The organism is Stenotrophomonas sp. Ker107b (assembly GCF_053847245.1).
In genome coordinates this window covers 1-56,347 of the sequence record NZ_JBSPHX010000002.1, presented here as the reverse complement: position 1 = coordinate 56,347, position 56,347 = coordinate 1, and the positions used below count along the sequence as shown (strand labels likewise).

At 67.6% G+C, this 56,347-nt stretch carries 50 protein-coding genes (1 of these 50 cut by a window edge); 16 read left to right on the top strand and 34 right to left on the bottom strand.

Annotated features, from left to right (window positions below; translation table 11 throughout):
* From ACWV8V_RS10250 to ACWV8V_RS10210, 9 genes are all read right to left on the bottom strand, one after another.
* On the bottom strand, nucleotides 1-924 hold the 5' portion of the coding sequence (locus tag ACWV8V_RS10250) for a catalase family peroxidase (RefSeq protein WP_455899665.1). The gene continues 189 nt to the left of window position 1, outside the view; only the first 924 of its 1,113 coding nucleotides appear in the window; the start codon lies at nucleotides 922-924; its stop codon lies beyond the left edge, outside the window.
* Nucleotides 925-1,092: 168 nt separating this feature from the next.
* Complete coding sequence (locus ACWV8V_RS10245; RefSeq protein WP_152152882.1) at nucleotides 1,093-2,460, bottom strand: leucyl aminopeptidase family protein; 1,368 nt, start codon at nucleotides 2,458-2,460, stop codon at nucleotides 1,093-1,095.
* 28 nt (nucleotides 2,461-2,488) lie between these two features.
* Nucleotides 2,489-3,199 carry an HAD family hydrolase gene (locus tag ACWV8V_RS10240; protein WP_123731158.1) on the bottom strand — a complete coding sequence of 237 codons (711 nt, stop codon included), beginning with the start codon at nucleotides 3,197-3,199 and terminating at the stop codon, nucleotides 2,489-2,491.
* Nucleotides 3,200-3,263: 64 nt separating this feature from the next.
* The gene (locus tag ACWV8V_RS10235; RefSeq protein WP_455899664.1) at nucleotides 3,264-3,740 is read right to left on the bottom strand and encodes a hypothetical protein; all 477 of its coding nucleotides are present in this window, start codon (nucleotides 3,738-3,740) and stop codon (nucleotides 3,264-3,266) included.
* Between the two features lie 85 nt (nucleotides 3,741-3,825).
* Nucleotides 3,826-4,917 (bottom strand): AI-2E family transporter, encoded by a 1,092-nt coding sequence (locus ACWV8V_RS10230; protein ID WP_455899663.1) that lies wholly within the window; start codon nucleotides 4,915-4,917, stop codon nucleotides 3,826-3,828.
* A gap of 136 nt (nucleotides 4,918-5,053) precedes the next feature.
* Nucleotides 5,054-5,536 (bottom strand): protein sip-5, encoded by a 483-nt coding sequence (locus ACWV8V_RS10225; RefSeq protein ID WP_455899662.1) that lies wholly within the window; start codon nucleotides 5,534-5,536, stop codon nucleotides 5,054-5,056.
* Entirely contained in the window at nucleotides 5,533-6,033 is a 501-nt protein-coding gene (locus ACWV8V_RS10220; protein WP_346469009.1) for a phage holin family protein, read from the bottom strand. The genes ACWV8V_RS10225 and ACWV8V_RS10220 overlap by 4 nt, the downstream gene beginning before the upstream one ends.
* A gap of 8 nt (nucleotides 6,034-6,041) precedes the next feature.
* Nucleotides 6,042-6,407, bottom strand: coding sequence for a hypothetical protein (locus ACWV8V_RS10215; protein WP_121044161.1), 366 nt, complete (start codon nucleotides 6,405-6,407; stop codon nucleotides 6,042-6,044).
* 111 nt (nucleotides 6,408-6,518) lie between these two features.
* Nucleotides 6,519-7,946: a Do family serine endopeptidase gene (locus ACWV8V_RS10210; protein ID WP_455899661.1), complete on the bottom strand. Its 1,428-nt coding sequence runs from the start codon at nucleotides 7,944-7,946 to the stop codon at nucleotides 6,519-6,521.
* Between the two features lie 555 nt (nucleotides 7,947-8,501).
* On the opposite strand from ACWV8V_RS10210, the gene ACWV8V_RS10205 reads away from it, so the two are divergent.
* Nucleotides 8,502-9,521, top strand: coding sequence for a histone (locus ACWV8V_RS10205; RefSeq protein ID WP_455899660.1), 1,020 nt, complete (start codon nucleotides 8,502-8,504; stop codon nucleotides 9,519-9,521).
* A gap of 197 nt (nucleotides 9,522-9,718) precedes the next feature.
* Nucleotides 9,719-10,399, top strand: a complete 681-nt coding sequence (locus ACWV8V_RS10200) for a hypothetical protein (protein WP_455899659.1) — start codon at nucleotides 9,719-9,721, stop codon at nucleotides 10,397-10,399.
* Between the two features lie 16 nt (nucleotides 10,400-10,415).
* Here ACWV8V_RS10200 and ACWV8V_RS10195 read toward each other — a convergent pair whose 3' ends face one another.
* A complete protein-coding gene (locus ACWV8V_RS10195; RefSeq protein WP_259260478.1) occupies nucleotides 10,416-10,775 on the bottom strand; it encodes a DUF1428 domain-containing protein in 360 nt (119 codons plus the stop codon).
* Nucleotides 10,776-11,398: 623 nt separating this feature from the next.
* Here ACWV8V_RS10195 and ACWV8V_RS10190 point away from each other — a divergent pair.
* Together ACWV8V_RS10190 and ACWV8V_RS10185 are read left to right on the top strand one after the other, a co-directional pair.
* Nucleotides 11,399-11,971 (top strand): OmpO family porin, encoded by a 573-nt coding sequence (locus tag ACWV8V_RS10190; RefSeq protein WP_121044142.1) that lies wholly within the window; start codon nucleotides 11,399-11,401, stop codon nucleotides 11,969-11,971.
* 132 nt (nucleotides 11,972-12,103) lie between these two features.
* Entirely contained in the window at nucleotides 12,104-12,529 is a 426-nt protein-coding gene (locus ACWV8V_RS10185) for an NUDIX domain-containing protein (RefSeq protein ID WP_346469005.1), read from the top strand.
* Nucleotides 12,530-12,548: 19 nt separating this feature from the next.
* On the opposite strand, the gene ACWV8V_RS10180 is transcribed toward ACWV8V_RS10185, so the two are convergent.
* The 6 genes from ACWV8V_RS10180 to ACWV8V_RS10155 are packed head-to-tail and all read right to left on the bottom strand — an operon-like array spanning nucleotide 12,549 to nucleotide 21,369.
* Nucleotides 12,549-13,652, bottom strand: a complete 1,104-nt coding sequence (locus ACWV8V_RS10180) for a sugar kinase (RefSeq protein WP_455899658.1) — start codon at nucleotides 13,650-13,652, stop codon at nucleotides 12,549-12,551.
* Nucleotides 13,649-14,830, bottom strand: coding sequence for a GDSL-type esterase/lipase family protein (locus ACWV8V_RS10175; protein WP_455899657.1), 1,182 nt, complete (start codon nucleotides 14,828-14,830; stop codon nucleotides 13,649-13,651). The genes ACWV8V_RS10180 and ACWV8V_RS10175 overlap by 4 nt, the downstream gene beginning before the upstream one ends.
* A 30-nt stretch (nucleotides 14,831-14,860) precedes the next feature.
* Nucleotides 14,861-15,616 carry an SDR family NAD(P)-dependent oxidoreductase gene (locus ACWV8V_RS10170; RefSeq protein WP_455899656.1) on the bottom strand — a complete coding sequence of 252 codons (756 nt, stop codon included), beginning with the start codon at nucleotides 15,614-15,616 and terminating at the stop codon, nucleotides 14,861-14,863.
* A gap of 43 nt (nucleotides 15,617-15,659) precedes the next feature.
* The gene (locus ACWV8V_RS10165) at nucleotides 15,660-16,952 is read right to left on the bottom strand and encodes an MFS transporter (protein WP_455899655.1); all 1,293 of its coding nucleotides are present in this window, start codon (nucleotides 16,950-16,952) and stop codon (nucleotides 15,660-15,662) included.
* On the bottom strand, nucleotides 16,949-19,189 hold the full coding sequence (locus ACWV8V_RS10160) for an oligoalginate lyase (RefSeq protein ID WP_455899654.1): 2,241 nt from the start codon (nucleotides 19,187-19,189) through the stop codon (nucleotides 16,949-16,951). The genes ACWV8V_RS10165 and ACWV8V_RS10160 overlap by 4 nt, the downstream gene beginning before the upstream one ends.
* Complete coding sequence (locus ACWV8V_RS10155) at nucleotides 19,186-21,369, bottom strand: polysaccharide lyase 6 family protein (protein ID WP_455899653.1); 2,184 nt, start codon at nucleotides 21,367-21,369, stop codon at nucleotides 19,186-19,188. Before ACWV8V_RS10155 ends, ACWV8V_RS10160 begins: the two co-directional genes overlap by 4 nt.
* Before the next feature lie 323 nt (nucleotides 21,370-21,692).
* Between ACWV8V_RS10155 and ACWV8V_RS10150 the strand changes: the two genes are divergently transcribed.
* Nucleotides 21,693-24,584, top strand: a complete 2,892-nt coding sequence (locus ACWV8V_RS10150) for a TonB-dependent receptor (RefSeq protein WP_455899652.1) — start codon at nucleotides 21,693-21,695, stop codon at nucleotides 24,582-24,584.
* Nucleotides 24,585-24,674: 90 nt separating this feature from the next.
* Nucleotides 24,675-25,418: a FadR/GntR family transcriptional regulator gene (locus ACWV8V_RS10145; RefSeq protein WP_088432357.1), complete on the top strand. Its 744-nt coding sequence runs from the start codon at nucleotides 24,675-24,677 to the stop codon at nucleotides 25,416-25,418.
* Nucleotides 25,419-25,439: 21 nt separating this feature from the next.
* Here the strand turns inward: ACWV8V_RS10145 and ACWV8V_RS10140 are convergent, their stop codons facing one another.
* A complete protein-coding gene (locus ACWV8V_RS10140) occupies nucleotides 25,440-25,829 on the bottom strand; it encodes a DUF6165 family protein (RefSeq protein WP_259260470.1) in 390 nt (129 codons plus the stop codon).
* A 235-nt stretch (nucleotides 25,830-26,064) separates the two neighbouring features.
* Here ACWV8V_RS10140 and ACWV8V_RS10135 point away from each other — a divergent pair, with 235 nt between their 5' ends.
* The gene (locus tag ACWV8V_RS10135) at nucleotides 26,065-26,703 is read left to right on the top strand and encodes a TorF family putative porin (protein ID WP_455900120.1); all 639 of its coding nucleotides are present in this window, start codon (nucleotides 26,065-26,067) and stop codon (nucleotides 26,701-26,703) included.
* A gap of 72 nt (nucleotides 26,704-26,775) precedes the next feature.
* On the opposite strand, the gene ACWV8V_RS10130 is transcribed toward ACWV8V_RS10135, so the two are convergent.
* Together ACWV8V_RS10130 and ACWV8V_RS10125 are read right to left on the bottom strand one after the other, a co-directional pair.
* Nucleotides 26,776-27,957: an MFS transporter gene (locus tag ACWV8V_RS10130; RefSeq protein ID WP_259260469.1), complete on the bottom strand. Its 1,182-nt coding sequence runs from the start codon at nucleotides 27,955-27,957 to the stop codon at nucleotides 26,776-26,778.
* Between the two features lie 188 nt (nucleotides 27,958-28,145).
* On the bottom strand, nucleotides 28,146-28,616 hold the full coding sequence (locus ACWV8V_RS10125) for a YehS family protein (RefSeq protein WP_152152868.1): 471 nt from the start codon (nucleotides 28,614-28,616) through the stop codon (nucleotides 28,146-28,148).
* 157 nt (nucleotides 28,617-28,773) lie between these two features.
* Between ACWV8V_RS10125 and ACWV8V_RS10120 the strand changes: the two genes are divergently transcribed.
* Nucleotides 28,774-29,259 (top strand): hypothetical protein, encoded by a 486-nt coding sequence (locus ACWV8V_RS10120; protein WP_455899651.1) that lies wholly within the window; start codon nucleotides 28,774-28,776, stop codon nucleotides 29,257-29,259.
* A gap of 97 nt (nucleotides 29,260-29,356) precedes the next feature.
* A complete protein-coding gene (locus ACWV8V_RS10115; protein ID WP_121044105.1) occupies nucleotides 29,357-30,106 on the top strand; it encodes an SDR family NAD(P)-dependent oxidoreductase in 750 nt (249 codons plus the stop codon).
* 81 nt (nucleotides 30,107-30,187) lie between these two features.
* Here the strand turns inward: ACWV8V_RS10115 and ACWV8V_RS10110 are convergent, their stop codons facing one another.
* From ACWV8V_RS10110 to radC, 5 genes are all read right to left on the bottom strand, one after another.
* Nucleotides 30,188-30,544 carry a VOC family protein gene (locus ACWV8V_RS10110; RefSeq protein ID WP_455899650.1) on the bottom strand — a complete coding sequence of 119 codons (357 nt, stop codon included), beginning with the start codon at nucleotides 30,542-30,544 and terminating at the stop codon, nucleotides 30,188-30,190.
* A 70-nt stretch (nucleotides 30,545-30,614) separates the two neighbouring features.
* On the bottom strand, nucleotides 30,615-31,397 hold the full coding sequence (locus tag ACWV8V_RS10105) for a helix-turn-helix domain-containing protein (RefSeq protein ID WP_455899649.1): 783 nt from the start codon (nucleotides 31,395-31,397) through the stop codon (nucleotides 30,615-30,617).
* A gap of 213 nt (nucleotides 31,398-31,610) precedes the next feature.
* Entirely contained in the window at nucleotides 31,611-32,477 is an 867-nt protein-coding gene (locus ACWV8V_RS10100; RefSeq protein ID WP_455899648.1) for an SPOR domain-containing protein, read from the bottom strand.
* A gap of 18 nt (nucleotides 32,478-32,495) precedes the next feature.
* Nucleotides 32,496-34,184 (bottom strand): arginine--tRNA ligase, encoded by a 1,689-nt coding sequence (argS, locus tag ACWV8V_RS10095; protein WP_455899647.1) that lies wholly within the window; start codon nucleotides 34,182-34,184, stop codon nucleotides 32,496-32,498.
* A 101-nt stretch (nucleotides 34,185-34,285) separates the two neighbouring features.
* Nucleotides 34,286-34,975: a RadC family protein gene (gene radC, locus ACWV8V_RS10090; RefSeq protein ID WP_455899646.1), complete on the bottom strand. Its 690-nt coding sequence runs from the start codon at nucleotides 34,973-34,975 to the stop codon at nucleotides 34,286-34,288.
* Between the two features lie 194 nt (nucleotides 34,976-35,169).
* Between radC and coaBC the strand changes: the two genes are divergently transcribed.
* From coaBC to ACWV8V_RS10075, 3 genes are read left to right on the top strand one after another with little or no spacing between them, the layout of a single operon-like run.
* Nucleotides 35,170-36,429 carry a bifunctional phosphopantothenoylcysteine decarboxylase/phosphopantothenate--cysteine ligase CoaBC gene (coaBC, locus tag ACWV8V_RS10085; protein ID WP_455899645.1) on the top strand — a complete coding sequence of 420 codons (1,260 nt, stop codon included), beginning with the start codon at nucleotides 35,170-35,172 and terminating at the stop codon, nucleotides 36,427-36,429.
* Nucleotides 36,426-36,899 carry a dUTP diphosphatase gene (gene dut, locus ACWV8V_RS10080; protein WP_046272982.1) on the top strand — a complete coding sequence of 158 codons (474 nt, stop codon included), beginning with the start codon at nucleotides 36,426-36,428 and terminating at the stop codon, nucleotides 36,897-36,899. Before coaBC ends, dut begins: the two co-directional genes overlap by 4 nt.
* Before the next feature lie 12 nt (nucleotides 36,900-36,911).
* Nucleotides 36,912-39,260, top strand: a complete 2,349-nt coding sequence (locus ACWV8V_RS10075) for a phosphomannomutase/phosphoglucomutase (RefSeq protein WP_455899644.1) — start codon at nucleotides 36,912-36,914, stop codon at nucleotides 39,258-39,260.
* A gap of 30 nt (nucleotides 39,261-39,290) precedes the next feature.
* Here ACWV8V_RS10075 and ACWV8V_RS10070 read toward each other — a convergent pair whose 3' ends face one another.
* The 8 genes from ACWV8V_RS10070 to pyrE all read right to left on the bottom strand — a co-directional run bounded on the left by ACWV8V_RS10070 (nucleotide 39,291) and on the right by pyrE (nucleotide 49,234).
* On the bottom strand, nucleotides 39,291-40,010 hold the full coding sequence (locus tag ACWV8V_RS10070) for a response regulator transcription factor (protein ID WP_123731183.1): 720 nt from the start codon (nucleotides 40,008-40,010) through the stop codon (nucleotides 39,291-39,293).
* On the bottom strand, nucleotides 39,991-42,651 hold the full coding sequence (locus ACWV8V_RS10065; RefSeq protein WP_455899643.1) for an ATP-binding protein: 2,661 nt from the start codon (nucleotides 42,649-42,651) through the stop codon (nucleotides 39,991-39,993). Before ACWV8V_RS10065 ends, ACWV8V_RS10070 begins: the two co-directional genes overlap by 20 nt.
* A 37-nt stretch (nucleotides 42,652-42,688) precedes the next feature.
* Nucleotides 42,689-43,351: a potassium-transporting ATPase subunit KdpC gene (kdpC, locus tag ACWV8V_RS10060; RefSeq protein ID WP_455899642.1), complete on the bottom strand. Its 663-nt coding sequence runs from the start codon at nucleotides 43,349-43,351 to the stop codon at nucleotides 42,689-42,691.
* Nucleotides 43,348-45,450, bottom strand: coding sequence for a potassium-transporting ATPase subunit KdpB (kdpB, locus tag ACWV8V_RS10055; RefSeq protein WP_455899641.1), 2,103 nt, complete (start codon nucleotides 45,448-45,450; stop codon nucleotides 43,348-43,350). The genes kdpC and kdpB overlap by 4 nt, the downstream gene beginning before the upstream one ends.
* Nucleotides 45,451-45,461: 11 nt before the next feature.
* Nucleotides 45,462-47,180, bottom strand: a complete 1,719-nt coding sequence (gene kdpA, locus ACWV8V_RS10050) for a potassium-transporting ATPase subunit KdpA (RefSeq protein WP_455899640.1) — start codon at nucleotides 47,178-47,180, stop codon at nucleotides 45,462-45,464.
* A gap of 12 nt (nucleotides 47,181-47,192) precedes the next feature.
* A complete protein-coding gene (locus tag ACWV8V_RS10045; protein ID WP_019183961.1) occupies nucleotides 47,193-47,285 on the bottom strand; it encodes a potassium-transporting ATPase subunit F in 93 nt (30 codons plus the stop codon).
* Nucleotides 47,286-47,893: 608 nt separating this feature from the next.
* A complete protein-coding gene (locus ACWV8V_RS10040) occupies nucleotides 47,894-48,556 on the bottom strand; it encodes a hypothetical protein (protein ID WP_259260454.1) in 663 nt (220 codons plus the stop codon).
* Nucleotides 48,557-48,574: 18 nt separating this feature from the next.
* Nucleotides 48,575-49,234 carry an orotate phosphoribosyltransferase gene (gene pyrE / locus ACWV8V_RS10035; protein ID WP_046272987.1) on the bottom strand — a complete coding sequence of 220 codons (660 nt, stop codon included), beginning with the start codon at nucleotides 49,232-49,234 and terminating at the stop codon, nucleotides 48,575-48,577.
* Nucleotides 49,235-49,441: 207 nt separating this feature from the next.
* On the opposite strand from pyrE, the gene ACWV8V_RS10030 reads away from it, so the two are divergent.
* From ACWV8V_RS10030 to ACWV8V_RS10020, 3 genes are all read left to right on the top strand, one after another.
* Nucleotides 49,442-50,242, top strand: coding sequence for an exodeoxyribonuclease III (locus ACWV8V_RS10030; protein WP_152152959.1), 801 nt, complete (start codon nucleotides 49,442-49,444; stop codon nucleotides 50,240-50,242).
* Nucleotides 50,239-51,534, top strand: coding sequence for an AmpG family muropeptide MFS transporter (locus ACWV8V_RS10025; protein ID WP_152152854.1), 1,296 nt, complete (start codon nucleotides 50,239-50,241; stop codon nucleotides 51,532-51,534). Before ACWV8V_RS10030 ends, ACWV8V_RS10025 begins: the two co-directional genes overlap by 4 nt.
* A gap of 81 nt (nucleotides 51,535-51,615) precedes the next feature.
* Nucleotides 51,616-51,843, top strand: a complete 228-nt coding sequence (locus tag ACWV8V_RS10020) for a hypothetical protein (RefSeq protein WP_455899639.1) — start codon at nucleotides 51,616-51,618, stop codon at nucleotides 51,841-51,843.
* 69 nt (nucleotides 51,844-51,912) lie between these two features.
* Here ACWV8V_RS10020 and ACWV8V_RS10015 read toward each other — a convergent pair whose 3' ends face one another.
* Both ACWV8V_RS10015 and ACWV8V_RS10010 read right to left on the bottom strand, forming a co-directional pair.
* Nucleotides 51,913-53,040 (bottom strand): anhydro-N-acetylmuramic acid kinase, encoded by a 1,128-nt coding sequence (locus tag ACWV8V_RS10015; RefSeq protein ID WP_455899638.1) that lies wholly within the window; start codon nucleotides 53,038-53,040, stop codon nucleotides 51,913-51,915.
* Between the two features lie 66 nt (nucleotides 53,041-53,106).
* Nucleotides 53,107-54,570, bottom strand: a complete 1,464-nt coding sequence (locus ACWV8V_RS10010) for a M23 family metallopeptidase (protein WP_259260450.1) — start codon at nucleotides 54,568-54,570, stop codon at nucleotides 53,107-53,109.
* Nucleotides 54,571-54,738: 168 nt separating this feature from the next.
* Here ACWV8V_RS10010 and tyrS point away from each other — a divergent pair, with 168 nt between their 5' ends.
* Entirely contained in the window at nucleotides 54,739-55,950 is a 1,212-nt protein-coding gene (gene tyrS / locus ACWV8V_RS10005) for a tyrosine--tRNA ligase (protein ID WP_259260449.1), read from the top strand.
* Nucleotides 55,951-56,347 lie beyond the last annotated feature (397 nt).

Here is a 56,347-nt window from a genome sequence, read left to right as displayed (position 1 = left end):
CTGCATGCTGCTCAGGGTCAGCGTGCCGGCCTTCACCTGGCGGCGGTCTTCCGGCCACACCTGCGAGGGATCATTGACCGGGTCGCCGTCATTGGCGATCGTCACCCACATGTCCCAGCGCACCGGGCCCTGTGCCAGCCGCTGCGCGAACTCCTCACTGAGGAAATCATCGTCGGACTGCGCGCGCTGTTCCGGCGTCATGTCTTCGAAGGGCGCCTGCGGGCGCATGCTCCAGCGCACGAAGCGGTGGCTGCCATCGGCGGCGGTGAAGCGGAAGCTGTTGACGCCGTTGTAGGCGGTGTTGGCCCAGCTGTTCGACCATGGGGCGGTCTTGGCCCACTGCTGGAAGGCCCGCGCGGAGGGGTACTTTTCCAGCACGGCGGCCATCTTCGCCGGGTCCGGTTTGCCGGTGGCCGGGTCCGGCATACCGGCGCGGGTCTGTTCCAGGAAGGCCTCGGCGGTGGGCACCGCGAAGAACGGGAAGCTGTTCATCGCCATGCGCCATTCCTGGCCATCGTCGCTGACCAGCTGCAGCGCCATGCTGCGCACGCGGGCCTTGTTGTCGGCGCCATGCGGGTCACCGCCGCCGATCGAGAGGCGGCCCAGTACCGGTACCTGGCGCTGCCGGAACACGCGTGCCGAACTCAGCGCCGCGCCTTCCGGCGTGCCCTGGAACACACCGCTGACGCAGACACCCTTGGTATGCGCACGGCGGAAGCCGGGCTGCGGAGGCCCCGTCGCCTCGATGGCATCGGTGAAGGTCTGCGCGGTGACGCGGTCGCGGCCGATCCAGCCGGCCAGCCAGGCAAAGGCCAACACCAGGCCGCCGGCGATCAGGGCGATCAGCGCGATCCACAGCAACGGTGAGGGAGGGCGTGGGCCGCCCGGTTCGCGACCAGCGCGGGTGTAGCCGAAGAGCGACATGTCCGGATTCCTGCCTTCACGATGCGTGTGGGTGGGCGACAGCGGGCATCGTCGCAGAACACGGCGCAAGCCGATATTCACATTTTCGACAACTCTTCAAAAACGACGATCCCCGCCGGGGCGGGGATCGTGTGGTTCAGCGCGTGCCGGGCAGTACCCGGCCGTGCCTCAGGCGTAACGCGTCTTCAGCATCGCCCACGCCGAACGCAGCGCCAGCGCTTCGCCACCGGCCGGGCGGCCCGGGCGCTCGCCGTCGTTCCAGGCGTACACATCCAGGTGCGCCCAGGTCTGGCCTTCCGCGATGAAGCGCTCCAGGTACAGCGCGGCGGTGACCGAGCCGGCCATGCGCGAACCGGCGTTGGCCAGATCCGCGATGTTGCTGTGCAGGTAGCGCAGGTACGGGCGCCACAGCGGCATGCGCCAGACCGGATCGCGCACCGATTCACCGGCCTGCAGCCACTGCTGGGCCAGGGTGTCGTCGTTGCTGAAGAGCGCCGGCAGGTCCGGGCCGAGCGCGATGCGGGCCGCGCCGGTCAGGGTGGCGAAATCGAGCACGATCTCCGGCTGTTGCTCGCTGGCATAGGTCAGTGCATCGGCGAGGATCACGCGCCCTTCGGCGTCGGTGTTGTCGATCTCGATGCTCAGGCCCTTGCGGGTGGCGATCACTTCGCCCGGGCGGAACGCATCCGGACCGATCGCGTTTTCCACCGCCGGGATCAGCAGGGTGAGCTGCACCGGCAACTGCTGGGCCATGATCAGACCAGCCAGGCCGAGCGCATGCGCGGCGCCGCCCATGTCCTTCTTCATGTTGCGCATGCCGTCGCCCGGCTTGATGTCCAGCCCGCCGGTATCGAAGCAAACGCCCTTGCCGACCAGCGCCACATGCGGCTGGCCGGGGTTGCCCCAGCGCAGCACGATCAGGCGCGGCGCGCGATGCGAGGCGCGGCCCACGGCGTGGATGGACGGGAAGTTCTGCTCCAGCAGCGCATCGCCGGTGATCACCTCGATCTGCGCGCCATGCGCGGTGGCCAGTTCGCGCGCGGCGTCTTCGAGCTGCTGCGGCCCCATGTCTTCGGTCGGGGTGTTGACCCAGTCGCGCACGCGCAGGCTGGCGGCGATCACGTCGCGCACCTCAGCCGAGGGCGTGGCGGCCAGCTGCGCCGGCGCGCGGTTCGGTTTGCGATACCGCGCGAAGCGGTAGCTGCCCAGGCCCCAGCCAAGCTGCAGCAGGGTTTCGATCTCCGGCGCCAGCGCATCCGCCAGCGTCCAGACGGTGCCTTCCGGCAGCGCGAACGGCGCATGCGCGTAGCTGTAGACATCCCCCGGGTCACCCACGCCGACGATGGCGCCGGCCAGGCCGTGCTCGCCCGGCAGCAGCACCACGCTGCCACCGCTGCCGTTGAACCGCTGCGCATCCAGCCACGCGCCGAGCGCGTCGGACTGCTGCGCACGCCAGCCGGCGTACTGCTCGCGGGTCATCACGTGCAGCGGCAGGGCGTTGCGCGTCTCGGAAGTGAAACCGTTGATCTGGGACATGGGACTGGAATGCTCCTTGGGCGGCGGCTTACGCGTGCTGGGCGGATGCGTTCGCATCCAGCCAGTCGGCCAGCCCGGTCAGGGTGTCGAACTGCAGATCGGGCTGCAGTGAAGGGTGGGTCCAGGTGTGTTCTTCGCGGTTGATCCAGCAGCCGCGCAGGCCGGCCTGCATCGCACCGACCACGTCCATCTCGGCGTGGTCGCCGACGTGCAGGACCTGGGCAGGCGCGACGCCGAGGCGGTCGCAGGCGGCATGGAAGATGCTGGCAGCCGGCTTGGCCGCACCGTGCTCGCGTGAGCCGAGCTGGAAGGAGAAGTGGTGTGACACGCCGATCCGCTGCAGGTCGGCATTGCCGTTGCTGAGGGCGGCGACCGGCACGCGTGCGGCGATCCGGGCCAGCGCCTCCATCGCATCCGGGTAGAACTCCACCTGGTTGCGCGCGGCGTAGAACGCCTCGTAGGCCGGCTCCAGCAGCGCCGGATCGGCGCCGCTTTTCTCCAGCGCCTCGCTCAGCGTCAACCGGCGCAGCGCGCTCAGGTCGTAGTGCAGGTGCGGGTTGTCATGGAAGGAGCGCTCGCGCAGTTCGCGCATCGCCGCCACCGGGTACATCGCGGCAGTGGCGGGGCTGTGCTGGAGCATCCACTCGTACAACACCTGGTCGATGCGGGCGCCGATGGGGGCGAACGGCCACAAGGTGTCGTCGAGGTCGAGGGTGATGGCTTGGACGGGGAAATTCACCCCGCCATTCTACGCCTGCGCGCGCGGGCTTTCATGGCGCGCGCAGGCGCCGAGGTGAGGTGCTTCAGCGCAGGTCGTAGGAGCAGGCGATGGATGCCTGGCCCTCGTCCTGCCGCACGCTCAGGTCGTGGCGGCCCACTTCCAGGGTGTAGTCGCCAGCTTCGTTGCGCGGAATCTTCGCCAGCGCTGCGATCTGTTCGATACCGGCTGTGCTGAAGTAGGCGGTATAGCTGTCGATGCTGTCCTCGCCGTTGGCACCGTCGTACAGGTGCAGGCGATTCACTGGCTGGCCCAGCACGAGCAGCGGCGCGGTCAGCGCATACTCGCCATCGGACAGTTCGCCGTACGCCTGCAGTTCGGTCGGCTTGAGCACCTTCGCCAGCGCGGCGAACTGCACAGGCGTCAGGTGACGCTTGCAGGTGACCGCCTCGATCAGCTGGCGGCTGGCCACCTCGGCGCTGGGCGGGGGTGCGGCCAACGTCGGGGCGGCGAGGGTGACAAGGCCGGCGAGGGCCAGGCAACGGGTAGCGAAGGAAGACATCAGGGCCGGGATCCATCCGAAAAGGTGCCGGTATTCTGGCAGCACCCGGGATCGCGCGGCCAGCCGTATCCTTGCCCTGAACCGCTTATTCCAGCAGCTTGGCCCAGCCCTGGGTGCCATCCAGCCGCGCCAGCACCAGCTTGATGCAGACCAGCAGCGGCACCGCCAGCAGCAGGCCGATCATGCCCCACAGCCAGCCGAACACCATCAGCGCCAGGATCAGGATCAGCGGCGAGATCGCCATCTGCCGGCCCAGCACGATCGGTGTCACCACCTGGCCCTCGATGGTATGCAGCGCCAGGTAGCAGGCCGCCGGCAGCAACGCCTTGAAGGGATCACTGAATTCCACGAAGCCCATCAGCAGCATCAGGGCTACGCCGATCAGCGGACCCACATAGGGCGCAAAGTTCAGCAGCGCGGCCACGGTGCCCCACAGCAGTGCCTCCTGCAGCGAGATGCCGAGCAGCAGCAGGATGCCGGAGAACACCAGACCGACCAGCGTGTTGATCACCGTGATGGTCAGGACATAGCGTGACACTTCACGTTCGATCGAACGCAGGATGTCGGTGGTGAACCGTTGCTGCTGGCGGCTGGGGAACAGCGCGATGGCGTGCTTCTGCAGGCTCTGCCCGTAGATCATGAAGAACAGGGTCAACAGCACCACGGCCAGCACCGAGGCGGCCAACCGGGGCGCCCGGGTCAGTACCTTGTAGGGATCATCGAGCTGGGTGCGCACGATCTGCACGCGGCGGCTGCCTTCGCCCCCCGCCACCCGCGCGAAGTTCTCGGCGGCCTGGTTGGCCTGCTGCACCGGCTTGGTCAGGTTCTGCACCTGGCGGGCGACCTTGCGCAGCTGCTGCGGTGCCTCCTGCGCCCACTCCATTGCCGGGCCGACCAGCTGCACACCCAGTGCGGCGGCACCACTCAAGCCAACGCCGAGCACCAGCACCGCGCCAAGGAAGCGGGGAATCCAGATCTTCTGCAGCATCCGCAGGATCGGGTTGCCGACCAGCGCGAAGAACATCGCCAGCAGGATCGGCAGCACCACGTCCTGTGCCGCCCACAGAGTAAAGGCCACCGCCAGGGTGGCCACGATGACCAGCGACATTGGCGCGCGTGGACGCGGCGGGGAAGGTGCGACAGCGGCTTCAGCGGAAGGGGACACCGGAACGCTCATGCGGGTCGCACACGGGAAAGGAGCGTCATTATTGGGCAAGCCGGGTGCGCGTGGCGTGTGGGGGACGTGCAGATGAAGAAAGGCCCCGCGGCGACGCCGCAGGGCCTTCGGAAGAGACGGCCGAGCACAACTGCGATCAGCGTTCGGAGATATCCGTGGCCGCCTCGGCTGGCTGCGGCTGATGCGGCGAGGCCGGATCGGCACGCCGTTCCGGGTTGAGCCGTGGCGCTGCTGCTGCTGCGGGAGCCGGAGCCGGAGCCGCCTGACGCGGCGCCTGATCGACGGCGTCATCCACCTTGTCCGCCGCCTGCTCGGCGGTGTCAGCCGCTTCGCTGGCCTGCATCGAGGCAAACGCCGCCTGGGTGCTGGCGACGAGATTGGAGACCGAGCCGATCATCTGCAACCACCGTGCGCCCTGCACTTTCGCGCCGAGGCCGGTCGGTTCCAGTTTGCCGGCCAGGAAGCCGCCGGCCAGACCCACGGTGATGATGCGCAGCGGTGTCCATCCGGTACGCCAGACGGTGCTGAGGGTGGACCAGCTGCTGCGGGTTTTTTCCACCCGCACCGCCACCACCAGCTCGGCGCGCTGGACGCGTTGCCGCAAGGCTTCGAAGTTCATCGCTTCACCCCCGTGGTATCCACGTCGGCATCAGGATCTTCTTCACTGGGTTCGTCATACAGGCCCAACCGCGACAACTGGCGGCGGGTGGCATGCATGCCGGTATGGCGGAAGAAGAACGAGACCCGCCACATGGCGTAACCGGTGACCAGCAGGCTGATGATCGAGGTGATCAGCAGCGAATGGAACCATGACAGGCCCCAACGCTGCATCAGGGCGATCAGCGTACCGGCCAGCAACAACCAGGCCGAGGCGCCGAACACGATCGCTACGCCTGCCCAGGCCAGCGCCCGGCCGAACGCACTGCGCGCCAGTGCGAAGTCGGCCGAGGCCAACCGTCGCAGGGAGCGCAGCGTGTGCTTGGCCGAATCGACCGTCTCACGGCCGGCCTCACCGACCTGGCGGATGCTCTCGTCCAGGCGGGGTGCTTTTTCACCGCTGTCCGGTGGCGGGGTATCCGCGCCACCGGGGGCGGTCGACTGGGCTTGATCGCTCACGCCGCTGCTTACTTGTCGCCGCCGCTGCGGGCCAGCTTGGCGATGATCCAGCCAGCCGCGAAGGCCACGCCGAAGGAGGCCAGCGGACGCTCACGGATCAGTTCGGCGGCGCTGTCGACCAGGTCCTTGCCCTTGTCCATCAGTGCATCAACCTGTTCCTTGGCGGCGGCACCACCGAACTCGGCAGCGGCCAGGCCGGACAGTGCGGTATCGGACAGCTCGGCCTTGACGTTGGCCTTGCCGAGGCGCAGCTCGTCACCGGCAGCACCGGTGGCGCCCTTGATGGCACCGCCTGCGGCGGTGGCGGCCGACTTCAGGTGCGAGCCGGCTTCGCCCAGGTGTTCCTTCAGGTTCTCGGTATTGGTGGGGCTCATCGTGTATCTCCTGCTGTGCGATGGGGAAGGTGACCGCGGACGATCCGACGGCAACGAACACAAGGTAATAGCATCGGCCGGGTGTAAGCGACGTTACGGCTGACGCCGCGTTCAGCGCATCACCAGCTGGCCACCGCCATTTCCACGGATGATCCTGAGCACCAGCTGCGCCGGGCGCTGCTGGAAGTTGGCGCGCCAGCTGGCGAGGTCGGCAAACTCACCTGCCGTTGCCGCGGTGATCACGTCACCCTGCGCAAGCCCGGAGGCTGCCGCGCGGCTGCCGCGTTTGACCTCACTGACCAGTACGCCGCTGACGCCAGCCTGGCGCAGCGACTCGGGCAGGTCGACGAAGGTGGCCCCGCCCAGGCGCGGGTCCAGCGACTCGCCGGTGACCGCGCGCGCCTGTTCCTTCAGCGTGGCCTTGATCTGCAGCGGCTTGCCTTCGCGGCGCACGTCCAGGGTCAGCGTACTGCCGACCGGTTGCAGGCCTTCCACGTTGTGCAGCGCCTGCGCGCTGTCCACGCGCTGGCCGTTGGCCGACACCACCACATCGCCCGGCTTGAGCCCGGCGGCCGCAGCACTGGACCCGGCCAGCACGCGGGTGACCAGCGCGCCGCGTGTCTCGGTCAGGCCCAGACCCTGCGCGATCTGTTGGGTCAGGTTCTGGCTTTCGATGCCCAGCGTGCCGCGCACCACCACCCCGTGTTTGACCAGCTGGTCGACCACGTCGCGCGCCAGGTTGGAGGGGATCGCCAAGCCCAGGCCGATGTTGCCGGCCATGCTGCCCTGCGGATTGAAACTGGCGGTATTGATGCCGACCAGCTGACCCTGCAGATTGACCAGCGCGCCGCCGGAATTGCCCGGATTGATCGAGGCATCGGTCTGGATGAAGTTCTGGTAGCCCAGCCCGCGGATGCCGCTGCGGCCCACCGCCGAGACGATGCCGGAGGTGACCGTCTGGCTGAAACCGAACGGGTTGCCGATCGCCACCACGAAGTCGCCCACGCGCAGCTGCGCGCTGTCGCCGAGCTTGATCTCGGTCAGGTTGCCGGTCGGAATGCGGATCAACGCGACATCGGTATCGGCATCGGAGCCGATGAATTCGGCCTTGACCGTCCGCCCGTCGGCCAAGGTCACCTGCACGTCGTCGGCGTTGTCGATGACGTGATGGTTGGTCAGCACCAGGCCCTCGGCGGCATCGATGATCACCCCCGAGCCCAGCGATTCGTTGATGCGTTCCTGCGGCACTTCCGGGAACAGGCGGCGGAAGAACGGGTCGTTGAAATAGGGGTTGCGCACGCGCACCACCTGCTTGGTGTTGACGCTGACCACCGCCGGCATCACACGGTCCAGCATCGGCGCCAGCGAGGGCACCGCCTGGCCGGCGACCGCTGCGGGCAGCGCTGCCGTGGTTGGAATCGTGTACGCGGCCGGCGCCGCTTCGGCACGGTTGTCCAGGTGCGCGTTGATGGCCGTGGCGGTGAACCCGCCGAAGGCAGCGGCGAGGGCGAGCGTGAGCAGGGTCGGGAGCGGTCGCATGGTCCGGCGGTTCCGTGTCGGAGGGGGCGGGGGCAGGGAAAACACGTATACGGTAATTCAACCTGAATGAGTGTGTCCGCAACCGGCTAAACCCGGGATGAAATTCGCCACGTCGTCAGCCTTCCGGTGACGCTGCCTGGGCGCGGAGGGTGGTGCCGATAGGGCCGGTGGCGAGGCACAAAAGAGGGCGGTGTGGTGCGTTCGGCGTCGTCCAGATGCACCTTGGTCGTGCGCCGGCAAGGCGCATCCGCGTCAATGAAACCAGCGCAAATACCGGGTGCGAGGGCAGGGAATGGATCAAGTGCGACGACCAATCGTCAGCGCATTGCATGCAGCCGACATGCGCATCGAGATACATCGCGCGTGCCACGCGCTGGAACGCCACTGCTGTTTTCAAGGGGTTTCGTGCACGTGACCGGTGCGTTGCTTGCTGCCGCCGATGAGGGTGCTACTGTCGGCTTGGCACGAGCATCGCATCAAGACCGTTCCACGATGGACCGCGCCGGTATAGCATCGCCAGCGATTTGACTAACCAGGCCCCTTAGGAGGCACTCAATGAGCAACGGTAATGGTGTGACCACGGTTCTCTCGCAGACCGTCGAAGATGCAAAAGAAACCGCCACCAATGTGGGCGAGACCATCGCACACGTTGCGGAAGATGCAGTGGCTTCGGTGAAGAAGACCGCCAAGCGCGCACGCAAGGCTGCCAGCACCCAGGTTGCCAAGGTCAAGAAGGCCGTGACCAAGGTCGAAAAGACCGTCGCCAAGAAGGCTGACAAGGCCGCCAAGTCGGTCGGCAAGACCCTGGCCACCGCCAAGCAGAAGCTGGAAGCGGCCAAGAAGAACGCCAAGGCCGAAGCCACCTCCATCAAGAAGCAGGTCGCCAAGAAGAAGGCCGCCGCTGAAAAGGCCGTGACCAAGACCACCAAGGCTGCCGGCAAGAAGGCCACGACCGCCAAGAAGGCCGTGACCAAGAAGGCGGCTGCTGCCAAGAAGACCGTGACCAAGAAGGTCGCCACCGCCAAGAAGGCTGTCGCCAAGAAGACCGCGACCGCCAAGAAGGCCGTGACCAAGAAGACCGCCGCCGCCAAGAAGACCGTCGGCAAGAAGGTCGCCGCTGCCAAGACCGCTGTTGCCAGGAAGTCGGCGACCGCCAAGAAGGCCGTGACCAAGAAGACCGCAGCGGCCAAGAAGGTGGCCGGCAAGAAGACCGCCGTCGCCAAGAAGACCGTCGGCAAGAAGGTCGCCACGGCCAAGAAGGCTGTGGCCAAGAAGTCGGCCACCGCCAAGAAGGCGGTGACCAAGAAGACCGCGACCGCCAAGAAGGTGGCCGGCAAGAAGACCGCCGTCGCCCGCAAGTCGGTTGGCAAGAAGGTCGCCACCGCCAAGAAGGCCGTGACCAAGAAGACCGCGGCCGCCAAGAAGACCGTCGGCAAGAAGGTCGCTACCGCCAAGAAGGCGGTGGCCAAGAAGGCCCCGGCGAAGAAGGCTCCGGCCCGCAAGGCCGCCCCGGTCAAGCGTGCCGCCGCCAAGCCGGTTGCACGCAAGGCACCGGCCAAGCGCGCCCGCAAGTAAGTCAGTTGTTACGTGCTGCTCCTGCCTGAGGGCGGGAGCGGCATGGTGGGAACGGCCTTTGCCCGTCCCCGGTCAATTCGGCATCCCCGGTCGAGCGCATCGCGTCACTGTGCGATCAGGCTCCCGGACCCCGTCATCACCATCACCTCCCTGCGTCCCTTGCTAACCTGACCGGCAGACCTTCACGGGGAGACGCAATGCGCGGACTCGACTTCAGCTCCTGGCAGGCCATGCTCTCCACCCTGGTCGGGCTGGCGGTCATCACCCTGATCGGCGTCGGCATCCGGCTGCTGGTCATGCAGACCATGCAGCAGCGCCGCGAGCGCGAGAACCGGCAGATCAACGAGCGTCTGCGCACGCTGATCGCCGCGTACAAAGTCCTCGGCGGCTCGTTCACCGGCACGCTCGATGTCGATCCACGCCATCGCCGTGATTTCCGCGCGCTGCCCGACGGAAACCAAGAAGGCGATGCGCTGCATCTGCCCACGGAGGCGGAGAGCGGTGGCGAGCGTGCGCGCCGGATCCGTGATGCGGTGGAAGCAGCCCTGTCGGACATTGTGCTGCTGGGCACGGATGAGCAGGTGCGCCTGGCTGCGCATGCGGCCAACGAGATGGCCCAAGGCCGCGCCGTGCCCACGGCCGCGCTGGTGGTGTCGCTGCGCGACTTCATCCGCCAGGCGCTGGACCTGGATCCGATTCCCGCCTCGGTCACCATCCCGCGGCAGGGCCCGGCACGGCCCTCGGCCGGTGCGAAGGGCAAGGGCGATGCGGCAGAAAAAGGCGGTGGAAAAACCGGCGGTGGTGGTGGAGGAATGGGCGGCGGTGGCGGCACGGGCGGCGGATTCCAGAGCGACGACGAATCCGCCCACCCGCGCTGAGCGCTGGCAGAACCGCTCAGCCCTTGAGTTCCACCACCGGCACGAAGCCGCCGTAGATCATCCGCTTGCCATCGAACGGCATCGGGTTGTTCTCCGGGTTCATCCGCGGGTCTTCCATCATCTTCTGCATGCCGGCATCGCGCGTGGCCTTGTCCGGCCATTCGATCCAGGAGAACAGCACCGTTTCATCCTCCTTGGCCTCCACCGCGCGATGGAAGTCGGTCTGCTTGCCGTGCGGGACGTCATCGCCCCAACACTCCACCACGCGCAGCGCACCATGCTCGATGCAGATCGCATCGCCCATGCGGGCGTGCGTGAGGAAGGCGTCTTTGTTCGCGGTCGGGACAGCCAGTACGAAACCATCGATGTAAGCCATGGCAATGCTCCAGATGACGCGCCGGAATGGGCGTCTTCAAGACATACGACGAACCAGGGGGCGGGCAATCGACAGTGCGCCGGTTGCCCTTCGCAGCGGGTGAACGCCTTTGATCAGGGGCCGGGGGTCAGAAAACTCTGAATCAGAGTGAGGAACTTCCTGATGTTGCAGCTGACGCATTCAGCACATGATGGCGATGCCGGGCAGGACGCCCCACGGCGCCCTGCGGTCCAATGCCTCGCGGCACGGACCTCGGTGCATTCAGGAGGATGGACGCGTTAGCCGATTACTCCCCAAGAGCGGCTTCCCCAGCGCGTGACGCCCCGCAAGGGCACCGTCGTGACCAGAGTCCTTTCCGTGCGCGGTTCGCGCGCGCGGCCTTCGCCCGCCTTTTCAGTTGCCCCTGTGACGGCCCTCGCCGTATGGGCATTCACGCCTTCCTCGCCTGAAAAACGCCACGCGCGTATGCCAGAGCGCGTCTGAACGCCGCCCCAAAATTCACTTTTGTGCACGCGGTCAACTTCAGGGCGGGTTGTGTCGAATAACGGAGAATTTACATTCCCGATGCAGTCCGGCCTCCATGCCGGGTGCAAGTAGTCCAAGACATAAAAAGGTGTACCCCCATGAAGACCTCGTTGATTGCTCTGGCCCTGGCTGCCGCCCTCCCGTTCACCGCTTCGGCGGCTGAAGGCCTGTCCTACAACTACGCTGAAGCCGACTACGTCAAGACCGACGCAGATGGCGGCAAGGCCGATGGTTGGGGCGTGAAGGGTTCCTATGCCTTCCTGCCGAACTTCCACGCCTTCGGTGAGTACAACCAGCAGAAGACCGATATCGGCAACTTCAAGGTTGACCAGTGGCGCGTCGGTGTCGGCTACAACCAGGAAATCGGCAACAGCACCGACTTCGTGGGCCGCGTTGCCTACAACAAGTTCGACCCGAAGGAAGGCCTGGATTTCAACGGCTACAGCGCTGAAGCCGGTATCCGTACCGCGTTCGGCCAGCACGCCGAAGTCTATGCCATGGCCGGCTACGAGGATTACAGCAAGAAGCACGGCGTCAATCCGGATGGCCAGTTCTACGGCCGCCTGGGTGGCCAGGTGAAGTTGAACCAGAACTGGGGCATCAACGGCGACATCAAGATGGATCGCCACGGTGACAAGGAATGGTCGGTCGGCCCGCGCTTCAGCTGGTAATTCCAGCGTGACCGCATCGCCACGCGCCTGATCGGCGTGGCAGAAAAGGCCCGGCATTGCCGGGCCTTTTCCGTGGGCGCGATCCAGGCATGGGGCCCGAGGGATAATGAGTCACTTTCATGGAGATGCCCGATGTCCCCATCCACCGATCTGCAGCAGCCTCGCCTCGGCTGTGGTGCCGTCATCCAGCGTGCCGATGGCGCGATCCTGCTGGTCCAGCGTGGGCGCCCGCCCGAGCAGGGGCATTGGGGGTTGCCCGGTGGCAAGGTCGATTGGATGGAAACCGTCGAACACGCGGTGATCCGCGAGGTAGAGGAGGAGACCGCGCTTCAGGTGACCGTGGAGCGTCTGTTGTGCGTGGTCGATCATTTCGAGCCGGCGCTTGCCCAGCACTGGGTCGCCCCGGTGTATCTGGTGCGCGCGCAGGACACCACGATCGCCTCCGTGCAGGAGCCCGAGGCACTGCTCGGGCTGGGTTGGTTCACCGCGGATGCACTGCCCGCGCCGCTGACGCTCTCTACGCGCAAGGCCCTGGAACACCTCTCGATCGCCCACTGAGTCCCCGCGCGCAGGGCGCTCAGCGTCGTGCGGCGGCGCCATCTCCCCGCGCCACGGCCTCTACTTCGGCCAGGCTGGTGATGGCGTAGTCACCCGGCGTGGACATCGCCAGCGCGCCATGTGCCGCGCCCAGATCCACGGCCGCCTGCTCGCCCTTGCCGCTGAGCAGCGCATGCACCACGCCGGCCACGAAGGCATCGCCGCCGCCGACACGGTCGAGCAGATCCACTTCGCGTGCGTCGGAGACATACAGCTGCGACCGCGTGCGCAGCGCACCGGCCCAGCCGTGGCGGGCGGCGTTGGCGGCGTCGCGCAGCGTGAACGCCACCGCCTGCAACGCCGGGAACTGCGCCATCGCGCGCACGGCGGCCGCCTCCGCCGGACCGACATCCATCGGCGTTTGGCGGCAACCGAGATCGCTCAGGTCCATGCCCAGGCACGCCGCGAACGAATACTCATCGCCGATCAACAGGTCGCACTCGGCCGCGATGGCGCAGTTGGCGTGGCGCGCGGCATCCGGGTCGGGGTGGCTGTTCCAGAGGCTGGCGCGGTAGTTGAGATCGTAGGACACCGCCACGCCGTGCCGGCGCGCGGCCCGCACCGCGGTGATCGCGGTCTGCGCGCTGTGCTCGGACAGCGCGGCGAAGATCCCGCCGGTGTGCAGCCAGCGCACGCCATGCTGCCCGAACAGCGCCTCCCAGTCGAACGCCTCCGGCTGCAGCTGCGAGGCCGCCGAGTACGCGCGGTCGGAAATACCCAGCGGCGCACGCACCCCGAAGCCGCGCTCGGTGAAGTTCAGGCCCATCCGGGTGTTGCGGCCGATGCCATCGTAGTCGCGCCACACGATCTGGCTGGCATCCACCCCGCCGCCCTGGATCAGCTGCTGGGCAAGCAGCCCCAGCTCGTTGCGCGGCAGGGCAGTGAGCACCCCGGTGCGATGGGCGAAGGTGCTGCACAGGCCGCGGGCGACGTTGTATTCGCCACCGCCTTCCCACACGGTGAACTGGCGCGCGCTGCGGATCCGGCCTTCGCCGGGATCCAAGCGCAGCATCACCTCCCCCAGCGCCAGTGCGTCCCAGCGCTGGCCGTTCTCGGCCGCAACCTGGAAGGTCTGGGCACTCATCGCGCCGGGCACCCGAGCAGCGCCAGATCGATGCCCGCGGCCATGCGCCGGTAGCCCTCGTCGTTGGGATGCAGGTGGTCGCGGGTGATCGCCTCGGGCAGGTTCTCCGGGTGGGACGGATCGCGCAGGATCTGGTCGAAGTCGATCAGGCCATCGAAGCCGCTGCGGCCGCCGCGCATCCAGGTGTTGAGCGTGGTGCGGGTGGCGGCCGCGATGGGCTCGTAGCGGTCCGAACCACCGAAGGGCGTGATCGTGGCGGCAATCGGGCGGATGCCGTGGCTGTGCAGGCGTTCGGCGATCTGCCGGTAACCCAGCACCATGTCCTCGGCATTGCGGCCGGCGACGGGCGGGGCGCCGCCATCATGGCGGATGTCATTGATGCCTTCGAACAGGATCACGCGGTCCACGTTCGGCAGCGCGATCACATCGCGGTCCAGCCGCGCCAGCGCGCTGTGGCTGCGGCCGTGATCCATCACCTTGTTGCCGCTGATGCCGGCGTTGACCACCACCACCTGGTCCGGGCACGCCTGCTGCAGACGGGCGGACAGCAGCGCCGGCCAGTCGCCATTGCTGCCGCGGGTGGCAGTGGCGCCTTCGGTGATCGAGTCGCCCAGGGCGACCACCACCACCGGCTTGCTGGCGCGTTCGGCGAGCACGGCGGAGACCACGTTCTGGCGGTAGGCGAGCTTGACCGCGTCGCCGACGGTGGCTGCGCGGCCATCGGCGATGCGCAGCGCGGTGCGGCGCACGGCCGGGCGGGTGGCATCGGGGAAATACACGGTGAGCGAGACGTCGGCCAGCGCCGGCGCGGTGATCGCGACCGGATCGCTGAGCAGCGCGGCGCCGACCGGCACCACGATCTCGCCGCGACCATTGAAGGTGACCGGCTTGGCCGCGGTGGCGGTGCCGGTGAGGTGGGCCGAGGCCCCGCCGATATGCAGCGGGGCCTGGCCGAGTTCATTGCTGATGCGGAAGCGCAGGGCGCGGGCCGAACTGGCCAGGCGCATGTCCTGGCGCACGGTCTGGTTGGCGAACTGCACCGGGGCCTCGGGGGTGCCATCAAGACGATCCGGTGCCGGCGAGGCGGTCCAGGCCGGCACCCAGACCTGGGCCTGGGCGGGCAGCGCCGCGGCGCTGGTGGCAAGTGCAAGAGAGAATGCAGTGATCCAGCGCAGCATGGCGGCCCTCCCAGGCGGTCAGCGGGTCAATCAGGAGAAGTAGGTGCCGCCGTTGACGTCGACGTTGGCACCGGTGATGAAACCGGCTGCATCCGAGGCCAGGTACACCGCGGTATCGGCGGCTTCCTGCGGTCGGCCCTGGCGGCGCAGCGGGGTGTTGCCGGCCACCGCGGTGCGCACTTCCGGCTTGGTGAATTCGTCATGGAAGCGGGTGGCGATCATGCCGCAGCACAGCGCATTGACGCGGATGCCGCGCGGGCCCAGTTCCTTGGCCATGGCGCGGGTGAAGGTCATCACTGCGGCCTTGGCGGTGGCGTAGATCGCCGCGCCCGGGCCACCGCCATCGCGCCCGGCCTGCGAGGCGAAGTTCACGATCGCGCCGCCTTCGGGCATGTGCGGCACCACCGCATGCGTGGTCAGGTAGACCGAGCTCATGTTGAGGTCCATCACCTTGTGGAAGAACGCCTCATCGATCTCGGCCAGCGGACGGCGCTGGACCATGCCCCCGGCGACGTTCACCAGCACATCGATCTGCGGACCGAACGCGGCCTGGGCCGCAGCGACCATCGCCGCTACGGCCTTGGCATCGGTGACATCGGCGCGATGCACGATCGCGGTGCCGCCGGCGGCTTCGACCTGCTTGAGGGTCTCCTGCGCGCTGGCCTCGTCGTTGGCGTAGTTGATGCAGACCTTGGCACCGGCCGCGGCCAGCTTGAGCGATATCTCGCGGCCGATGTCACGGCCGCCACCGGTGACGATCGCCACCTTGTCCTTGAATTGGGTCATGAAACACTCCTGTGATGCGTTGGGGGAAAGGGAAGAAGAGGGCTCAGCGGCGCTCGACCGGGCCGTGGAGTTTTTCCACGCGACCGGTGACCAGCCACAGCGCCAGCAGGGAGGCCGGCACCAGGGCCGCCACCAGGATGAAAATGGGTGCGTAGGAGTCGTGGGTCATCGCCGGCACCAGCCAGGTGGTGATCAGCGTGCCGGCCACCGCGGCCATGCCGCCCAGGCCGGCGACCGAGCCGACCGATTTGCCGCTGAAGATGTCGCCGGGCAGGGTCTGGATGTTGCCGATGGCGATCTGGAAGCCGAACAGTACGAAGGCGATGGTCACCACGGCCCAGGCCGGATCGGTGGCCAGCACCGCGCCCAGCAATGCCGGGGCCATGATCGCGCCGCCCAGGGTGATCACCACCTTGCGCGCCTTGTCCACGCTCCAGCCGGCGCCGATCAGGCGGCCGGACAACCAGCCGCCGCCGAGGCTGCCGATCATCGCGCCGACATACGGCACCCAGGCGAAGATGCCGATCTGCTTGATGTCGAAGCCGAAGGTGTCGGCCAGGTAGAGCGGCAGCCAGGACACGAACAGCCACCAGATCGGGTCCAGGAAGAACCGCGAGATCAGGATGCCCCAGGTCTGCCGATGGCCCAGCAGCTGGCGCATGCTGGGCACGTACTCGGGGACGGGCACGGCTGGTTGTTCGGTGGGTGCATCCAGGATCAACGCGCGCTCGGCCGCGCTCACCCACGGGTGCTTGTCCGGGCCGGCGCGGTAGATGATCAGCCACGGCAGCAGCCAGATGAAGCCGATCGCACCGATCAGGATGAAGGTGCCGCGCCAGCCCAGCCACAGGAACAGCACGGCGATCAGCGGTGCCGACACGATCGCCCCGATCGAGGCACCCGCATTGAACACGCCCTGCGCCAGCGCACGCTCACGCGCCGGGAACCACTCGGCATTGGCCTTGACCGCACCCGGCCACGCGCCCGCTTCGCTGATGCCGAGCATGGCGCGCACGATGCTGAAGGACAGGATGGAGTGGGTAACCGAGTGCAGCGCGATCGAGATCGACCACACCGCGATCGACAGCGCAAAGCCCAGCCGCGTGCCGATGATGTCGAACAGACGGCCGAACACGAACTGGCCGGCGGCATAGAACAGCATGAAGACCGTGACCAGCAGCGCGTAGTCTTCCTTGGTCGCACCGACGTCCTTGGAGATCTGCGGCCACATCACGGCCAACGCGTTGCGGTCGATGTAGTTGATCACCGTGGCAATGGCGATCAGCGCCACGATCAGCCAACGGACATAGGTGCGGGCCTGCGTGGTGACCTTCATTTGCCGTCCTTGCCGGTGCGGGTGCCGGTATCGAAGCGCTTCCAGCCGCCGTCCCAGCGCCAGCTGTGTCCGCCGCCGCTCACTTCATGCGATCCGCCCTTGGCCGGATCATCGGCGATGCCCACGGCGAGCTGCTTGCCGCCGGCCAGGTCGAGCACCAGCACGTCTGCATCCTTGCCGCGGTAGTGGGTGAGGCGGTCGATGCGGCTGTTGGCGCCCCGCACGGTTTCGGCGGTGCCGTCGTACTGGCCATGGGGTTCGAGCACGCCGTAGAACGTGGTGGCGGCCTGGCCATCCACCCGCTGCAGCAGCATCGGCTCACGGCGCAGGTTGAACGAGGGATCATTCGCGCCGCTTTCGCCGATCAACGCACGCGAGGGCGCGGTGCTGGCGAAGCGGTAGGTATAGAAGCGACCGTCCAGCAGCCAGGTCAGGCTGCGTGCGTCGCTGGTCGGCTCGCTGGCCGCATCGATCCACACATGCTGGTAACCGTTGGCCTTGCCCAGCACCGGACGTGCGGCGACCGCGGACTGCATCTTGAAGCCCACGTCCATGATGTGCCCGTTGAAGTGGAGCGGCAGGTCATAGCGTGCGGCCTTGCTACCGGTGACACGCAGCAGATCCAGCACCACCGGCTCGCCCAGCGAGGGGTGCGAGAGCAGCGCCTGGGTACGGGTGAAGCTGACCCCGTCGTAGGCGCCTTCCATCCGTGCCGAGGCGATCTGGGTGTCGTCGCTGACCGCGAACAGCAGCGGTGTCGGCGCCAGTGGCTGGCCCTTCTTCCAGTCGCCGCCGAAGTGGCTCTGTTCGTTCACCACCAGCGTGTTGTGTGCGATGGTCTGCCGGGCCCAGCTGCTGTTCTCCGGCAGGTAGATGCCACCGGCCTTGGCCTCGATGTTGAGGAAGCGCGCCGCGCCGTAATCGGTCACCACGCGCTGGCCGTTGTCGTAGAACAACCAGTTGAGCTTGTCGAAGTGGCCGTGACCCATACCCTGCTTGGTGTTCTTCATCACCAGCGCCTGGCCGTTCTCGCCACCCATGCGCAGGATCGCCAGTGCGCCTTCGGTGCCGTCCGGGCCATCGCGCAGCAGGGTCGGTATGAAGGCAAACGGCTTGGCCTTGTTCTCCGCCAGCGCCTGGGCCACCTGCAGGCCTTCGGGCGAGAGCAGCACGCGCTTCTGTGTTCTGGCGACGGACAGCAGGCGTGCATCACCGGTCTGCGCGTAGGCGATATCGATGCCGGCCACCAGTTCCTCGGTGTCCAGGCCCTTGTCGAGAATGGCGTCGTTGATCGGGAAGAAGTAGCCGCCGTAGCTGCTCTGCACCAGCGCATCCACGGCCTTGAGCAGCACGCCATCGCGGCGCTTGAAGATGCCGCGTTGCGGTTCGTTGCGCTCGATGGCGTTGGCGAACAGGATGAACGGGGCCAGCGCATAGCGCTGGTAGTACGGGCCTTCTTCGTAATACCCGTCCGGCGAGAACAGCTGATCCACCTGTTTCAGGAAGCCGGCGCTGCCATCGCGTTTGCTGCCCTGCAGGGCCTTGTCGACGTAGCTGGTATCGCGGAGCACGTAGCCGGTCATGCCCACGGCAGCGACCGCCCAGGTGGCGTGGTTGTGGATCTTGTCGAAGTTCTCCGGCGTGCCGGACAGAAAGTCGGCCATCGCGCGGAACACGTTGTCGTCGATCGTCGTGCGATCCGCGTCACTGAGTGTGTCGCGGATCGCGTCGTAGCCCTGCGCCGCGCTGACCAGCCAGACCGAATCGTTGAGGGTCTGCCAGAACAGCCGGCCGGGAATCTGGCCGCGGCCCTGCGGGTGCGCGCCCAGCCCCGGGTAGAGCTTGGCGTAGCCCAGCAGCAGGTCGCGGGCGAAGGTGGCATAGGCCTTGTCGCCGGTCAGCCGATACAGCGCGCCGGCGGCCTGGATGGCCTGGTAATTGCGCTTGTGCTGTTCGTGCGTGTAACCGCCGCCCTTGTCCTTGGGCACCGGCACGTCGATACCGGCCTTCATCATCGCGCGCACGCGCTGTTCGGCACGCTGTTGTTCCTTGGCGAACAGCGGCGAGCGCGCACCCTCGGCACGCATCTGCGTCCACTGCGCGGCGGTGACCAGCACCGGTGCGGTGGCGGACGCCGCAGGCGCCTGCCGGGCGGCGGGTGCGGCCTGCGCAGCGGGCAACGCGGCCCCGCCAAGCATGGCGGCGAGCAGCAGCATCAGGGGCGGGGCGTGATTCATGGCAGGGCCTCAACAGGGGTATCGGACAGCAACGGCGCGGTGGCCGTCAGCGGGTTGTCGCCCATGCGCAGGGTCGGTTCCCCGACGCGATGGCTGAAACGGATGCGGCCGCTGCGGTCGAAGCGGTTGCCGCGGATGCTGGCGAACTGCACGCCATGCAGGCGCAGGCTGGTGTCATCGGCCACCCCTACCTGCTCGAACTGGTTGCCGTGCACCTGCAGCGCCGGACCGAAGGTGCTTTCGTCGGTGCCGCCGCGATACAGGTTCACCACCGGCCCGCCGATGCGGCGGAACGTGGAGTCCAGCAGATCCACCTGCTCGGCGTTGTAGATGCCCAGATCATCGGTCTCGGCGGCCGCAGCGATCACGCTGCCGGTGATGTCCTCCACCGTGACGTTGGCCAGTGCGATCCGCGCGGCCAGGCTGCCTTTGCCGGTGGCGATCACATCGAAGGCCGTGTTGGCGGTCAGCCCGTGTACGCGGCTGTCCTCGATGCGCAGCGTGTAGTTGAAGGCCTGGCTGCCCGGCGGCACGCGGATCACCGCGTTGCCCGCGGCATCCGGGGCGAGCGCGCCGTCGATGTCCAGCCGCGCCAGGCGGAGCGAACCGCGTGCGCCGATCTCGAACAGGCTCGGCCGCGAGAACTGCACGCTGGCCTGGCCATGTGCGGGGCCGACCACGCTGAGCGGATGGTCCACCGCCAGCACCTGGCTCACGGTGTAGCGGCCGCGCTGCAGCTGCAGGCGGTCGCCGGGGCCGCTGGCGGCCACGGCGGCGGTGAGGGTGTCCTCGCCGGGTGCGACCTTACGCACGGCGCCGCTGTCCAAGGCGGTGGCCGGCAGGGTCTTGGGGTACCAGTCCACGCCGACCTGGTCGCGGGCAATCGGGTTCAGATCGCGCGGGGCACCGGCATCGATGGCGGCGGTGGGGTAGAGCAGGCCGTTGGCCGCGCGCTGCAGGGTCAGGGTCTGGCCGCTGACACCGCCAGGAAAGCCGGAAGACGCGGCAGGGCTCTGCACATTGCCCGCGAACGTGATGCCGGAGAGATCGCCCTGCGTGCGCAGCAGCTCGCGGTGTCCATCGCCGATGAACAGGTTGCCGGCGATGCGGCTGTTCACCGGCATCGCATTGCGCTCTTCATCCAGCCCCGCGCCCAGCAACAGGGTGCCGACCTGGATGAAGCTGTTGCGTTCGATCACCGCGTGATCGATCTGCTCGTAGCGGTTCAACGGCGCGTCGTGGGTACCGGCCATCACACTCAACGCCGCGGCGAAGTTGTCGCCAGCGATGCCTTCGAAGTAATTGTCGCGCACCGTCTGGTTGCGGTTGATCACGCGTACACCGCCGGTATGCGCCTTGCCATGGCCGAGGAACACATTGCGTTCGACCCTGTTGCCGTGGCCGTGGCGCAGCACCAGTGAGCCGCGCGAGTCCTGGAAGACGTTGCCGCGGTAGGTGTTGCCACCGGACTTGTTGGAGACGATCTCCACCTCGCCATCGCACTGCTCGAACCAGTTGTTCTCCACCACGGTGCGCGAATCGGACTGCGAATCGTGGCTGGTGCCGATGCGCATCGTCTCGCCGCCGTTGGCGCCCAGGTTGGGGCGCGGGCCGAACCAGTTGTGGTCGATGCGGTGCTGGTTGTCCAGGCCGCTGGTGGCGTTGCGCACCACCACCAAGGTGGTGCCCGCATTGGTCTTGCCGACCAGCTGGTTGTGGTCGAAGCGGTTGTGCTGGCCGTACAGCGCCACCCAGTGATCGGACTGCTGGCGGTCCGGTTTGTTGTAGCGGTCGATCACGATCCCGGTCACCCGGCTGTGGTTGGCCCACTCACTGGCTGACCGCCGGAATGAAACCACTTCGCCCCCCGGTGCCCAACCATCGCGGAAGACGAGGTTGGACACCTCCAGGTGCTCACCGGCCAGACGCAGCTGGGACTGGCCGCTGAGAATCACCTTGCCGGGGGTCTGCGCTGTCAACTTAATTGGTTGACCAATTTTGCCGGTGGCCCGGAAAAGCAGGTCCACGTCGCGCCAGACGCCGTCCGCCAGGATCACCGTATCGCCGGGGGCGAGGGCGCGTACGGCGGTGGCATAGGCAGCAGCGTCGCGCACCAGATAATCGGCCGCTACGGCAGGGAATGCCGCCAGGGACAGGCTCAACAGCAGGGCTTTGGTCATGGGACGCAGCGCCAACGGCGCATGCGAGTGTTGCAAAGTCACGGGCTTACCCTCCCAGATGAACCGTGGCGACTGACGCGAGCCACGATCCTAACAGGTTGCCCGGCGCGCACGTCAACCACAATCGCATACCACTTTAGGTGCATGTGGTATGTGGTTTGCGCATTTCTCTGCTGCGTCCGCACATTAATTCCATGCAAAGTGGTCTGGACGGTAGTGCGGGGTAGACTTTAGTACCAATTCATTGACATTGGTTCATCAGTCGTGAATCTTCCGGATCGAATCCGTGTAATCGGACGATCCATCCTGGGAGGGAGATCACGATGTTGCATGACCGCCGTACGGCCTCACCACGAGGCCTCCGCCGCACCGCGCTGCACAGCGCGCTGTTCTATGCCCTGTGCGCCACCGCGGCACTGCCGTTGGCCCACGCACACGATGCCGACGCACCGGCCTCGCCGCCGGGGCAAGCCACCACGCTGGATCAGGTCCAGGTGACCGGCATCCGCGGCACCATCCAGACCTCGATCGACAAGAAGCGCGAGGAGACTGTGGTCTCCGATGTGCTGGCCGCCGACGACATCGGTGATCTGCCGGCGCTGTCGATCGGTGAAGCGATCGAAACCATCACCGGTGCTTCCACCCATCGCGAGAAGGGCGGTGCGTCGGAGATCTCGATCCGTGGCCTGGGCCCGTTCCTCGGCTCGTCCACCTTCAATGGCCGCGAGGCCACCAATGGCAGTGGCGACCGCTCGGTGAACTTCAACCAGTTCCCGTCCGAGCTGATCAACACCGTGGCGATCTACAAGACCCAGCGCGCCGACTTCGTCGAAGGTGGCGTGGCCGGCACGATCAACATGGAGACGGTCAAACCACTGGAGTACGGCAAACGCACGTTCCAGCTCGATGGCCGGGGCACCTGGCAGGACTACGATGACCGCCTCAAGGACAAGGACGGCGTCGGCTGGCGCGGTACCGCCAGCTACATCGACCAGTTCGACATGGGCAACGCCGGCAAGCTCGGTGTCTCCATCGGTGTGCAGGCGCTGGAAGGCAGCAACCCGGAAGAGATGTTCTCCAGCAGCTCCACCTGGGTGGCCTGCGATGGCCGTGAAGTGGTCGGCGCGACCCGCAACTGCACCCAGGTCAACGGCAACCAGGTCGCCAACGGCGTGCCGTACTACCTGGTGCCCAGCAGCCGCATCTACCGCCAGTTCATCGAGCACGACAAGCGCGATTCGCAGTTCGCCGCGCTGCAGTGGCGGCCCAGCGATACGGTGGAAGTGAACCTGGATTACCAGCACTCCAAGCGCGATTACACCGAAGACCGCTCGGATCTGTCGCTGTCCTCGATGATGCGCAACCTCAACAACCGCGTGGTCACCGACGATGGCGCGCTGCTGCACCACACCGGCAGCACCACGGTCGATTCCACCGGCAATTTCCTGGAGCGCCAGGAGGAATACACCGGCGGCGGGCTCAACGTGATCTTCCGGCCGAGCCCGGCGTGGACGTTGTCCACCGATCTGTCCTATTCCAACACCGAGCGCGATCAGATCGAACGCAGCACCCGCCTGCGTGCCGGTCGCACCGACGTCAACGGCAGGCCGGTCGGCGGCATCAAGAACACCCGCTACGTCGATTACACCTATGACTACAGCGGCGATGTGCCGAGCATCACCCTGGATCCGGCGTTCGATGTGAACAATCCGGACAACTTCACCGATTCGGCGCTGGTGCGTCGTCGCCAGCAGCATCGCGAGCACACCATCCGTGCCGGCCGCTTCGATGCCACGTTCACCCCCGAAAGCGGCTTCTTCACCGCGATCAAGGGCGGCCTGCGCCGCTCCGAGGCGACCTACACCGATTACACCGACACTGTGGATGTGACCACCACCAATGTCGCTGCGATCCGCGCTGCCAACCTGGCCTGCCGCCAAGCCTTCCCGCAGGACGATTTCCTGGCCAATGCCAGCGGCAACACCATCGACCAGTGGGCCAGCTTCGACAGCCGTTGCCTGTTCAAGGCCTTCACCGGCGTGGACGACACCGGCCTGAGCGCGGACCTGCGCAACCCGGCCAATAACGATGTCACCGAGAAAACCAGCGCGCTGTACCTGATGGGCGATTACAGCGCCGAATGGTTTGGCCTGCCGGTGACCGGCAACATCGGCGTGCGCGGCGTGCGGACCGAAGTGCGCTCGGTCGGCCTGCGCAGCGGCCTGGATGTGATCAACAATCCCGACGGCACCGTGACCCTGGAGCCGACCGGCGATTTCACCTCGCAGGTACTCAAATCCAGCAATACCGAATGGCTGCCCAGCTTCAACGCCGCCTTCGAACTGCGCCCGGACCTGCTGCTGCGCGTCGGTGCGTATCGGGCGATGTCGCGCCCGGACCTGGCCGCTGAAGGCTACGGCCGCACCTTCAACCTGGGCGAGGTGGATACCGAGTTCAACAGTGTGGGCGATGCGCTGCGCAGCATCACCGCCACCGGCAACCCGCGCGCCAAGCCGTTGATGTCGTGGAATGGCGATCTCTCGCTGGAGTGGTACGCCAACGAAGACACCATGCTGTCCGGTGCGCTGTACTACAAGCAATTCAACGGCGGCTCGATGCCGGTGATCGTCAACGAGACCTTCGATATCGACGGTCAGAGCGTGACCGTGCCGGTGGAGCAGCTGGCCACCAGCGACCAGAAGAGCGATCTGTTCGGCGTGGAGTTCACCGCCTCGCACAGCTTCTCCTACCTGCCGGGCATCTTCTCCGGGCTGGGCGTGAAGGCCAGCTACAACTACGCCGATTCCAACTTCAAGACCGAAGACCTGCGCCTGGGCGAGTCCACCGACCCCTCGACCGGCGTGGTGACCCCGGGCATCGTCGAGCCGGCCAATATCTTCGGTCTGTCCAAGCATGTGGCCTCGGCGCAGGTGTACTGGGGACTGGGCAAGCTCGATCTGCAGGCGATCTACAAGTACCGCTCCGACTATTACCAGCAGTTTGTCGGCGACCCGTCGCAGAACCGCTATGTGCGTGACAATGGCTCGCTGGACTTCCGCGCTACCTACAAAGTGAACAAGCACTTGTCGTTGTCGCTGTCGGCCAGCAACCTCACCGATGAGCCGCGGGTGTCGGATATGCCCATCCTCGGCAGCTTCCGCGAGTACACCACGTACGGGCGGCGGTATTATCTGGGGGTGCGCTACCGCTTCTGAGGTCAGTGGCGCGGTTTTTCCGACCGCGCCGCTCTCTGAAGGCGCGGTCGCGTGTCGGTCCCCAGCCACCTGTCAGCCAGGCCTTTGATGATGTCCGAACCCCGTCTGTACCAGTCCATTGCTGCCGAAATCGTCGCGCTGATCGAGAAGGGCGAATTCCCGCCGGGCTCGCGCCTGCCGGGCGAGCGCGACCTGGCCGAACGCCTGGGCGTGAGCCGGGTGACGGTGCGCGAGGCGGAAATCGCGCTGGAAGCGCAGGGCCTGATCACCATCAAGACCGGCTCCGGCGTGTACGTGAAGGCCAAGCCGTCGCAGGCGCCGGGCGCACTGCCCGACGTCTCGGCGTTCGACCTGACCGCGGCACGTGCGGTGATCGAGGCCGAGGCGGCCGCGATGGCGGCCAGCCGCATCACCGATGCCGAACTGGAGGACCTGGCCGGCCTGATCGCGGCCATGGTCGACCCGAATTCGGGCGAGGCGGCGGCCAGCGAGGCGGATCGGCAGTTCCACCTGTCGATCGCGCGGATCGCCGGCAACCCGGTGGTGGAGCACTGTGTGCAGCTGATCTGGCGGATGCGCAACGAGCTGCCGCGGGTCAAGCAGGTCTACGCCAACGTCTGCCACAACGACGATGACACCCGCGACGAGGAACACACCCGGATTCTGGATGCATTGCGCCAGCGCGACCCGGCAGCGGCGCGGTCGGCCATGCGCAACCACTTCCAGCGGCTGTTCGAATCGATGCTGGAAGCCACCGAGAATGAAGCGCTGGCTGAGATCCGCCGGCGCACCCAGCAGGACCGCGAACGCTTCATGGCCGCGACCGGGCACTGAGCCCGGCGCGTACCGGCGGGCTTACTCGCCCTGGTACTGCTTTTCTTCGACCAGCTGCGAGCCGGCGATGCGGTTGATCTCGTTCTTCACTTTGACCCGCTCGCCATTGGTGCCATAGACACCGCGCGCCAGCTGGATGAAGGCATCGTCGAACACCTGCGCCGCTTCCTTGTCGCGCAGCTGATCCTGGATCTCCCACATGCGCTCGTTGATCGCCTTGAGCTGCGTCTTCAACGCCTCCAGCCCCGGCTGAGCGCTTACCTGCTGCTGCCACAGCGGCCACAGGCCCTCGAGTTCCTTGCGGACGTTGGCGTTCTTGCCGGCATCGGCGATGCGTTCGGCCTTGATTTCCAGGATGGTGATCTTGTCGATCAGCTCGCCAATCGATACCGGGGTCAGGATCGCGTCCACGCCATTACTCGCAACAGGTCAGAGTGGCCATGATACCGCGCACCTCCGGGCGCCACCCTGACGCAGGATTTACACAAACGTTGCGCCGATCGCGCGGGTACGCCATGGCGGCGTTACGGCCCACCTGGGGAGACTGTCGCTCTCGACGGCGCGGCCGTCATCTGGAGTGGGACACGTGGTGGATCAACAGTGGAAACAGCGCCTGCGCTGCGGCGCGGTGCTGGTGGGGCTGGTCATGAGCGGGGCGGCCGCGGCCGCGGTGGAAGGCAATGCAGCGCTGACCTCGGATTACATCTGGCGCGGCAGCTCCCAGAGCGACGGCGATCCGGCCGCGCAGGCCGGCGTGAAGCTCAGTACGGCCACCGGCTGGTATGCCTCGGCGTGGGGCTCGGGCGTCTCGTTCAAGCCGGACAACGGCGCGCGCAGCGAATTCGACCTCATCGCCGGCTGGAGCGGGGCGGTGACGCCGGACTGGAGCGTGGACGTCAACCTGACCCGCTACCTCTATCCCTCGACCACCGTCGATCTGGACTGGACCGAGCTCAACGGCACGGTGACCTGGCGGCAACGCGCCTGGCTGCAGGTCGGCGTGTCCGACAACGCGCTGGCCGGCGGCCACGGCGGCACCTATGCGCAGCTCGGCGCGCGTCTGCCGCTGGGCGAGCAGTGGCGTGTCGAGGGCGCGGTGGGCCATTACTGGCTGGACAGCGCGCAGGCCGATGATTACCTGCATGGTCAGCTCGGCGTGGTGTGGCGTGTGCACGGGCCGTGGGAGCTGCGGGTGACCGGGCACGACACCGACGGCGCCGCGAAACGCCTGTTCCCGGGCAATGCGGGATCGCGCGTCGAGGTCGCGCTGCAGACCGCCTTCTGAGGCGCGTTCGGGTAGATCCACGCATGGCGTGGATCTACCGTTGCCTTGCCCACGTCCCGCAGTGGCGTGGTTTCACAGCGTCCGCTTTGCCTGCGACACGGCCCAGATGCCCATCGCCACCAGCGCAACGCCCGCACCGGTGACGCACACACCGGTCCAGCCAAAGCGATCAAAGACCTGCGCCGAGACCAGTGAGCCCAGCGAGCCACCGATGAAATAGCCGGTCATGTAGCCGGCATTGAGCCGGTTGCGTGCTTCCGGGCGCAGGGCATACACCACGTTCTGGTTGCTCACATGCAACAGCTGCGCAGCCAGATCGAGCACGATCACGCCCAGCACCAGTGCGATCAGCGAGTGCGTGGAGAAGCCCAGCGGCAGCCATGACGCGGCCAGCAGCACCAGCGCCACGGTCGTCGCCAACGCAGCCTTGCCACGGTCGGCCATGCGCCCGGCCACACCGGCGGCCAGCGTGCCGGCCGCACCCACCAGCCCGAACAGCCCGATCGTCGCATCGCTGTAGCCATACGGTTCGGCCGCGAGCAGGAACGCCAATGGCGTCCAGAAGATCGCGAACATCGCAAAGCTCAACGCGCCCAGTACCGTGCGCAGGCGGAACACCGGCTCCTGCGCGAACAGCGTGCCGATCGAGCGCAGCAGCTGCAGATAGCCCAGTCCGGCGGTCTGATGGAAGCGCGGCAGATGCCGATACAACATGCCCGTGGTCAGCACCAGCGCGGCCGCGGCGATCCAGTACACGGTGCGCCAATCGCCCAGCGAGGACAGCGCCCCGGCTACGGTGCGCGCCAGCAGGATGCCGAGCAGCAGGCCGCTCATCACCGTGCCGACCACCTGGCCACGCTCTTCCGGCCGGGCCAGCGTCGCCGCGAACGGCACCAGCACCTGTGCCACCACCGAGAACAGCCCGGTCAGCGCGGTGCCCACCAGCAGCCAGACGAACTGATGGCTGAGCGCGCTCAGCACCAGCCCCGCCGCCGACAGCAGCGACATCACCACGATCAGCCGGCGCCGTTCGAACAGATCGCCCAGCGGCACCAGCAGGATCAGGCCCGCCGCATAGCTCAGCTGGGCCACGGTCACCACCGTCCCGGCACGCGCGAAGGACACCCCGAACTGCCCGGCGATGGTGTGCAGCAGCGGCTGCGCGTAATAGTTGCTGGCCACGGCCACACCGGTGGCGAAGGCCATCAGCAGCACCTGCCAGCGACTGAGTGGCGAGGGCACGTCGTGGGTCATGACGGGCTCCAGGAAAGAAGGGGCGCCAGTGTCCGCCCGATCGGCCGTGCAGGGAAATGAAACGTCTTCATCCAACGCATCTGATTTTCAGATGGCTCACCTGCCTCAAGCAGCGAGGCTCGCAGCACTGCATCACTGCATCACTGCAGCACGTGGCCCCGCACCGGAGCCACGCACCCAGGCCTCACTCAGGCGGCGCGCACGCGCAGGGTCAGGCCCTTGAGGAAGTTGCGCAGCATCTGATCACCGCAGGCGCGGTAGTTCTTGTGGTCCGGCTGACGGAACAGTGCGGACAGTTCCGGCTTGGAGACCGAGAAACCCGCGGCATCGAACACGTCGTGCATGTCCACGTCCTTCAGCTGGAAGGCGACGCGCAGCTTCTTCAGCACCAGGTTGTTGGTGATGCGCTTTTCCACCGGGCGCACCGGCTGGCTCTCGTCGCGGCCACGGAAATGCACGATCAGGCCATCCAGGAAATGCGCCAGGGTGCGGTCGTCGCAGGGCACGAAACCCTCTTCGTCTTCCTTGCGCAGCCAGCCGGCCACATCGGCCTTGTCGACCACGAAGGCCGGATCGGCCAGGGCACAGGTGTCGGCGATCATGCCGTCGCTGAGGTCGAGCATGTAGCGGATGCTGCGCAGTACATCGTTGTTGATCATGGGACGTCCAATACCGCCGGCGCGGCTGCGCGGCTGGCGGCCATTTTACCCCGTGCCGGGCGCGCCGCCGGCTGCGACCGGTGGTCGCTGTCATCTGGCTGCCATGAAAGTGAAGCACAGTGCCGCGATCAGGCATCGACAGGCAGTGGAGCAGGCAATGCGCAGGTGGCAGGTACTCGGGTGTGTGGGCATGTTGCTGGCGGGCCAGGCAGGGGCGCAGGTTCCGTATGTGGCGCTGGAGCAGCGGCTGAATCCCCAGGCGCTGGCCGAGGTCGGGCTGACCCCGGCCCAGCTGCAGACGCTGAACCGCCTGCTGCGCCAGGCCGAGGCCGATGACCCCACCCTGGTGGCCGTCTCGGCGGCACCTGCCGCAGGCCCGGGTGTGCCGACGCCGGCACCCATGTTCCCCGGGCTGGACGACGGCCCCATCACCGCCAAGGTCACCGGCCAGGTGGACGGCTGGGCCCCCGGCACCGTGTTCACCCTCGACAACGGCCAGCAGTGGCAGGTGCTCAAGGGCGAGATGACGCTCAAGACCGCCCGCAGCAACCCCGGGATTGTCGTGGTGCCGGGCATTGCCGGCCGCTGGTTCCTGCAGGTGGATGAAGACCTGCCCAAGGCACGGGTGTTCCGCATCCGCTGACAAGACGGCTCGTAGCACCGGGCAGCGGAGCAGCGCACGGCTCTGCACCGGGCGGGCATCGGTGCGAAAATGGTGGAGATCTCCACGGAGTACCTCGATGACCCGTACCGCTCTGATTACCGGCGCCACCTCCGGCTTTGGCGCCGCCGCTGTCCACCGTTTCGCCCAGGCCGGCTGGCGCGTGATCGCCACCGGGCGCCGTGCCGAGCGCCTGCAGCCGCTGGTCGATGCCTACGGTCCCGAGCGCGTGCACGCGGCGGTGTTCGACGTGCGCGACAGCGCGGCAATGGAAGCGGCACTGGCCGCCCTGCCGGCCGGCTTCGCCGACATCGACCTGCTGGTCAACAACGCCGGCCTGGCCCAAGGCACCGCCCCGGCCCAGAGCGCCTCGCTGGAGGACTGGCGCACCATGATCGACACCAACGTCACCGCCCTGGTGACGCTGACCCACCGCCTGTTGCCGCAGCTGGTCGCGCGCAAGGGCGCGATCATCAACATCAGCTCGGTGGCCGGCGTGTACCCGTACCCGGGCGGCAACGCCTACGGCGGCACCAAGGCCTTCGTCAGCCAGTTCTCGCTCGGCCTGCGCTCGGACCTGCACGGCAGCGGCGTGCGGGTGACCACGATCGAGCCGGGCATGGCCGAAACCGAGTTCACCGTGGTCCGCACCCATGGCGACCAGGCCGCCTCGGACAAGCTCTACACCGGTGCCAACCCGATGACCGCCGATGACATCGCCGAGCAGATTTTCTGGGTCGCCTCGCTGCCGGCGCACCTGAACATCAATCGCCTCGAAGTGATGCCGGTCAGCCAGTCGTTCGCCGGGTTCCAGGTCGCGCGCGACTGATCCAACCGGACCGCCACCCGGTAGCGCCGACCGTTGGTCGGCTGCACGCCCATCCGGCCCTGAAATGCAGGATGGGCACGTCTAAACCGCCGTCCACACCGCCAACTCATACCCATCCGGATCGCGGAAATGAAACCGACGCCCGCCCGGGAAATCGAACGCGGCCCGGCAGATTGCCGCGCCGGCCGCCTGCAGCCGTTGCTGCGTGGCGACCAGGTCATCGGCATACAGGATCACCAGGGGCCCACCCGGTTGCACCGCTTCGCCGGTGGTGAAGCCACCGGTCAGGCGTCCATCGCTGAACTCGGTGTAGGCCGGCCCGTAATCGGTGAATGTCCAGCCGAAGACCTCACCGTAGAACGCCTTGCTGCGCGCGATGTCGGTGACATTGAATTCGATGTTGTCGATGCGGCGATCGTTGCCGTGTGCGGTGCTCATGGACGCTTCTCGTTGAAAGGAGCCCCAGCATCGCCACCGCAGCCGCGCCGGTCTTGAACAAAACGGCCAGTCAGCTACGCCACTGCGCGCACAACGCCGCCGCCCCGATCCCCGCCAACGCCCGCACCTCGCGGCTCAGGTGCGACTGGTCGGCGTAGCCCACATCCGCCGCCAACCCCGCCAGCCCCTCCCCCGGCCTCGCCCGGGCCAGCGCCAGGAACCGCTGCAGCCGCAGAATCCGCTCCAGCATCTTCGGCCCATAACCGAACTGCTCATGGCACAACCGGCGCAGGCTGCGCGTGCTTATCTGCAGCCCCGAACCGATCGCGGCCAGATCATGGCCACCGGCCCGCACCTGCCCGAACACCCGCGCCGCCACCGCGTGGCGGCTACCGGTAGAGCGGGGCAGCCCAGCCAGCGCCTGCGCGAACAACCGCTGCCGCGCATCGCCATCGCCCACGTCATTCAACCGCGCCGCCAGCTGCCGCGCCTGGGGTCCCAGCACCGCATCCAGCTCCACGGCGGTGCCCACCAGTTCGTCCAGCGGCACCCCCAGCCACGCCCGCGCCGCGCCGGGCTGGAAGCGCGCGCCCAACACCTGCGCGCCGGGCAGCAACTGCGGGTGGGCGGCCACCACATCCGGGCCCACCGCATACAGCCGCCCATCGCGCCACAGGATGTCCACGCAGCCATCGGGCAGCACCGCAACCTCGCCGCTATGGCCCACCGGCAGATCGCTGCGCCACAGCTGCCCGAAACAGCTCTGCAGCGGAGCAGGTGCCGCCCATTCGCGGTAGCGACCGGTCGCACCGGCAATGCCGGGAAGGTCATCAGAATCGGGACGGGAAGACATGCGTGGACGATAGCGCACTGCCAGGTGGTCGCCAGCGAGGGGTGCTGCCTGAAACAAGAATGCCGACCCAGGGGCCGGCGTCCAAGTTGCATCTGGAGCAACAGCCCCCTTGGAGTACAAGGGGGCGCGCCGGCAGGCGCGGGGATGTGGAGGTACCAGCAGGGGCCCGAGGTTTCGCGTAGCGCAACCTTGGGGTAGTCGCGCGGCGCGCGGCTACTGCGCCTTGATCGCCATCGCCTGCAGCCCGGTCCCATCCAGCTTCTGCTTGGCTTCGGCCAGCTCGCCCGCGCTGCCATACGGCCCCATGCGCACGCGGTACACCGTCTTGCCGTTGATCTGCGCCGATTCCACGCGCGCGGCCAGGCCGATCATGGCCAGCTTGGCCTTGGTCGCTTCGGCGTCGCCGGAGGCACCGAACGCACCGGCCTGCAGGATGTAACGCACGTTGCCTGCGGCCGGATCGGCGGCTGCAGCGGCAGCCGGCGCGGTGGCCGCAGGTGCATCCGGTTTCGGCGCGGTGGCCACCGTGGCCGGAGCTGATGCCGCCGGTGCCGGCGTGGCAGCCGGACGTTCATTCACCGGCGCCGGCAACGCAGCCGTACTGACCGGCGCAGGCGTGGTGGTCGCGGCGGTGCTGGTCGGCGCCGGTGCGGGCGGCAACGGACGGCCTTCCAGCGCCGCCTGCGCGCGCTGCGCATCGGCCTTGGCACGGCGCTGGTCTTCGGCGCGTGCGCTGGCCGCCAGCTCGGCATCGGACATTTCCACTTCCTTGCCGGGCAGCAGGGTGTAGAAGTCGTACTGCGTCGCCGCCGGCTTGGCCGGTTCGGCAGGCTTGGCAGCGCCGGGCTTGGGCAGCTCGGTGCCGACGTCGGTATCGGCGTCGCTCACCGGGGCCGGCTGGGCGTTCGGGTCCGGCTGCGGGCCGACCCGCAGGAAGCCATCACCGTCGTTCTTGAACAGCTTCGGTGCCGCCAGGAACACCACGGCCGCAATCGCCACACCCGCGACCAGCCACACCCATCCCGGGGTGCCCTGGTTGCTGTTGCGCCGTGCCTGGCTTTTGCCGCGTCGTGCTGCCATTTACTGCTTCTCCACTGCTTACATTTTTTCCGGGGCGGAAACGCCCAGGATGTTCAGACCATTGGCCAGGACCTGGCGCGCGGCGCAGGCCAGCGTCAGCTTGGCGTTGCGTTCGTTTTCGTCGGCCACCAGTACCTGCGTGCCGTGATACCACGTGTGGAAGGCGTGCGCCAATTCACGCAGGTACTGCGCGATCAGGTGCGGTTCCAGCGCCAGACCAGCCGCTTCGACGACTTCCGGGAAGCGCGACATTTCCACCATCAGCCACAGCGACGCCTCATCGCCGAGCGAGGACAGCCCGGTCAGACCTTCGGCCGGCGTGTAGCTCAGTTTCTTCTCCTGCGCCTGGCGCAGCAGGCTGCACACCCGGGCGTGCGCGTACTGCACGTAGAACACCGGATTGTCGTTGCTCTGCTGGCGGGCCAGATCGATATCGAAGGTCAGCTGCGAATCGGGTTTGCGCGCGATCAGGAACCAGCGGGTGGCATCGCGGCCGGCTTCTTCAATCAGATCGCGCAGGGTCAGGTAGCTGCCGGCCCGCTTGGAGAGCTTCACTTCCTCGCCGCCGCGCATCACCGTCACCATCTGGTGCAGCACGTATTCCGGCCAGCCCTTCGGGATGCCGACGTCCAGCGCCTGCAGACCGGCGCGCACACGCGCCAGCGAACCGTGGTGGTCAGCGCCCAGCTCGGTGATCGCGCGCTCGTAGCCGCGCTGCCACTTGCTCAGGTGATAGGCCACATCCGGCAGGAAGTAGGTATAGGTGCCGTCGGACTTGCGCATCACGCGGTCCTTGTCGTCACCGAAGTCGGTCGAGCGCAGCCACAGCGCGCCGCCTTCCTCATACGTATGGCCGGCCGCGTTGAGCTGGGCGACGGTCTCTTCAACCTTGCCGTCCTTGTACAGCGAGCTTTCCAGGAAGTAGATGTCGAAATCCACGCCGAACGCGGCCAGATCCTGGTTCTGCTCGTTGCGCAGGTAGGCCACCGCGAAGCGACGGATCGCATCGAGGTTGTCCGGGTCGCGCTCGCCGACCACCGAGTGGCCTTCCAGCTCCACCGTGGCGCCGGCCAGGTACGCCTTGGCCACATCCTCGATGTAATCGCCGCGATAGCCGGCTTCCGGCCAGCCGGCGTCGTCCGGCTTGAGGCCCTTCGCACGCGCCTGGGTGGACAGCGCCAGGTTCTCGATCTGCACGCCGGCGTCGTTGTAGTAGAACTCGCGCTTGGCGTTCCAGCCGTTCACTTCCAGCAGGCGCGCCAGGCAGTCACCGATCGCCGCCGCGCGACCGTGGCCGACATGCAGCGGACCGGTCGGGTTGGCCGACACGTATTCCACGCCCACGGTGCGGCCGTTGCCGCTCAGGTTGTGGCCGTAATCGGCGCCTTCCTTGAGCACGCTGGCCGCTTCGCGCTGGTAAGCGCTGGGGGCGAGGTGAAAATTGATGAAGCCCGGGCCGGCGATCTCGACGCGCAGCACATCGTTGCTCTTGGGCAGCGCATCGAGCAGCGCCTGGGCCAGGGCGCGCGGGTTGTTGCGCGCCGGCTTGGCCAGCAGCATCGCGGCATTGGTGGCGAAATCGCCGTGCTCACGGGTCTTCGGGCGTTCGACCACGAATTCCGGGGTCAGGGTATCGGCCGGCAGAGTGCCGTTGGCGCGCAAGGCTTCGATGCCTTGGCTGATCAGGGCGCGGAGGAGATTTTTCACAAGGCCTGCTTTGGGACTGGAGCGGCGGAATCGGCAATTTTAGCCCAGAAGCCACCCCGATCCATTGAACCGGGGCCTAGCGGGGCGCTTGGCGTGCCGGATCAGGGCGTTCCCGCGCCCATCCAGCCGCGCGCGGCCATCGATACCGGGGCTCCGTCGCCGATCACGACATGGTCGAGCAGGCGGATATCCACCAGGGCCAAGGCCTGCTGCAGCAGCACGGTGATCCGGCGGTCCTCCAGCGAGGGCTCGGCACTGCCGGAAGGGTGGTTGTGGCTGACGATCACCGCGGCCGCGTTGTGCAGCAGGGCGCGGCGGACCACTTCGCGCGGGTAGACCGCTGCAGCATCCACCGTGCCGCTGAACAGCTCCTCGCAGGCCAGTGTGCGGTGCTGGCTGTCGAGAAACAGCGCGGCGAACACCTCGTTGGGCCGGGCACGCAGCCGCTGCTTGAAATAGCGCCCGGCGGCGGCCGGGTCGCGCAGGCTCTCGCCGCGGGCCAGCTCGGCCGCCAGATGGCGATGCGCCAGCTCCAGCCCGGCCACCAGCTTGCAGCTGCGCGCCGGCCCAAGGCCGGGCAAGGCCGCCAACGCGGCTGCCGGCAGGTCGAGCAGGTTGCGCAGGGGGCCGTGGGCCTGCAGCAGGTCGCGGGCGGTTTCGACCGCGTCGCGGCCGCGCAGGCCCGACCCCAGGAAGATGGCCAGCAGCTCGGCATCGGACAGCGCGCCGGCGCCTTGGGCAAGCAGCTTTTCGCGGGGACGCTCGGCACTGGGCCAGTCTCGGATCGACATGGCGCCAGTCTCCCTCGATGCCGAGCGGGCCACCATCGGTGAACCGGGTGGCATCGTGTCGGTAAATGCAGGGCATCGTGCCAAGTCCGGCGGTTGCTTATGACGAAAATCTGGCTGCTTATGCCGCTGGCGCATCAGGCGGCTTACGGACCATCGGGTAAGCTAATCGCCTCGGTTCGACAGGAACACCCAAGGTGGCTGACTCCCCCCAGGCTTCTCCGGCGGCCGCGCGCCCGTTGGAAGGCCAGAAGCTGTTGTTGTGCGTTGGTGGCGGGATCGCTGCCTACAAGTCGCTGGAACTGGTGCGCCGCCTGCGCGATGCCGGGGCCCAGGTGCAGGTCGCGATGACCGCCGGGGCCCAGCAGTTCGTCACCCCGCTGAGCTTCCAGGCGCTGTCCGGCCAGCCGACCCGCACCACCCTGTGGGACAGCGCGGCCGAGCAGGCCATGGGCCACATCGAGCTGGCCCGCTGGGCCGATCGCATTGTGGTCGCGCCGGCCACGGCTGACCTGCTCGCGCGCCTGGCCAACGGCCACGCCGATGATCTGGTCACCACCCTGTGCCTGGCCACCACCGCGCCGCTGACCGTGTGCCCGGCGATGAACCATCGCATGTGGCTGCACCCGGCCACCCAGGCCAATATCGGCCTGCTGCGCGAGCGCGGGGCCCAGGTGATCGGGCCGGAAGACGGGCCGCTGGCCGAAGGCGAGTCCGGCCCCGGTCGGCTCACCGAACCGAACACGATCGTGGCCGCACTGGCCGGCCTGCACGCGCCGACCCCGGCCGAGCCGCCGGCGAGCAGTGAACTGAAGGGTCTGCGCGTGCTGATCAGCGCCGGCCCCACGTATGAAGACATCGATCCGGTGCGCTACGTCGGCAACCGCAGCAGCGGCAAGATGGGTTACGCCCTGGCCGCCGCCGCCGCCCGCCTGGGCGCGCAGGTGGTGCTGGTCAGTGGCCCGGTCCAGCTGGCCACGCCTGCGGGTGTGCAGCGCGTTGACGTGCGCTCGGCCGCGCAGATGCGCGAAGCGGTGCTCGGTGCGTTGCCGGCCGACATCTACATCGGTGCGGCCGCCGTGTCCGATTACACCCCGCGCCAGGTTGCCCCGCAGAAACTGAAGAAGACTGCCGACACCCAGAGCCTGACGCTGGAGCTGGTGCGCACCCCGGACATCCTGGCCGAGGTGGCCACGCAGACCAACGCGCTCAAGCTGGTGGTCGGCTTCGCCGCCGAGACCCACGATGTGGAGAAGTACGCGCGCGGCAAGCTGGTCGACAAGCGCCTGGACCTGGTGATCGCCAACCAGGTCGGGATCAGCACCGGCGGTTTCGAGAGCGATGAAAACGCGGCCACGGCCTACTGGCAGGGCGGCGAACAGGTGTTCCCCGGCACCTCCAAGGCCGTGTTGGCCGAACAACTGTTGTCCCTGATTGCCCAGAGGTTGCACGCATGACCATCGATTCCTCCCTGCAGCCGTTGCAGGTCAAGCTGCTCGACCCGCGTTTCGGCGACGAATGGCCGCTGCCGGCCTACGCCACCGAGCACAGCGCCGGCCTCGATCTGCGTGCTGCGCTGGAGACCGAACTCACGCTGCAGCCCGGCGACACCGCGCTGATCCCCAGCGGTATCGCCATCCATATCGCCGATCCGAACCTGGCGGCCGTGGTGTTGCCCCGCTCCGGCCTGGGCCATCGCCACGGCATCGTGCTGGGCAACGGCACCGGCCTGATCGACGCCGATTACCAGGGCCCGCTGCTGATCAGCGCCTGGAATCGCGGGCGCGAACCCTTCACCCTTCAGCCCGGCGACCGCATCGCCCAGCTGGTCGTGCTGCCGATTGCACGCGTGGCCCTTCAGGTAGTGGATACTTTCACCGACAGCGCCAGGGGAACGGGTGGATTCGGCCATACCGGGGTGCGCTGACAGGGGAGCGTCATGAGCAAGGCGAAGGCGGAAGGACGGCCGCGGTTGACCACAGGGCGCTCGGTGCCGCTGTTGGCCGTGCTGCTGGTGCTGTTGGCGATCTGGTTCGGGTGGAGCGGCGTGCGCCAATGGCGCCAGGCCGCCGTCGGTGACGCGCTGGAGCAGTCGCGCGACCGCATGGTCGAAGGCCTGCAGACGGCGCTGACGGGTCAGCTCGGCAAACTCGGCAAGGTGCTCAAGACCGAGCGCGTTGCCACTGCACTGGCCAGCGGAAATGCACAAGGTGCCGCTGTCGCCATCCGCGAAGGCTGGCCGGGCGTGGAAGACGTCCAGATCCTCACCGCCGATCTCGATGCGGCCTACGCCGATCCGAAGGCCTTCGGTTATTCGCGCCTGGCGCTGCTCGAGGCGGCCATCGCCGATGACAAGCCTGTCGGTCGCGTGGTGCGCGATGCGGGCGGCCAGCGCCTCGGCCTGGCCGCGGCGGTCGAGCTTGGCCCGCAGGGAGCGGCCGTCGTCTACGTGCGCCAGCCGCTGCTGCGCTTGACCGGCATATTCGACCAGGTCGCCGTGCCGGGGGATGGTTATCTCGCGCTGCGCCAGGGCAGCCATAACGTCGTCGAACAGGGCAGCCGCGGGCTGTCCGGTGGTGCGGAAGCACTGGCGCGCCCGATCGGCCGCAGCGGACTGCGCCTGTCGGCCGCGGTGCCGGACATCGAGCCGGGTCCCCTGGGACTGGGCGCGATCTCCAGTGCGATCGTGGCCGTGTTGCTGCTGTTGATTGCCGTGCTGCTGGTGCTGGGCAAAGGCAAGGTGCCGTTGCCGCGTCGCCGTGGTGCTGCCGACAGTGGTGCCGACGCCGGCCCCACCTTGAGTGAAAGTCTGGCCCAGGTACCGCTCGCGGTGGCCGCCGTCGAAAGCATCGACGAGACAGCAGCGACCTCGCCGCCGGCGTCCCTGCCGGGTGAGACCGTCGCGGCCGAGATCTTCCGCGCCTACGACATCCGCGGCATCGTCGGCCGCGAGCTGACCCCCAAGGTCGCCGCCCTGATCGGGCAGGCGATCGGTTCGGTGCTGCAGGTCCAAGGCCTGCGCGACATCGTGGTGGGCCGCGATGGTCGCCTCTCCGGCCCCGAGCTCACCGCCGGCCTGATCGAAGGCCTGCGCCGCGCCGGCTGCAACGTCACCGATATCGGCCTGGCGCCGACCCCGGTGGTGTACTTCGCCAGCTACCACCTGCGCGCGGGCAGCTGCGTGGCGGTGACCGGCAGCCACAACCCGCCGGACTACAACGGCTTCAAGATCGTGGTCGGCGGCGAAACGCTGTCCGGCGATGCGATCACCGAGCTGTACCACCGCATCCGCGATGGCCAACTGCACGTGGCACCCGAGCCGGGCAGCTTCCAGACCCGCGAGGTCAACGCCGATTACATCCAGCGCATCGCCGATGACGTGCAGCTGGATCGCCCGCTCAAGGTGGTCGCCGACGCGGGCAATGGTGTCGCCGGCGAGCTCGCCCAGCCGCTGCTGGAAGCGATCGGTGCCGAGGTCATTCCGCTGTACTGCGATGTGGACGGTACCTTCCCGAACCACCATCCGGACCCGAGCGACCCGCACAATCTGGAAGACCTGATCCAGACCGTGAAGCGCTTCGATGCGGATATCGGCCTGGCCTTCGACGGCGACGGCGACCGTCTCGGCGTGGTCACCCGCGAAGGCAGGATCATCTACGCCGATCGCCTGCTGATGCTGTTCGCCGCCGATGTGCTGATGCGCAACCCGGGCGCGCTGGTGATCTACGACGTGAAGTGCAGCGGCAAGCTCTCCGATTACGTGCTGCGCAACGGTGGCAGCCCGCTGATGTGGAAGACCGGCCATTCGCTGATGAAGGCGAAGATGCGCGAAACCGACGCCGAGCTGGCGGGCGAGATGAGCGGACACTTCTTCTTCAAGGAACGCTGGTTCGGCTTCGACGATGGCCTGTACGCCGCCGCGCGCCTGCTGGAGATCCTGGCCCAGCGCGAAGAGAGCCCCTCGGAGGTGTTGGACGAACTGCCCGACAGCGTCTCCACCCCGGAGCTGAAGGTGCCGGTGGGGGCGGGCACTCCGCACGCGCTGGTGTCGTTGTTCGTGTCCTCGGTGCAGGTGGAGGAGTCGCCGTTCGCCGGCGCACGCCTGTCCACCATCGACGGCCTGCGTGCCGATTTCCCCGATGGCTGGGGCCTGGTGCGCGCGTCCAACACCACCCCGGTGCTGGTGCTGCGTTTCGAGGCCGATGACGAGGCGGCGCTGGAGCGCATCAAGGCCCTGTTCCGCGCGCAGCTCCAGCCGCTGCTGCCCGGTGTGGACCTGGGCTTCTGATCTGGACGGGTACCGACCAACGGTCGGTACCTACCCCTTGAACCGCAGCCCCACGCCCGGCTCGGTGAACAGATAGCGCGAATCCAGCGCCGAATCGCCCAGCTTGTGGCGCAGCTTGCCGACCAGAATCCGCAGGTAATGTGTGTCGTGCTGATGCGTCGGCCCCCAGATCTCCTGCAGGATCTGCGGCTGGGTCACCACCCGGCCGGCATTGCGCAGCAGCAGCGACAACAGCGCGTACTCCTTGCGCGTCAGCGCCACCGGCGTACCGTCCAGATGTACTTCGCGCCGTACCAGGTCGATATGCAGGTGCCCGTCATCGAACTGCGGCAGCACGCCCTCGCTGGAGACCGTGCGCGAGCGCAGCAGCGCCCGTACGCGCGCCATCAGCTCCTGCGTGCCGAACGGCTTGGTCACGTAGTCGTTGGCGCCGGCGTCCAGGGCCCGCACCTTCTCGGTCTCGCTCGCGCGCACGGTCAACATGATCACCGGCACCTGGCTCCACTGGCGCAGCTCGCCCAGCACGTCATGGCCTTCCATGTCCGGCAGGCCGATATCCAGGATCACAAGATCCGCGCCTTCGCCGACCAGCGCTTCCAGCCCGGCCTGGCCGGTCGCGGCCTGGGACACGCGGTAGCCCTGCGCGCGCAGGCTGATCTCCAGGAAGCGCCGGATCTGCGCTTCATCGTCGATCACCAGCACGCGCGCCGGGGGCACGCCGTGGGAAGCCTCAGGAATCATCGGTGTCATCGGCAGGGTGGGGGTGCAGCAGGGGCAACGTGATGCGGATCAGGGTACCGCGTCCGTCGCGGCCGGGCAGCGCCTGCACGCTGCCGCCATGCGCGCCGATCATGCCCTGGCAGATGGTCAGGCCCAGGCCGGTGCCATGCCGGCCACGATCGCCGCGCTCCACGCTGTAGAACATATCGAAGATGCGCGCGCGCTCGTCGTCGGGAATGCCCGGGCCGGCATCGAGCACGTCGATGCGCAGCTCACCTTCGACCAGCCGCGCCTGCACCTCCACCACCGCACCAGGCGGAGAGAACTTGGCCGCGTTCTCCATCACGTTGAATACGGCCTGCTCGACCAGTGCCGGATGCACCCAGATCGGCGCCAGTTCAGCGGGAATATCCAGCTTCAGCCGCACATCCGGCTGATAGCGCTGCAGGCGCCGCGCGGCCGAACCGACCAGCTCGTCCACGCCGATCCAGTCGCGGTTGATCTGCAGCCCGTCATGGCCGAGCCGGGTCATGTCCAGCAGGTTCTGGATGTAGCGGTCCAGGCGCTCGCCTTCGACCAGGATGGTATCGAGCAGGGCGCGGCGGTCGCTGGCATCCATTGCATCGGCGTAGCTGGAGAGGCTGTCGGCCGAGCCGATCATCGCCGCCAGCGGCGAGCGCAGGTCATGCGACACCGAGGACAGCAACGCCGAGCGCAGCCGCTCGGTCTCGTTGCTCACGTGCGCCTTCTCCAGATCCGCCACCAGCTGGGTGCGCAGCGCGGCCTGGGCGATGTCGTCCACCATCGCCTCGGCCAGCTGGCGCTGCTCCGGCGTCAGCCGCGGCGCCTCGCGCGGGAAGCGCATGCCGGCCACGCCGATCGCCCGGTCGTCGCCGTCCAGCAGCGGCAGGAACCACCAGCCCGCGCCGGCCAGCGTATCGGTGAAGCGCCCGCTGGGCTGCCCGTGCCGGTGCGCCCAGTCGGCCGCGGCCAGATCCGTATCGCCCGGCGCGGCGCTGCCACTGGCGCTGGTGTACTGGCCGATGCGCAGCCACGCCGGCGCATCCATCGCCTGTTCCAGCGCCTCGCGGCCGGCCTGCGCCACCTGCTCGTTGCTGGGCGCACTGGCCAGTTGCCGGCCAAGCACTTGGCGCGCATGCGCGTGCCGGTTGGCCGCGCGCAAGGCCACCACCTGCATGCGCAGGCGCGAGGCCAATCGCCCTGCCACCAGGGCGGCGGCCAGGAACAGGAAGACCGTGATCACGCCCTGGCGCGCGCTGATCGCGAAGGTGAAGCGCGGCGCGATGAAGAAGAAGTTGTAGGCCAGGAAACACAGCGCGGCGGCGATCACCGCTGCACTGGTGCGGCTGCGCGCGGCGACCATCACCACCGCCACGATGAACACCATCGACAGGTCGTACAGCCCGATCCAGCGTTCGGCGATCAGCGCCACCAGGCAGGCAATGGCCGTAGCGCCGAGCGCCAGCAGCGCATCCTTGCCGGCACTGCGGCTGGGTATCGACAGCCCGGACCGGCGCGCCCGCGCGCGCGCCTGTGGCGTACCGATGATGGTGATCTCGAAATGCGCACCGCGCCGGATCAGCTGCTGGGTCAGCGTGCGGTTGAGCATGCGCGCCAGCGGGCGCTCGCGCGTGCGGCCGAGCACCAGCGTGGAGACACCGTTGTGTGCGGCATGGTCAAGCAGTGCATCGGCGATGCTGGAGCCATGCAGCAGCTCCGCTTCACCGCCGAGGCGGCGGGCGAGGGCGAACGCCGCATCGATCTCGCGCCGGGTCTGCTCGTCATGCGCGCGCGCCTGCACCGTCACCACCGTCCACGGCGCATCGCGCCGCTCGGCGATGCGCCGGCCGACCCGCACCAGGTACTCACTCTGGCCGCCGCCATCGATCGCCACCAGCACCCGCCGGCGCAGCGGCAGGTTGCCTTCGCCGCGCGCGGCACGGGTCTCGCGCAGGCTGCTGTCCACGCGGTCGGCGGCTTCCTGCATCGCCAATTCGCGCAGCGCGGTCAGGTTGGCCGGCGAGAAGAACGCCTGCAGCGCCTGCGCGGCCTGCTCCGGCACATAGACCTTGCCCTGCTGCAGGCGCTCGATCAGCTCGCGCGGCGGCAGGTCCACCAGCACGATGTCGTGCAGGCGGTCGAGCACCGCATCGGGCACGGTCTCGCTGACCCGCACCCCGGTGATCCGCATGACCACGTCGTTGAGGCTTTCCAGATGCTGGATGTTGACCGTGGTCCACACGTCGATGCCGGCATCCAGCAGCTCCATCACGTCCTGCCAGCGCCGCTCGTGGCGGCTGCCGGGCACGTTGCGATGCGCCAGTTCGTCCACCAGCACCAGCGCCGGGCGACGCGCCAGCACCGCGTCCAGGTCCATTTCGTCCAGTGCGTGCTGTTGATACTCGCGCTGCAGCAACGGCACCTGCGGCAGGCCCGCCAGCAGCGCCGAGGTCTCGGCGCGGCCGTGGGTTTCCACCAGCCCGATCACCACGTCCACGCCGCGGCGCAGCTGCTCGTGTGCGCGGGTGAGCATGCTGAAGGTCTTGCCCACGCCGGGGGCCGCACCCAGGAACACGGTGAGTTTGCCGCCAGCTTCGCGCTGCAGGCTGTCGACCAGGGCATCGGCCTGGCGGGTACGGGAGTCGCTCATGGGCGGGGATTGTGCGCCCAGGACAATGCGCAGCGCATCAAGGCATGCCGTGCAGCCGGGCCGTGCCCTGCTGCGCGTCGAGAGCAACGTTCAACGTCATCACGTTCACCCGCGGCTGGCCGAACACACCCCATTGCGGGCCCCGGGTACTGGCCTGCACCAACGCGGCGACGCGCTCCACCGGCAGGCCACGGCTGCGCGCCACCCGGGCGATCTGCACCTGCGCGGCGGCCGGGGAGATCTCCGGATCCATTCCGGCGCCGGACTGGGTCACCAGATCGCCGGGCACCTGCGCAGCGGGTACGCCCTCGCGTGTGGCGACCGCAGAGATGGCGGCCTGCACGCGCTCGCGCAGCGCCGGATTGCTGCGCGCCATGTTGCTGCCGGCCGCCGCCATCGGGTCATAGTTGGCCGCGGACGGCCGCGCCTGGAAGTAGCCATCGCCGACGAACGGCTGGGCGATCAACTGCGAGCCGCGCACCTGCCCATCGCGGATCAGCAGGCTGCCATCGGCCTGCGCCGGAAACAGCAGCCGGCTCACGCTGGTGGTGGCCACGGCATAGGCAAGCCCGAGCAGCAGCAGGCTGCTCACGCCGAGCACGAGGGCCGGGCGCCAGGCGCTGTCCTGTTGCAGCTGGGTGGAGGTGGCAGCGCGGCTGCGCGCCGAACGGGGAGCGGACGTAGCAAGCGAGCGGTTCATGCGCCGAATACCGAGACAAGGAAGAGGTCGATCACTTTGATGGCCGCAAACGGCAGCAGTACGCCACCCAGGCCGTACACCAGCATGTTCCGGCGCAGCAGTGCCGTCGCCGTGGCCGGGCGGAAGCGCACACCGCGCAACGCCAGCGGGATCAGCGCCGGGATCACCAGGGCGTTGAAGATCAGTGCCGCCAGCACTGCATTGCGCGGGCTGGACAGGTGCATCACGTTCAACGCCGCCATCGCCGGCAGGGTGGAGGCGAACAGCGCCGGCAGGATCGCGAAATACTTGGAGACATCGTTGGCCAGCGAGAAGGTGGTCAGCGCACCGCGCGTGATCAGCTGCTGCTTGCCCACTTCCACCACCGCCAGCAGCTTGGCCGGATCCGAATCCAGATCGACCATGTTCCCGGCCTCCTTGGCCGCCTGCGTACCGGAGTTCATGGCCAGCCCGATGTCGGCCTGGGCCAGTGCCGGTGCATCGTTGGTACCGTCGCCAACCATCGCCACCAGCCGCCCACCGGCCTGCTCGGCACGGATGCGGGCCAGCTTGTCTTCGGGGCGGGCTTCGGCGATGTAATCGTCCACGCCGGCCTCGGCCGCGATGGCGGCAGCGGTCAGCGGGTTGTCGCCGGTGATCATCACCGTGCGGATGCCCATCGCGCGCAGCTGCGCGAACTTCTCGCGCATGCCGTGCTTGACCACGTCCGACAGCTCGATCACGCCCAGCACATGGCGGCCTTCGCACACCACCAGCGGGGTGGCACCATTGCGCGCCACCTGCTCCACGCGGCCGGGCAGCTCCGACGGCACCGTGCCGCCCAGCTCACGCACATACGCGGTGATCGCATCGGATGCGCCCTTGCGGATGCGGCGCCCGCCGTCCAGATCCACACCGGACATGCGGGTCTGCGCACTGAAGGCCAGATAAGTTGGAACCCCGCACATGGATGTGCGGTTTTCCGCGGTTGGATCCGCGTATTGATCGTGGTCCGGCTCGGCGGTGGTGCAGCCCTGCTCACGCGCCAGCCGCACCACCGACTTGCCTTCCGGGGTCGGGTCGGCCAGCGAGGACAGCAGCGCCGCTTCGCGCAGCTGGCTGGCGTCGATACCGGCAAGGGCATGGAAATGCGTGGCCTGGCGGTCGCCGTAGGTGATGGTGCCGGTCTTGTCGAGCAGCAGCACGTCTACATCGCCAGCCACTTCCACCGCCTTGCCGGACTTGGCCAGCACGTTGGCGGCCAGCGCACGGTTCATGCCGGCGATGCCGATCGCCGGCAGCAGGCCGCCGATGGTGGTGGGGATCAAACACACCAGCAGCGCGATCAGCAGCAGCGGATCGACCTGCACGCCAACGAACGCCCCGATCGCCGGCAGCGTCGCCACCACCACCAGGAAGGTCAGCGTCATCGCCGCCAGCAGCAGGGTCAGGGCGACCTCGTTCGGGGTCTTCTGGCGGTTGGCGCCTTCCACCAGCGCGATCATCCGGTCCAGGAAGCTGTGGCCCGGCTCGGCGGTGATGCGCACGATGATCTGGTCGGAAAGCACCTTGGTACCGCCGATCACACCACTGCGGTCGGTACCGGCCTCGCGCAGCACGGGGGCCGATTCACCGGTCACCGCCGCTTCGTTGATCGTGGCCAGGCCCTGCACGATCTCGCCATCGGCCGGGATCAACTCACCGGCACTGACAATCACATGATCGCCCGGGCGCAGTTCGGCCGCCGGGACCTGGGTCTCGCTGGCCCCGGCATGCGCGGCGGCCAGCCGGCGCGCACTGAGGTCCTGGCGGGCCCGCCGCAGCGAGGCGGCCTGGCCACGACCACGTGCTTCGGCAACGGCCTCGGCGAAGTTGCCGAACAGCACGGTCAGCAGCAGGATCGCGGTGACCGCCAGGCCGAAGCCCAGCGGCGCATTGCCGGTCAGCGTCACCAGCGCGCTGACCACCGTGCCGACCATCACCACGGCCATCACCGGGCTGTGCAGCAGATGCCGCGGCGAGAGCTTGATCACGGCATCGCGCAGGGCACGGCGCCAGCCGGCACCATCCAGCAGGCGCTGGCGGCGGTGGGAAGAAACGTTCAACGGATACGTACTCATGGGAGGCGGTCTCAGTGCAGCGTCAGCGACAGGTGGTCGGCCACCGGGCCAAGGACCAGCGCCGGCATGAACTGCAATACGGTGAGGATGACGATCAGCGCGATCAGGGTCAGCGCGAAGGTCGGGGTTTCGATCTGCAGCGTGCCGGCCGATTCCGGCGCCCGCCGCTTGGCCGCCAGCTGCGCGGCCACGATCAACGGGATCACCAGCACCGGATAGCGGCCCAGCAGCAGCACCAGGGTGCAGCTCAGGTTCCACCACACCGTGGCATCGCCGAGGCCCTCAAAGCCCGAGCCGTTGTTGGCGAACGCCGAGGTGTACTCGTAGAACACCTGGCTGATGCCGTGGAAGCCGGGGTTGGAGGTGCCGGTGATCGACGGGATCGCCAAGGTCAGCGCGGTGAAGCCCAGGATGGTGATCGGCTGCAGCAGCACCAGCAGCGCGAGCAGGCGCACCTGCGGCGTTTCCAGTTTGCGGCCGAACAGTTCCGGGGTACGGCCGGTCATCAGGCCGGCCAGGAATACGCCCAGCATCAGGTACACGATGAACTGCTGCAGGCCGCAGCCGATGCCGCCCCAGATCGCGTTGACCAGCATGTTGACCATCGGCACGGCACCGGCCAGCGGGCTGAGCGAGTCATGCATGCCGTTGACCGAACCATTCGACACCTGGGTGGTGATCGCGGCCCACAACCCCGTGCCATCGGCACCGAAGCGCACTTCCTTGCCCTCCATCAGCAGCGGGCTGGCGGCGGTGGCCGAGTGACCCTCCAGCCACACGGTGGCGGCGATCGACACGCTGGACATCGCCAGCATGCAGCCGAACACCAGCCCGGCCAGGCGCTTGCGCCCGGTGAACGCGCCGAGCATGAAGATCACCGCGATCGGAATCAGCAGGATGCCGATCAGTTCCAGCGCGTTGGACAGCGGGGTCGGGTTCTCCAGCGGCATCGCGCTGTTGGGGCCATACCAGCCACCGCCATTGGTGCCCAGCTGCTTGGCCGCGACCATCGCCGCGACCGGCCCGAGCGGAATCTTCTGTGTGTCCATCCCGGCCGCGGCATCGATCGGCGTGGCCTGCGGACCCCCGGCGAGCGTGGCGGGCACGCCCTGACTGGTCAGCAGCACCGCCCACAGCAGGCACAGCGGCAGCATGAAGCGCACGCACGCGCGCACCACATCGGCGTAGTAGTTGCCCACATCGACACGGCGGTCCGCACTGAGCAGCGCGGCCTGGTCGGCCGGCACGTCCTCAGGGCGCGCGCTGAACAGCGCACGCAGGGTGGCCACCACCAGCGCCAGGCCCATCATCGGCGTCACCACCTGCAGGCCGGTGATCGCGGTCATCTGCGCGAAGTAGGACAGCTGCGCCTGGCCGGAATAGTGCTGCTGGTTGGTGTTGGTCAGGAACGACACCATCGTGTGCAGCGCGGTGTCCCAGCGCAGGTTGGGAATCTGGTCGGGATTGAACGGCAGCCAGGCCTGGGTCATGAAGACCGCCTGTACCAGCACCGCGATCACCACGTTGCTGAGCAGGAAGGCGCCCACGTAGCCACGCCAGGACATGCCGCGCGCCGGGTTGACCCCGAGCAGCCGGTACAGCGGTTTTTCAATCCACCCGAACAGCGCGTCGCCGCGCATCGGGCCACCGCGCATCACCCGGGCCAGGTACAGCCCCAGCGGAAAGGCCAGCACGATGCTGGTCAGCAGGATCAACAGGATCTCGGTCATGGTCGGCTCCGGTCAGAAGGTTTCGGGCCGAAGCACGACGTACAGCAGGTAGGCGGCGGCAACGAGCACCAGTACGCCGCACAGCAGGGAAAGCCAGGCAGACATGGTCGTGGCCTCAAACGCGGGAAAGGGAGCGCGCGGTGCACGGGGCACCGGCGGGGAAGACAGGCAGATACAGGCGCATGGGACGTCCAGGTGGAACCACTCCACGTCAGGCGCTCATGGTCTGCCTGCCCGGCATAAACGCTCCACGTCCGAAACCGGCGCCCCGCGTAAAAAGTGCATAAAAAGGTGCATCCCTGCCGCGAGCGTTACGCCCCGCAGCGACCGGCAGGCCCCTCGGCAAATGTCCCCCGGCCGCCGCCTGACGGCGACAGCCTCCTCCTTGATTTTGCCCAGGGACCTACCGGCCGCTACGGAGCTCAGCGTGCAGTAGGCCGAAGGCACACCAGAGCTTGCCCTGGGGCGCCAGTAGTCTGGATACGCGGGTCGCGATGCCCTTGTGGGCGAAATCAAGGAGGAGGGGACGGCCACAGGCCGGCGCCGGGGGACATTCGCCGGCAAGGGCATCGCGGCCCGCCGCCCGACCAACCCACCGCCCCCGCGTCCGCAACAGTTCACAGCAAGCTTCATGCCCGCGATGCGGAGCGTAGAAAAACCAAAAAGGCGACCAAAAAGGCCGCCTTCGTTTCAACGCAATCGCACATCCACCCTTACCCGCGCGGATCGCTCCCCACACCCTTCAACAACCGATAGCGCTGCAGCGTGCTCTCGATCTCCACATCCAGCGCCCGGCGCTGCTGCTCGAACGAGGCCTGCATGCGCCGCTGCGCCACCAGCTCGGCATGCCGCTCACGGATGCGCTCGGCCTGCTTGTCCGGCACCGGCTGCCCATCCAGCTCGCGGTTGCCCGCGCTGGCCAGCAGCGTGACCAGCGCATCACGCACGCTGGCCACGTTGTAACTGGCGGTATGGATGTTGTTGTCCAGGATCCCGCTGCGCTCGGCGAACACCCGGCGCAGGTCGTCCTCGTTCTCGTACGTGGCCAGCATGGCCTGCTCGGTGCGCTGGCGGGTCTGCTCGGCCGCCAGGTCCAGGCGCTGCTGCGCGGCCTGCGCAGCAGCGTCGGCGCGTTCCTCGTCGGTCAACGCGCGCTGTACTTCGCCACTGCGCATGCCGCTGCGCAGGTTGAACTCCTCGCGCGCGCTGTTCACCGCCTCCTGGGGCAGGGCATCACTGCAGATCCGCTCGCTGCCCTTGTTCCAGCAGTACAGCTTCTTCGGCGTCGCATCGGCCGTGCGCTTCTGCGCCTGGGCAGGCAACAGCGGCACGGCCAGCAACAGGCCGACAACGGTGAACGTGGCAAACCTGGACATGGTGAAAGCCCCCTGCTCTCAACGCGTAGGACGGCTGCCGTAGCGGGAACGATAGTCCTCCAGCGGCTGCCGGTAACCGACAAGTTCCGGATTTCCGGAGGCAAAATCAAGCAGGTCGGCCAGCGTGGCCACGGCGACCACCGGAATCCCGGCTTCTTCGGCCACGGCCTGGGCTGCCGAACGGCGGTCGGTTTCCGAGGCGATCTCCTGACGGTCCAGTGCGACCACGATGCCGGCCGGGGTGCCACCGGCGCCCTTGATGATCGCCAGCGCTTCGCGGATCGCGGTGCCGGCGGTGATCACGTCATCCACGATCAGCACGCGCTTACCGTTCATGTCAGCGCCGATCAGGTTGCCGCCTTCGCCGTGGTCCTTGGCTTCCTTGCGATTGAACGACAGCGGCAGGTCGCGGCCGCGCTGGGCGAATTCACAGGCGGTCGCGGTGGCCAGCGGAATGCCTTTGTAGGCCGGGCCGAACACGACATCGAACTTCAGCCCGGTCGCTTCCACGGCATCGGCGTAGCAGGCCGCCAGCTGGGACATGCGCGCGCCGGAATCAAACCGGCCGGCATTGAAAAAGTAGGGGCTCAGACGGCCGGACTTCAGGGTGAACTGGCCGAAACGCAGGGCATCGGCGGTCAGGGCCAGTTGCAGGAAACGGTGGCGATGGTCGCTCATCAAGACTCAATTCAATTCATTTGGAGCGCAAATCCTAATGCATGCCCGCACTTTTCCGCTCGCCGGCCCCTGCGGCCCGGTGTCGCACAGGGCGGCGAGACGACCCGCAAAGGCCCCGGCGCGCGGCAATCGCGTCCGTTTCCAGCCAGCCCCTGCAACGGCCGAAACGGTATGCTCTTGCGGGTATCGTTCCAGACCCGGGTCAGCATGCGCATCATCAGTTTCAACGCCAATGGCATCCGTTCCGCCGCCACCAAGGGCTTCCTCGAGTGGTTCCGCGCCCAGGACGCCGACGTCCTGTGCATCCAGGAAACCAAGGCCCAGGAAGACCAGCTGACCGACCCGATGTTCCGCCCGGACGGCCACCACTGCTTCTACCGCGACGCCATCACCAAGAAGGGCTACAGCGGCGTGGCGATCTACAGCAAGCGCGAGCCGGACCAGGTGATCACCTCGCTGGGCTGGGCCCCGTTCGACGATGAAGGGCGCTACATCGAGGCCCGCTACGGCAACCTCAGCGTGGTCTCCTTCTATATCCCCTCGGGCAGCTCGGGCGATCTGCGCCAGGGCTTCAAGTACGAAGTGATGGAGTGGCTGCGCCCGATCCTGGCCGGCTGGCTGGCCAGTGGTCGCGACTACGTGCTGTGCGGCGACTGGAACATCGTGCGGTCCGCGCTGGACATCAAGAACTGGAAATCCAACCAGAAGAACTCCGGCTGCCTGCCGCCCGAGCGCGACTGGCTCAACGGCCAGTGCGTGGACGCCGACCAGGCGCTGGATATCGCCGCCGGCCAAGGCTGGACGGATGCGTACCGCCTGCTGCACCCGCAGGGTGAGGACTACACCTGGTGGAGCAACCGTGGCCAGGCGCGCGCCAACAATGTCGGCTGGCGCATCGATTACCAGTTTGTTAGCCCGGGCCTGCGCGAGCGCCTGCGCAGCTGCTCGGTCTATCGCGATGAGCGCTTCTCCGACCATGCGCCGTTCACGGTGGACTACGCCCCATGAGTGAAGCGGTCGAGCCGATGTCCTACAAGGGCTGGGCGGGGATCAAGCGTGCCTTCGGTACGCCCTCGGCGCTGACGATGGCCTTCCTGGGCTTCGGCAGCGGCCTGCCGTTCCTGCTGATCGCCTCGCAGACCCTGTCCACCCGGCTGCGTGATGTCGGCCTGGACCTGGGCAGCATCGGGTTGATCAGCCTGGCCAGCTTCTTCTATCTGATGAAGTTCGTCTGGGCGCCGTTGATCGACCGCTACGCGTTCCCGCTGATCGGCTTCCTGGGCCGGCGCCGTTCCTGGCTGCTGGCCTCGCAGATCGCGGTCACCGGCGGGTTGTTCGCGCTGGCCTTCGTCCGCCCCGAACTCGGCGTCACCCCACTGGTCCTGTGGGTGCTGGTGGCTTCGTTCGCCGGCGCCACCCAGGATTCGGTGGTCGATGCCTACCGCATCGAGATCGCACCGGAGAGCGCCCAGGCGGCACTCGCCGCGACCTACACGCTGGGCTATCGCATCGGCCTGATCCTGGCCGGCGCGGGCGCGTTGTACCTGGCCCAGTTCGAGAGCTGGATCGTGGCGTACCTGGCCATGGCCGCCTTGATGATCCTGCCGATCATCACCACGCTGCTGTGCCGCGAGCCGGAGCAGCCTGAGGTGCGCATCCAGCGCCGGATCGATTTCTTTGGTGCGTTCTGGCAGCCGATCGCCAGCTTCTTCAGCACCAACGGTGTGGTGCTGGCGCTGGTGCTGCTGGCCTTCGTCGGGCTCTACAAGTTCCCGGATCAGGTGATCGGGGTGATGGCCGGTCCGTTCTATCTGGATTCGGGCTTCACCAAGGCCGATATCGCCACCGTCTCCAAGCTGTTCGGGGTGTGGATGGGCATCGGCGGTGCCTTCCTCGGCGGCATCGCGGTGGCCGCGTTCGGCTTCCGCCGCATGCTGCTGGTCGCCGCGCTGGGCGTGGCGCTGTCCAACCTGGCGTTCCTGCTGATGGCGCACAACCCGGGCCAGCTGTGGGCGTTCTACGCGGCGCTGAGTGCGGACAACCTGTTCCAGGGCTTTGCCGGCACGGTGCTGGTCGCCTTCATGTCCTCGCTGACCGACCGCAACTTCACCGCCACCCAGTACGCGCTGCTGGTCTCGCTGGCCAACCTGCCGGGCAAGTTCGTCGGCGGCGTCTCCGGTTACATCGTGGAGGCGAGCTCCTACAGCACCTTCTTCATCCTCAGCGCCACCACGGTCATCCCGACCCTGCTGCTGCTGATCTGGCTGTGGCCACGGATCCGGGATCGCAGCACGGCCTGAGTGGTTTGCGTGCCGGCAGGGCCTGATGGATCATGCCGGCACAACGGCCGCGGGGATGGCGGCGCGCCAACGGGGAGAACGATGGCTGATCTACTGCTGCGGGAGGTGGACCCGCTGTTGCTGGAACGTATCCGCCGGATCGCGGTCGCGCGTGGCTGGACCCGCGAGGAGACCTGCGTGGCGCTGCTGGAACAAGGCCTGTTCGCCAGCGAACTGGAGGTCCGCAGCGGCTTCCACGATCCCGAGGTCGACGCGCTGGCCGATGCCATCGCCGCCCTGCAGGCGTTGCCGGACGCGCAAGGGATGTAACGGCCCGCCAGTGCTGCCCGGCGCAGGCGTGATCACGGTGCACCCCGCGGCGCCCGGCACCACGCCACCTCAGGCGCGATGGATCGCCCCCAGAATCCGGGGTCCGCGCGCACCACTCACGCTCGGCAGATTGCCCGGCAACCCGGCCAGCGTGCGCTGCGCCAACCAGGCGAAGCCCATCGCCTCCAGATAATCCGGATCCAGCCCGTGCACCGCGGTGGATTCGATCACCACGCCCGGCAGCCGCGCACGCAGGCGCCGCAGCAGCTGCGGATTGCGCACGCCACCGCCGCACACCAGCACCCGCTTCGCGCCCGGCAGGTGCGCCAGCAGCGCATCGGCCACGGTGGCGGCGGTCAGTTCCAGCAAGGTCGCCTGCACATCCGCGCCGGACACCTGTCCCTCGCCCAGCTGCGCCTGCGCCCAGTCCAGGTGGAACTGCTCGCGCCCGGTGCTCTTCGGCGGCGGCAGCGCGAACCACGGATCGGCCAGCCAGCGCGCCAGCAGCGCGGCATCCACCTGGCCACTGGCCGCGAACGCGCCGTCGGCATCGAACGGTTCGCCGCGATGGCGCTGGCACCAGGCATCCATCAGCGCATTGGCCGGGCCGGTATCGAAGCCGCGCGGTGTGCCCTCGCGCGGGATCAGGGTGAGATTGCCGATGCCGCCCAGGTTGAGCACGGCGCGGTCTTCATCGCTGTCGCCCAGCATCGCCAGGTGGAAGGCCGGCATCAGCGGCGCGCCATGCCCGCCAGCGGCGACATCGCGGCGACGGAAATCGGCCACGGTGGTGATGCCGGTCAGTTCGGCGATGCGGTTGGCATCGCCGATCTGCATCGTGAAGGCGGGGTCGGCCAGCGGCCGATGGCGCACGGTCTGCCCATGCGAGCCGATCGCCTGCACCTGGGTGCGGTCGATGCGCGCGCTGTCCAGCAGGCGGTTGGCGGCCGCGGCGAACGTGATCCCGACCTGGGCATCAAGGTGGCCCAGTGCATCAAGCGAGGTGATGGTGCCGCCTTCTCCCAGTGCGATCAGCTCGGCGCGGATCGCCGGATCCCAGTCGTGGGTCAGGCCTTGGACAAAGCGGCAGCCGCCCTCGGCGGGGAACTGCACCAGCGCGGCATCGATGCCGTCGGCGCTGGTGCCGGACATCAGGCCCAGGTAGAGCGGGGTGGTGGGATCAACAGCAGAGGTCATGGCCAGGCGGTCCAACGGGTTGCGTGCAGCTTCCGCGCAACCCGTTGCCGCCGTCAATCGCAGCGATCAGCCGCGGTTGGATTTGACCGGCTTGCCGGCCTTCGCCGTGGCCGTATCGGCGGCCTTGGCATCCGGTGCCGGGCTGGCATCGGCGTAGATCAGCTTCTCCATGCCCTGGATGCGGGCCAACGCCGGGGCGGTCTGCGCCCGGAAGGCAGCCAGCTCGGCGCCCTGCAGCGGCTCCGGCGGCGGCATCGTCACCGACAGCGGATTGCGGTGCACGCCGTTGACGCGGAATTCGTAGTGCAGGTGCGGGCCGGTCGCCAGGCCGGTCGAGCCGACATAGCCGATCACCGTGCCCTGCGCCACGCGCTGGCCGGTCTTGATCTTGCCGAAGCGCGACATGTGCCCGTACAGCGTGGTGTGGCCGCGGCCATGATCCAGGATCACCACGTTGCCGTAACCGCGCTGGGTCCCGGCGAACTGCACGCGGGCATCGCCGGCGGCCATGATCGGGGTGCCGGTGCGCGCGGCGTAGTCCACGCCCTTGTGCATGCGCATCTTGCCCAGCACCGGGTGCTTGCGCGCGCCGAAGCTCGAGCTCAAGCGCGCGAACTGGATCGGCATGCGGATGAAGCTCTTCTTCAGCGGCCGGCCGCTGGCATCGAAATACTCCGATTTGCCGTTGCGGTCGAAGCGGAAGCCGCTGTAGGTCTTGCCGCCCGAGCTGAAGGTCGCCGCGAGGATCTTGCTGGTGTCCACCTTCTCGCCTTCGCGCCAGGTTTCATCCAGCACCACGCTGAAACGGTCGCCCGGCTGCAGGTCCTTGGAGAAGTCGATGTCGTACTTGAAGATCTCGTCGGTCATCGTCGCGATCGCCGAGGGCGACAACCCGGCCTTGCGCGCGGCGGCATACAGCGAGCTGGTGATCTCGCCACTGGCGACCACGCGGCGGGTCGAGCTCTCGCGCTTGCTCACCGTTTCGGTGATCTTGTCGCCGGCCAGGGACAGCTCCACGCGGTTGTCGGCATCGCGGTCGAAGCGGATCGTGCGCAGCTCACCGGACAGCGGCAGGTCGAAGGCGATCTCCGCACCCGGGCGCAGCTTGGTCAGCGATTCGCGCACACCGGGGTGCTCCAGCACCTGGTGCATCACCGTGGCCGGGATGCCGGCCTGGTCGAACAGATTGCTCAGGGTCTGGCCGCGCTGCACGCGCAGCACCTGCCAGCTGTCGCCCGGGGTCTGCTGCTGGCGTTCCAGCGACAGCGGGGGCAACGGCAGGGCCAGGGTCGAATGGCTGACCGAGTAGGGCGAGTCGATGGTGTGCGAGAAGCCGGGGACGATCGTGGCCACCAGGGCGCCGATGGTGGCGAACAGGCTGGCGTGCATCCAGTGGCGGCGGGTCCAGCGCTGATTGAAGGCCGCAGGAAGATGCTGTTTGAGCTTCCGATGGAGGGCGGTGTCGTGGAGGACGTGGAGACGTTCCTTGAAGCGCTGCTTGCGCGCGCGGCCTTGATCGGAATTGAGCATCGTCGGTCTGTTCCTGGCTGGCCCGGGAGCGCGGGCCCAAACGTCGGTAACATAGACAGGTATAAATACCGCGTCAAACCCTTGTGCCTATTGGCTTTTGTGAAGCACCTGCGGTTAACTTGTACTTAACGTCATTCATATAAATAAGGCATTGCCGGGAGTTGTCACGTGTCCTCGATTGAAGAAGCCATTGCCCTGATCGGGCGAGGCGCCGATGAGATCCTCAAATCCGACGAACTGCGCCAGCGTCTGGAAAGCGGCCGTCCGCTGCGGGTCAAGGCCGGCTTCGACCCCACCGCGCCGGACCTGCACCTGGGCCACACCGTGCTGCTGAACAAGCTGCGCCAGTTCCAGGACCTCGGCCACCAGGTGATCTTCCTGATTGGCGACTTCACCGGGATGATCGGCGACCCCTCGGGCAAGAACGTCACCCGCAAGCCGCTCACCAAGGAAGACGTGCTGGCCAATGCGCGTACCTATGAAGACCAGGTCTTCAAGGTGCTGGACCGCGAGAAGACCGAAGTGCGCTTCAATTCGGAGTGGTTCGGCAAGATGGCCGCCGCTGACATGATCCGCCTGGCCGGCCAGCACACCGTGGCGCGCATGCTCGAGCGCGACGACTTCGCCAAGCGCTATGCCGCCCAGCAGTCCATTGCCCTGCATGAGTTCCTGTATCCGCTGGTGCAGGGTTACGACTCGGTCGCCCTGGAAGCGGACGTCGAACTGGGCGGTACCGACCAGAAGTTCAACCTGCTGATGGGCCGCGGCCTGCAGGAGCACTACGGGCAGAAGCCGCAGATCGTGCTGACCATGCCGCTGCTGGAAGGCCTGGACGGCGTGGCCAAGATGTCCAAGTCGCTCAACAACTATATTGGTATCAGCGAACCGGCCATCGACATCGTCACCAAGACCATGAAGATCGGCGACGACCTGATGTGGCGCTGGATCGAGCTGCTCTCCTTTGATATCAGCCAGGCCGAGGCCAAGGCCCTGCGTGAGCAGGTCGAGGCGGGCGGGTTGAACCCGCGCGAGGTGAAGCTGCGCCTGGCCCGTGAGCTGACCACCCGCTTCCATGATGCGGCGGCGGCCGAACAGGCCATCGCCGGTTGGAATGCCGCGGTGACCGGGCAGGGCGATGTGACCCTGCTGCCGCTGCAGGAAGTGACCATTCCGGCCGAAGGCCTGCGTATCGGTGCCCTGCTGACGGCTGCAGGCCTCACCCCGAGCAACTCCGAAGCCTCCCGCAAGCTCAAAGAGCGTGCGGTGAAGGTGGATGGCGAGGTGGTGGAGGATGCCCAGCAGGTGTTCGTGCCCGGTTTTGAAGGCCTGCTGCAGGTCGGCAAGCGCACCTTCGCACGCGTGTTGCTGGTCGCGGCCTAAGTGGCACAAGGGGTTCGGGCGATCCGGACCCCTTCCAGCATGAATGTGGGCGAGACGACGTGAAAAAATGTCGTCTACCCCCTTCACAAACGACCCGGATAGGGACATACTTTCCCTCCCCCGACGCAGGGGCCACCGCAAGGCGGCAACCGCGAAGGAACAGGACTTCAACTGCTTCGAAAGAAGGTGTTGACGGAAACGAAAAGCCTGACATAATAGGCGGCTCGCAACGACGAAAGCCTCTGAGGCGAACGACGAAGCGGCATCGGCAACAACGGTTCACTTCGGTGAAGCGGCCTTGAAAAAAGGTGTTGACGAAGCAGATAAGCCGGTCTATAATGGGCGGCTCGCAACGACGGAAACGTCGGGGCACACGGAGGAAGGCGCTGAGGCCGAC

Excerpts from the sequence above, each read along its gene's own strand:
- ACWV8V_RS10070 (WP_123731183.1), bottom strand. The coding sequence starts at position 40,010 with ATGACACCGATGATTCCTGAGGCTTCCCACGGCGTGCCCCCGGCGCGC.
- ACWV8V_RS10150 (WP_455899652.1), top strand. The coding sequence starts at position 21,693 with ATGTTGCATGACCGCCGTACGGCCTCACCACGAGGCCTCCGCCGCACC.
- ACWV8V_RS10020 (WP_455899639.1), top strand. The coding sequence starts at position 51,616 with ATGGCTGATCTACTGCTGCGGGAGGTGGACCCGCTGTTGCTGGAACGT.
- ACWV8V_RS10130 (WP_259260469.1), bottom strand. The coding sequence starts at position 27,957 with ATGACCCACGACGTGCCCTCGCCACTCAGTCGCTGGCAGGTGCTGCTG.
- ACWV8V_RS10160 (WP_455899654.1), bottom strand. The coding sequence starts at position 19,189 with ATGAATCACGCCCCGCCCCTGATGCTGCTGCTCGCCGCCATGCTTGGC.
- ACWV8V_RS10200 (WP_455899659.1), top strand. The coding sequence starts at position 9,719 with ATGCGCGGACTCGACTTCAGCTCCTGGCAGGCCATGCTCTCCACCCTG.
- kdpA (WP_455899640.1), bottom strand. The coding sequence starts at position 47,180 with ATGACCGAGATCCTGTTGATCCTGCTGACCAGCATCGTGCTGGCCTTT.
- ACWV8V_RS10015 (WP_455899638.1), bottom strand. The coding sequence starts at position 53,040 with ATGACCTCTGCTGTTGATCCCACCACCCCGCTCTACCTGGGCCTGATG.
- ACWV8V_RS10190 (WP_121044142.1), top strand. The coding sequence starts at position 11,399 with ATGAAGACCTCGTTGATTGCTCTGGCCCTGGCTGCCGCCCTCCCGTTC.
- ACWV8V_RS10215 (WP_121044161.1), bottom strand. The coding sequence starts at position 6,407 with ATGAGCCCCACCAATACCGAGAACCTGAAGGAACACCTGGGCGAAGCC.
- ACWV8V_RS10230 (WP_455899663.1), bottom strand. The coding sequence starts at position 4,917 with ATGAGCGTTCCGGTGTCCCCTTCCGCTGAAGCCGCTGTCGCACCTTCC.
- radC (WP_455899646.1), bottom strand. The coding sequence starts at position 34,975 with ATGTCGATCCGAGACTGGCCCAGTGCCGAGCGTCCCCGCGAAAAGCTG.
- ACWV8V_RS10235 (WP_455899664.1), bottom strand. The coding sequence starts at position 3,740 with ATGTCTTCCTTCGCTACCCGTTGCCTGGCCCTCGCCGGCCTTGTCACC.
- pyrE (WP_046272987.1), bottom strand. The coding sequence starts at position 49,234 with ATGAGCGACCATCGCCACCGTTTCCTGCAACTGGCCCTGACCGCCGAT.
- ACWV8V_RS10045 (WP_019183961.1), bottom strand. The coding sequence starts at position 47,285 with ATGTCTGCCTGGCTTTCCCTGCTGTGCGGCGTACTGGTGCTCGTTGCC.
- ACWV8V_RS10180 (WP_455899658.1), bottom strand. The coding sequence starts at position 13,652 with ATGAGTGCCCAGACCTTCCAGGTTGCGGCCGAGAACGGCCAGCGCTGG.
- ACWV8V_RS10120 (WP_455899651.1), top strand. The coding sequence starts at position 28,774 with ATGCGCAGGTGGCAGGTACTCGGGTGTGTGGGCATGTTGCTGGCGGGC.
- ACWV8V_RS10075 (WP_455899644.1), top strand. The coding sequence starts at position 36,912 with ATGAGCAAGGCGAAGGCGGAAGGACGGCCGCGGTTGACCACAGGGCGC.
- ACWV8V_RS10225 (WP_455899662.1), bottom strand. The coding sequence starts at position 5,536 with ATGAACTTCGAAGCCTTGCGGCAACGCGTCCAGCGCGCCGAGCTGGTG.
- ACWV8V_RS10170 (WP_455899656.1), bottom strand. The coding sequence starts at position 15,616 with ATGACCCAATTCAAGGACAAGGTGGCGATCGTCACCGGTGGCGGCCGT.
- ACWV8V_RS10025 (WP_152152854.1), top strand. The coding sequence starts at position 50,239 with ATGAGTGAAGCGGTCGAGCCGATGTCCTACAAGGGCTGGGCGGGGATC.
- ACWV8V_RS10105 (WP_455899649.1), bottom strand. The coding sequence starts at position 31,397 with ATGTCTTCCCGTCCCGATTCTGATGACCTTCCCGGCATTGCCGGTGCG.
- ACWV8V_RS10245 (WP_152152882.1), bottom strand. The coding sequence starts at position 2,460 with ATGTCCCAGATCAACGGTTTCACTTCCGAGACGCGCAACGCCCTGCCG.
- dut (WP_046272982.1), top strand. The coding sequence starts at position 36,426 with ATGACCATCGATTCCTCCCTGCAGCCGTTGCAGGTCAAGCTGCTCGAC.
- ACWV8V_RS10040 (WP_259260454.1), bottom strand. The coding sequence starts at position 48,556 with ATGTCCAGGTTTGCCACGTTCACCGTTGTCGGCCTGTTGCTGGCCGTG.
- ACWV8V_RS10125 (WP_152152868.1), bottom strand. The coding sequence starts at position 28,616 with ATGATCAACAACGATGTACTGCGCAGCATCCGCTACATGCTCGACCTC.
- ACWV8V_RS10155 (WP_455899653.1), bottom strand. The coding sequence starts at position 21,369 with ATGACCAAAGCCCTGCTGTTGAGCCTGTCCCTGGCGGCATTCCCTGCC.
- ACWV8V_RS10110 (WP_455899650.1), bottom strand. The coding sequence starts at position 30,544 with ATGAGCACCGCACACGGCAACGATCGCCGCATCGACAACATCGAATTC.
- ACWV8V_RS10205 (WP_455899660.1), top strand. The coding sequence starts at position 8,502 with ATGAGCAACGGTAATGGTGTGACCACGGTTCTCTCGCAGACCGTCGAA.
- ACWV8V_RS10100 (WP_455899648.1), bottom strand. The coding sequence starts at position 32,477 with ATGGCAGCACGACGCGGCAAAAGCCAGGCACGGCGCAACAGCAACCAG.
- ACWV8V_RS10165 (WP_455899655.1), bottom strand. The coding sequence starts at position 16,952 with ATGAAGGTCACCACGCAGGCCCGCACCTATGTCCGTTGGCTGATCGTG.
- ACWV8V_RS10030 (WP_152152959.1), top strand. The coding sequence starts at position 49,442 with ATGCGCATCATCAGTTTCAACGCCAATGGCATCCGTTCCGCCGCCACC.
- ACWV8V_RS10175 (WP_455899657.1), bottom strand. The coding sequence starts at position 14,830 with ATGCTGCGCTGGATCACTGCATTCTCTCTTGCACTTGCCACCAGCGCC.
- ACWV8V_RS10210 (WP_455899661.1), bottom strand. The coding sequence starts at position 7,946 with ATGCGACCGCTCCCGACCCTGCTCACGCTCGCCCTCGCCGCTGCCTTC.
- kdpB (WP_455899641.1), bottom strand. The coding sequence starts at position 45,450 with ATGAGTACGTATCCGTTGAACGTTTCTTCCCACCGCCGCCAGCGCCTG.
- ACWV8V_RS10185 (WP_346469005.1), top strand. The coding sequence starts at position 12,104 with ATGTCCCCATCCACCGATCTGCAGCAGCCTCGCCTCGGCTGTGGTGCC.
- ACWV8V_RS10145 (WP_088432357.1), top strand. The coding sequence starts at position 24,675 with ATGTCCGAACCCCGTCTGTACCAGTCCATTGCTGCCGAAATCGTCGCG.
- ACWV8V_RS10065 (WP_455899643.1), bottom strand. The coding sequence starts at position 42,651 with ATGAGCGACTCCCGTACCCGCCAGGCCGATGCCCTGGTCGACAGCCTG.
- ACWV8V_RS10010 (WP_259260450.1), bottom strand. The coding sequence starts at position 54,570 with ATGCTCAATTCCGATCAAGGCCGCGCGCGCAAGCAGCGCTTCAAGGAA.
- ACWV8V_RS10135 (WP_455900120.1), top strand. The coding sequence starts at position 26,065 with ATGAGCGGGGCGGCCGCGGCCGCGGTGGAAGGCAATGCAGCGCTGACC.
- kdpC (WP_455899642.1), bottom strand. The coding sequence starts at position 43,351 with ATGAACCGCTCGCTTGCTACGTCCGCTCCCCGTTCGGCGCGCAGCCGC.
- ACWV8V_RS10195 (WP_259260478.1), bottom strand. The coding sequence starts at position 10,775 with ATGGCTTACATCGATGGTTTCGTACTGGCTGTCCCGACCGCGAACAAA.
- ACWV8V_RS10115 (WP_121044105.1), top strand. The coding sequence starts at position 29,357 with ATGACCCGTACCGCTCTGATTACCGGCGCCACCTCCGGCTTTGGCGCC.